43 protein-coding genes (1 of these 43 only partly in view) are annotated in these 44,453 nt (G+C 68.1%); 16 read left to right on the top strand and 27 right to left on the bottom strand.

The genetic code is table 11. The annotated features are described in order from the left end of the window. Positions 1 to 397 precede the first annotated feature (397 nt). From KHU32_RS18170 to KHU32_RS18160, 3 genes are all read right to left on the bottom strand, one after another. Complete coding sequence (locus tag KHU32_RS18170) at positions 398 to 1,375, bottom strand: Bug family tripartite tricarboxylate transporter substrate binding protein (RefSeq protein ID WP_249681289.1); 978 nt, start codon at positions 1,373 to 1,375, stop codon at positions 398 to 400. Positions 1,376 to 1,467: 92 nt separating this feature from the next. Then, complete coding sequence (locus KHU32_RS18165; RefSeq protein ID WP_213671560.1) at positions 1,468 to 2,433, bottom strand: Bug family tripartite tricarboxylate transporter substrate binding protein; 966 nt, start codon at positions 2,431 to 2,433, stop codon at positions 1,468 to 1,470. A gap of 63 nt (positions 2,434 to 2,496) precedes the next feature. Next, positions 2,497 to 3,360: a LysR substrate-binding domain-containing protein gene (locus tag KHU32_RS18160; RefSeq protein WP_213671559.1), complete on the bottom strand. Its 864-nt coding sequence runs from the start codon at positions 3,358 to 3,360 to the stop codon at positions 2,497 to 2,499. Between the two features lie 125 nt (positions 3,361 to 3,485). On the opposite strand from KHU32_RS18160, the gene KHU32_RS18155 reads away from it, so the two are divergent. The 5 genes from KHU32_RS18155 (at position 3,486) to KHU32_RS18135 (ending at position 9,896) form a co-directional block, all read left to right on the top strand. Next, positions 3,486 to 3,716, top strand: a complete 231-nt coding sequence (locus KHU32_RS18155) for a DUF1127 domain-containing protein (protein WP_213671558.1) — start codon at positions 3,486 to 3,488, stop codon at positions 3,714 to 3,716. A gap of 224 nt (positions 3,717 to 3,940) precedes the next feature. Beyond that, the gene (locus tag KHU32_RS18150; RefSeq protein WP_213671557.1) at positions 3,941 to 4,693 is read left to right on the top strand and encodes an ImuA family protein; all 753 of its coding nucleotides are present in this window, start codon (positions 3,941 to 3,943) and stop codon (positions 4,691 to 4,693) included. Further along, complete coding sequence (locus KHU32_RS18145) at positions 4,693 to 6,060, top strand: DNA polymerase Y subunit UmuC family protein (protein WP_213671556.1); 1,368 nt, start codon at positions 4,693 to 4,695, stop codon at positions 6,058 to 6,060. The genes KHU32_RS18150 and KHU32_RS18145 overlap by 1 nt, the downstream gene beginning before the upstream one ends. 38 nt (positions 6,061 to 6,098) lie before the next feature. After that, a complete protein-coding gene (locus KHU32_RS18140) occupies positions 6,099 to 9,341 on the top strand; it encodes an error-prone DNA polymerase (RefSeq protein ID WP_347265574.1) in 3,243 nt (1,080 codons plus the stop codon). Positions 9,342 to 9,443: 102 nt separating this feature from the next. After that, positions 9,444 to 9,896 (top strand): hypothetical protein, encoded by a 453-nt coding sequence (locus KHU32_RS18135; protein WP_213671554.1) that lies wholly within the window; start codon positions 9,444 to 9,446, stop codon positions 9,894 to 9,896. A 13-nt stretch (positions 9,897 to 9,909) separates the two neighbouring features. On the opposite strand, the gene KHU32_RS18130 is transcribed toward KHU32_RS18135, so the two are convergent. Further along, positions 9,910 to 11,250, bottom strand: a complete 1,341-nt coding sequence (locus tag KHU32_RS18130; RefSeq protein WP_213671553.1) for an MATE family efflux transporter — start codon at positions 11,248 to 11,250, stop codon at positions 9,910 to 9,912. Beyond that, the gene (locus tag KHU32_RS18125) at positions 11,247 to 12,479 is read right to left on the bottom strand and encodes an NAD(P)/FAD-dependent oxidoreductase (RefSeq protein ID WP_213671552.1); all 1,233 of its coding nucleotides are present in this window, start codon (positions 12,477 to 12,479) and stop codon (positions 11,247 to 11,249) included. The genes KHU32_RS18130 and KHU32_RS18125 overlap by 4 nt, the downstream gene beginning before the upstream one ends. Positions 12,480 to 12,569: 90 nt before the next feature. On the opposite strand from KHU32_RS18125, the gene KHU32_RS18120 reads away from it, so the two are divergent. From KHU32_RS18120 to KHU32_RS18110, 3 genes are all read left to right on the top strand, one after another. Next, complete coding sequence (locus KHU32_RS18120) at positions 12,570 to 13,451, top strand: TauD/TfdA dioxygenase family protein (protein ID WP_213671551.1); 882 nt, start codon at positions 12,570 to 12,572, stop codon at positions 13,449 to 13,451. After that, positions 13,448 to 14,326 (top strand): fumarylacetoacetate hydrolase family protein, encoded by an 879-nt coding sequence (locus KHU32_RS18115; protein WP_213671550.1) that lies wholly within the window; start codon positions 13,448 to 13,450, stop codon positions 14,324 to 14,326. Before KHU32_RS18120 ends, KHU32_RS18115 begins: the two co-directional genes overlap by 4 nt. Before the next feature lie 83 nt (positions 14,327 to 14,409). Beyond that, positions 14,410 to 15,507, top strand: a complete 1,098-nt coding sequence (locus KHU32_RS18110) for an Ldh family oxidoreductase (RefSeq protein ID WP_213671549.1) — start codon at positions 14,410 to 14,412, stop codon at positions 15,505 to 15,507. A gap of 15 nt (positions 15,508 to 15,522) precedes the next feature. Here the strand turns inward: KHU32_RS18110 and KHU32_RS18105 are convergent, their stop codons facing one another. The 13 genes from KHU32_RS18105 to KHU32_RS18045 all read right to left on the bottom strand — a co-directional run bounded on the left by KHU32_RS18105 (position 15,523) and on the right by KHU32_RS18045 (position 24,602). Continuing rightward, positions 15,523 to 16,482, bottom strand: coding sequence for a D-2-hydroxyacid dehydrogenase (locus KHU32_RS18105; protein ID WP_213671548.1), 960 nt, complete (start codon positions 16,480 to 16,482; stop codon positions 15,523 to 15,525). A 57-nt stretch (positions 16,483 to 16,539) separates the two neighbouring features. After that, entirely contained in the window at positions 16,540 to 16,929 is a 390-nt protein-coding gene (locus KHU32_RS18100; protein WP_213671547.1) for a nuclear transport factor 2 family protein, read from the bottom strand. Further along, positions 16,911 to 17,543: a UDP binding domain-containing protein gene (locus KHU32_RS18095; protein ID WP_213671546.1), complete on the bottom strand. Its 633-nt coding sequence runs from the start codon at positions 17,541 to 17,543 to the stop codon at positions 16,911 to 16,913. Before KHU32_RS18095 ends, KHU32_RS18100 begins: the two co-directional genes overlap by 19 nt. Positions 17,544 to 17,663: 120 nt before the next feature. After that, positions 17,664 to 18,272 (bottom strand): XkdF-like putative serine protease domain-containing protein, encoded by a 609-nt coding sequence (locus KHU32_RS18090; RefSeq protein WP_213671545.1) that lies wholly within the window; start codon positions 18,270 to 18,272, stop codon positions 17,664 to 17,666. Between the two features lie 11 nt (positions 18,273 to 18,283). Further along, complete coding sequence (locus tag KHU32_RS18085; protein WP_213671544.1) at positions 18,284 to 19,057, bottom strand: tail assembly protein; 774 nt, start codon at positions 19,055 to 19,057, stop codon at positions 18,284 to 18,286. Positions 19,058 to 19,077: 20 nt separating this feature from the next. Further along, entirely contained in the window at positions 19,078 to 19,341 is a 264-nt protein-coding gene (locus tag KHU32_RS18080) for a hypothetical protein (protein ID WP_213671543.1), read from the bottom strand. Positions 19,342 to 19,599: 258 nt separating this feature from the next. Further along, positions 19,600 to 20,040, bottom strand: coding sequence for a hypothetical protein (locus tag KHU32_RS18075; protein ID WP_213671542.1), 441 nt, complete (start codon positions 20,038 to 20,040; stop codon positions 19,600 to 19,602). Positions 20,041 to 20,074: 34 nt separating this feature from the next. Further along, positions 20,075 to 20,332, bottom strand: coding sequence for a hypothetical protein (locus tag KHU32_RS18070; protein ID WP_213671541.1), 258 nt, complete (start codon positions 20,330 to 20,332; stop codon positions 20,075 to 20,077). A gap of 1 nt (position 20,333) precedes the next feature. Further along, positions 20,334 to 20,612: a hypothetical protein gene (locus KHU32_RS18065; protein ID WP_213671540.1), complete on the bottom strand. Its 279-nt coding sequence runs from the start codon at positions 20,610 to 20,612 to the stop codon at positions 20,334 to 20,336. Positions 20,613 to 20,627: 15 nt separating this feature from the next. After that, positions 20,628 to 20,990, bottom strand: a complete 363-nt coding sequence (locus KHU32_RS18060; RefSeq protein ID WP_213671539.1) for a hypothetical protein — start codon at positions 20,988 to 20,990, stop codon at positions 20,628 to 20,630. Positions 20,991 to 21,159: 169 nt separating this feature from the next. Continuing rightward, the gene (locus KHU32_RS18055) at positions 21,160 to 22,695 is read right to left on the bottom strand and encodes a hypothetical protein (RefSeq protein ID WP_213671538.1); all 1,536 of its coding nucleotides are present in this window, start codon (positions 22,693 to 22,695) and stop codon (positions 21,160 to 21,162) included. 400 nt (positions 22,696 to 23,095) lie between these two features. Beyond that, positions 23,096 to 23,323, bottom strand: a complete 228-nt coding sequence (locus KHU32_RS18050) for a hypothetical protein (protein WP_213671537.1) — start codon at positions 23,321 to 23,323, stop codon at positions 23,096 to 23,098. A gap of 718 nt (positions 23,324 to 24,041) precedes the next feature. Continuing rightward, the gene (locus KHU32_RS18045) at positions 24,042 to 24,602 is read right to left on the bottom strand and encodes a recombinase family protein (RefSeq protein WP_213671536.1); all 561 of its coding nucleotides are present in this window, start codon (positions 24,600 to 24,602) and stop codon (positions 24,042 to 24,044) included. Between the two features lie 285 nt (positions 24,603 to 24,887). Between KHU32_RS18045 and KHU32_RS18040 the strand changes: the two genes are divergently transcribed. From KHU32_RS18040 to KHU32_RS18020, 5 genes are all read left to right on the top strand, one after another. Next, entirely contained in the window at positions 24,888 to 31,346 is a 6,459-nt protein-coding gene (locus KHU32_RS18040) for a hypothetical protein (protein ID WP_213671535.1), read from the top strand. A gap of 52 nt (positions 31,347 to 31,398) precedes the next feature. After that, positions 31,399 to 32,109, top strand: coding sequence for a hypothetical protein (locus tag KHU32_RS18035; protein WP_213671534.1), 711 nt, complete (start codon positions 31,399 to 31,401; stop codon positions 32,107 to 32,109). A 162-nt stretch (positions 32,110 to 32,271) separates the two neighbouring features. Next, positions 32,272 to 32,682, top strand: coding sequence for a hypothetical protein (locus KHU32_RS18030; protein WP_213671533.1), 411 nt, complete (start codon positions 32,272 to 32,274; stop codon positions 32,680 to 32,682). 337 nt (positions 32,683 to 33,019) lie between these two features. Next, positions 33,020 to 33,265 carry a hypothetical protein gene (locus KHU32_RS18025; RefSeq protein ID WP_213671532.1) on the top strand — a complete coding sequence of 82 codons (246 nt, stop codon included), beginning with the start codon at positions 33,020 to 33,022 and terminating at the stop codon, positions 33,263 to 33,265. A 1-nt stretch (position 33,266) separates the two neighbouring features. Then, positions 33,267 to 33,539 carry a hypothetical protein gene (locus KHU32_RS18020; protein WP_213671531.1) on the top strand — a complete coding sequence of 91 codons (273 nt, stop codon included), beginning with the start codon at positions 33,267 to 33,269 and terminating at the stop codon, positions 33,537 to 33,539. Here KHU32_RS18020 and KHU32_RS18015 read toward each other — a convergent pair. Together KHU32_RS18015 and KHU32_RS18010 are read right to left on the bottom strand one after the other, a co-directional pair. Next, positions 33,526 to 35,154, bottom strand: a complete 1,629-nt coding sequence (locus tag KHU32_RS18015; protein ID WP_213671530.1) for a DUF6538 domain-containing protein — start codon at positions 35,152 to 35,154, stop codon at positions 33,526 to 33,528. The two genes, KHU32_RS18020 and KHU32_RS18015, sit on opposite strands and share 14 nt — an antisense overlap. A 58-nt stretch (positions 35,155 to 35,212) precedes the next feature. Beyond that, the gene (locus tag KHU32_RS18010; RefSeq protein ID WP_213671529.1) at positions 35,213 to 35,860 is read right to left on the bottom strand and encodes a nucleotide sugar dehydrogenase; all 648 of its coding nucleotides are present in this window, start codon (positions 35,858 to 35,860) and stop codon (positions 35,213 to 35,215) included. An 82-nt stretch (positions 35,861 to 35,942) separates the two neighbouring features. Between KHU32_RS18010 and KHU32_RS18005 the strand changes: the two genes are divergently transcribed. From KHU32_RS18005 to KHU32_RS17995, 3 genes are read left to right on the top strand one after another with little or no spacing between them, the layout of a single operon-like run. Beyond that, positions 35,943 to 36,899: a Bug family tripartite tricarboxylate transporter substrate binding protein gene (locus tag KHU32_RS18005; RefSeq protein ID WP_213671528.1), complete on the top strand. Its 957-nt coding sequence runs from the start codon at positions 35,943 to 35,945 to the stop codon at positions 36,897 to 36,899. Positions 36,900 to 36,909: 10 nt separating this feature from the next. Then, positions 36,910 to 37,791 (top strand): isocitrate lyase/PEP mutase family protein, encoded by an 882-nt coding sequence (locus KHU32_RS18000; protein WP_213671527.1) that lies wholly within the window; start codon positions 36,910 to 36,912, stop codon positions 37,789 to 37,791. A gap of 5 nt (positions 37,792 to 37,796) precedes the next feature. Beyond that, positions 37,797 to 38,510, top strand: a complete 714-nt coding sequence (locus tag KHU32_RS17995) for a haloacid dehalogenase type II (protein WP_213671526.1) — start codon at positions 37,797 to 37,799, stop codon at positions 38,508 to 38,510. Positions 38,511 to 38,550: 40 nt separating this feature from the next. On the opposite strand, the gene KHU32_RS17990 is transcribed toward KHU32_RS17995, so the two are convergent. The 7 genes from KHU32_RS17990 to KHU32_RS17960 all read right to left on the bottom strand — a co-directional run. Then, positions 38,551 to 39,381, bottom strand: coding sequence for an inositol monophosphatase family protein (locus KHU32_RS17990; RefSeq protein ID WP_213671525.1), 831 nt, complete (start codon positions 39,379 to 39,381; stop codon positions 38,551 to 38,553). Further along, entirely contained in the window at positions 39,378 to 40,685 is a 1,308-nt protein-coding gene (gene hflX / locus KHU32_RS17985; RefSeq protein ID WP_347265573.1) for a GTPase HflX, read from the bottom strand. The genes KHU32_RS17990 and hflX overlap by 4 nt, the downstream gene beginning before the upstream one ends. 4 nt (positions 40,686 to 40,689) lie before the next feature. Then, positions 40,690 to 41,064, bottom strand: coding sequence for an RNA chaperone Hfq (hfq, locus tag KHU32_RS23165; RefSeq protein ID WP_249681287.1), 375 nt, complete (start codon positions 41,062 to 41,064; stop codon positions 40,690 to 40,692). 68 nt (positions 41,065 to 41,132) lie between these two features. Beyond that, positions 41,133 to 41,792: an HAD family hydrolase gene (locus KHU32_RS17975; protein ID WP_213671524.1), complete on the bottom strand. Its 660-nt coding sequence runs from the start codon at positions 41,790 to 41,792 to the stop codon at positions 41,133 to 41,135. Then, positions 41,789 to 42,664, bottom strand: a complete 876-nt coding sequence (locus KHU32_RS17970) for a D-amino-acid transaminase (RefSeq protein ID WP_213671523.1) — start codon at positions 42,662 to 42,664, stop codon at positions 41,789 to 41,791. Before KHU32_RS17970 ends, KHU32_RS17975 begins: the two co-directional genes overlap by 4 nt. Before the next feature lie 31 nt (positions 42,665 to 42,695). Further along, complete coding sequence (gene ntrX, locus KHU32_RS17965; protein WP_213671522.1) at positions 42,696 to 44,090, bottom strand: nitrogen assimilation response regulator NtrX; 1,395 nt, start codon at positions 44,088 to 44,090, stop codon at positions 42,696 to 42,698. Beyond that, positions 44,080 to 44,453 carry the final stretch of a sensor histidine kinase NtrY-like gene (locus KHU32_RS17960; protein WP_213671521.1) on the bottom strand. It continues 1,879 nt past the right edge of the window, so only the last 374 of its 2,253 coding nucleotides appear in the window; its start codon lies off the right edge, out of view — the gene reads right to left on this strand; its stop codon occupies positions 44,080 to 44,082. The genes ntrX and KHU32_RS17960 overlap by 11 nt, the downstream gene beginning before the upstream one ends.

Genomic DNA, 44,453 nt, shown 5'->3' with positions numbered 1-44,453 from the left:
CCAGGCCTAAACCCAGCAGCGCCAACCACGCATCCCAATCCAGAAAGATATCCGTCAGTCACCACTCACATGGTATAACCAAACGCGCACATTTCTCTGCATCAACAGATTTAACTGTGAAACAACAACCCTCGCCCGACCGGAGACCGGTCGGATCAGGTACCCCCTCTCTTTCGAGTGAGAGCGGCTTCCACCGCTGAAGGACGGACACCCTAGCTAAACCAGCCAAGGCAGTCAAGGCCCTCAGGGAAGAAACCCCGCCGCAGGAGCATCGCCCTGCGGTGAAGCGGCTTTTATGGCCCCATCACCAAACTGTAAACACCCTTTTCCCATTTTCACCGCATACCCTCCATGCATCACTCAACACTTGCGCGAATCACGGAGACAGGGAGGCGCCTCAGCTGTCGACGCGGATGTTGTTGTCCGTGATCACGCGGCCCCATTTGGTGATCTCCGCCTCCATGAAGCGGCGGCACTCCTCGGGCGTGCTGCCCACCACGTCGCAGCCCTGCTCCTCGATCCGGGACTTCACCGCGGGCTCGTTGAGGACCTTCACCATCGCCTCGTTCATCTGACGCACCAGCGTGTCCGGCGTCCCCGCGCGGCCCAGCAGTGCCCACCAGGTCGGCGCCTCGAAGCTGCCGAAGCCCTGCTGGGCGAAGCTCCGCGTATTGGGGACGTGCCGGCTCTCGGTGCGCGTCGACACACCGAGCGGCCGCAACACGCCCGAGCGGAAATGCTGGCTCACGATCACGACATTGGTCATGAACAGCTTCACATGGCCGGCCACGACGTCCTGCACGGCAGGGCCGCCGCCGCGATACGGCACATGGACCATGCGGAACCCGCCCTCCTGCTGAAGCAGGGTGGTGGCAACATGCGCGAGCCCCCCGACGCCCGAGGTGGCGTAGTTCAGGGTCTCCGGCGCTGCCTTGGCGGCCGCCACGACCTCCTGGAAGTCGCGATAGGGCGTGGACTGGTGCGCGACCATCGCCAGCGGACCGGACGCCACGTGGCAGACCGGTACGAAGGCCTCCATTGTGCGGAAGGGCAGCCGCATCACCGTCTCGTTGGTGGCCTGGGTGTCGTAGACGAAGACCCAGGTGCTGCCGTCATCCGGCGCACGCGAGGCCTCGATCGCGCCCGTCGCCCCCGAGGCCCCTCCCCGGTTGTCGATGATGACCGGCCGTCCCAACACCTCGGCCAGGCGTGGCTGATAGATGCGCGCGATGGTGTCGACCGACCCGCCGGGAGCCCAGGGCACGATCAGGCGGATCGGGCGATCCGGGAAACCCGCCCCGAGGCTCTGGCCACGGAGATAGCTCGGCGCCGCGAGCATGCCGCCCGCGAAGCCCAGGAATACGCGACGGTCCATCTGTCAGACCTCCCTGTCTTTATTTTTAACCACTTTATTTTTGGACGCTCAGTAAGTCAGTTGCCGCGCTGAAGCGGCACGGGCAAGGCGTTTCAGCTCTCGGCCCGGATATTGTTGGCGCGGATGACATCGCCCCACTTGGTGATCTCGTTGCGAATGAAGGCCGTCGTCTCGGCCGGCGAGCTCGCGACGATATCCGCCCCCTGCTCCGCCATTCGGGTCTGGACCTGGGCCTCCGACAGCACCTGCTTCAACGCCGCCTGGAAGCGGTTCGTGATCGCCTCGGGGATGCCCGCCGGGCCCACCATCACCCAGTAGGTGAGCGCCTCGAAGCCCGGGAAGCCCTGCGAGGCGAAGGTCGGCACGTTCGGCAGGAAGCTGCTCGGCTGCGCGCTCGAGACGCCAAGGGGCATCAGCCGCCCCTCGCGGATGTGCTGCAGGATGATGACGATGTTCGACATGAACAGCGGCACGTGGCCCGCCAGCGCGTCCTGGAGGGCAGGCCCGCCGCCACGATAGGGCACGTGGCTGATCTTGAAGTCGCCGCGCTGTTGCAGCAGCACCGTCGCGATATGCGCCAGCGAACCCACGCCGGTGGTGGCGTAGCTCAGCGTATCGGGGGCGGCCTTCGCGGCCTCGATCATCTGGGCGAGTGAGCGGAAGGGCGTCCCGGGATGGGCGGTCATCGCATAGGGGCAGGTGCCCAGCAGCGAGCAGAAGGTGAAGGCCTCCATCACGCGGTAGGGCAGGTTCATCAGCGTGTCGTTGCTGGCCAGGGTGTCATTCGCCAGCAGCCAGGTATGGCCGTCGGGCGCCGAGCGCGCCGTCTCGCTCGACCCCACGGAGCCCGAGGCACCGGCGCGGTTGTCGATGATGACCGGCTTGCCCAGGATCTCCTGCAGGCGGGGCTGCACGATGCGCGCGACGGTGTCGTTCGAGCCGCCCGGCGGATAGGGCACGATGATCCGAACCGGCCGATCGGGCCAGGATTGGGCATAGACCGGCGCCGCCAGCGTCGGGACAGCCAGAATTGAGCCCAGAGCGGCGCGGCGATACATCGGATCTTCTCCCTCGTTATTGCCCACCAAAACATCGTTGGGGCATCCACTCAAGGGTACTTCTCAGGAAGTCTGTGCGAAACCTTGCCGGATCGCCTCAGAAAGCGCCTCCGCGCCCGCCGAGGTCGCGAGCTCCCCGACCGCGAGCATGATGCCCATCTCGGGCAGCTCCGGCAGTCCATCGGCCTCGCCGAGCCAGCTGAGGCCCGGCGGCAGGCGCGTCGGCGTCGAGATGGTGACCGCCAGCCCCGCCAGGGCCACCGCGAAGCAGCCGGACTGGGTCGTGCTGTTGTAGGTGACGCGCACGCGCCGGCCCTCGCGGCCCAGGGCCTCCAGCGCCGCGCGGCGCCAGGTGCAGCCGGGATGGGCGGCCGCCAGGGGCAGCGGATCGCGCCGGTGCAGCGTCCCGCCCTGCGGGCCGACCCAGCGCAGCGGGCCGCGCCACACCTCCTCCTGCCCCGGATAATTCTGCCCCTCCGTGAGCAGCGCCATGTCGAGATGACCATGGGCAAGGCGCTGGGCGAGCTCCTCGGAGCTCATGCACAGCACATCGACCTCGATCCCGGGATAGGCCTCGCCAAAGCGGGCCAGGATGCCGGGCAGCCATTGCAGCGCGTAGTCGTCGGGGCTGCCCAGGCGCACCTGGCCGGTGATGGCCGGGGCGCGGAAGGTGGTGATGATCTCCTCGTTGAGCGCGAGCAGGGTTCGCGCGCGCTCCAGCAGCCAGGCTCCCTTGGAGGTGGTTTCGAGCCCGCGCGGGCCGCGGCGCAGCAGCTCCTCGCCCAGCACCTCCTCGAGGCGTCGCATCTGCATGGAAACGGCGGATTGGGTGCGGCCGACCCGCTCGGCCGCACGGGTGACGCTGCGCCCCTCCGCAACGAGCACGAAGCTTCGGAGAAGTTCAGGGTCGAGGCCTGCGGGGAGCATGGGACCGGCAACATCACAAAAACTGATGGGGAAAGTCAATAATAGTCGTTTGAGTTATTCATTGTGCGCTGCAACCCTGCTGATGCGCGCCAAATCCGGCGCGTCATCATCAAAGGAAATGCATCATGTCCGCCGCCCAGTTCCTCTCCCCCACCGCATCCAGGCTGAGCGCCGGATCCGAGGGCCGGAAGGTTGGCATTCTGTGGCTGGAGCAGCTCTCGCGATTCTGGCGCGCCTATGAGACGCGCCAACATCTCGCGGCGCTGGACGAACATATGCTGCGCGACATCGGCGTCACCGCGACGCAGGCCCGCTACGAAACCATGCGCAGGCCGTGGGACATCACGGGCTGTTGATCTCTCCGCGCCGATAGACGGCAAGGCAGGGGCCCGGCCTTTCCCGAGGTGAGGTCCCTGCCTCATTCACTGTTTGACGTTCCGCCCCGGCGGACCTTGCCGAGACGGGCGAAGTCCTCTTCCCCGTCTCGGCCGCATCCCCAGGCTTCCGCACCCTCCATTTCAGCTTGACCTCATGCGCCCCTGGAAATAGAACATATAGAGAACATTTGCCGTATCCCCCCATGTCCGCCGAAGCCCCCCTCCCCGATCCGACCGACCGCGCAGCCCTCCTCGCCGGATTGCGGGCGCGGATCGCGCGGCTCGATCCGGGACTCGCGGGCATGGCGGGCCGTGCCACCCTGCCGCTCTCGCCGGAACTGGACGGGCACCTGCCGTGGAACGGCCTCCCGCTCGCCGGATTGCATGAGGTGCTCTCAGCCGAGCCGGGGGCCGCGATCGGCTTCTCCGCCCTGCTGCTGGCCCGCGCCCAGGCCGCCCTGCCCGGCCGCTCCGTTCTCTGGATCGCGCCCGAGCCCGATGCCTATCCGCCCGGCCTCGCCCGCCTCGGCCTCTCGGCGGCGAGCCTCATCCTTGTCCGCGCGCCGCGTCCGGCCGATGCGCTCTGGGCGGCCGAGGAAGGGCTGCGCTGCCCGGCCATCGGCGCGGCCCTGCTCTTCGGCGCCGCGCCGGATCTGACCGCGGCCCGGCGCCTCCAGCTCGCCGCCGAGACGGGCGGCGGAATCGGCCTGCTGCTGCGCGCGGATGACGAGAATCCCGGCCCGACGGCCGCCCTCACCCGCTGGCGGCTCTCCGCCCGCCCCTCGCCCGAGGCCGGCCCGCATCATCTCGGGGAGCCCGGCTGGGAAATCGCGCTGCTGCGGGCCCGCGGCGGGAGGCCGGGCAACTGGATCGGCGAATGGGATGCCGCCCGCGGCGAGTTGCGGACCCTGGCCCCCGTCCAGGCCTCCGCCCCCGGGAAGAAACGGCGGGCCTGATGGGCAGCCGGCGCTTCGCCCGCACGCCCTCCCTGCCGCTTTTCGAGGGCGGATTGCCTTGTGCGGCCCCGTCCCTGCCCGCGCCGAAGGAAGCCCTGGCCGCCAGCGGACGCCGCTTCCTCATGCTGCATGGCGAAGGCCTGGCCACCGAGCGACCGGCTGTCTGGGCGCTCCGCTTCTCGCCGCTCGTGGGCATCTGGCGCGAAGAAGGGCTGCTCCTCGAGACCACCGGCCTGCCGGACCGCGAGCCCGAGCTGCTGCGCCGGATCCTGCACGCCTTCGATAAGGCCGGCGCGGCGGCGCGTGGGCTGCTGGGCGGCGCGCCGGCCGCCCTGGCCGCCCTGCTCCGCGCCGGCACGGCCTCGCAGGTCCTGACCCCGGCGCAGGAAGAGGCTGCCCGGCCCCGCCTGCCCGTCACCGCCCTGGCCTTGCCGGCCGCCATGATCCCGGCCCTGCATCGCCTCGGCCTGCGGGACGTCGCCGCGCTGGAGGCACAGCCGCGCGGCCCCCTTGCCCGGCGCTTCGGCTCGGCCATCGCCGAGGAACTGGCCGCTCTGCGCGGGTGGATCGCGCCCTTCACCCCCGTCCGCCCGCCGCCCCGCCATGTCCAGGCCCGCGAATACCTCTCGCCGCTCTGCACCGGGCCGGCGCTCGAGCGGGCGATCGGCATGCTCGCCGACCGGCTTTGCGCCGGCCTGCTGGAATCCGGCGAGGGCGTCCGGGCGCTGCGGTTGACGGCCTTCCGCGGCGACGGCTCCTGGCAGGAGCTCCGTCAGGGCCTGGGCCAGGCGAGCCGCGACCCCGCGCATCTGCGCCGCCTGCTGGACCGCCGCGTCGAGGAGCTGCGGCCGGAGCTGGGCTTCGAGAAACTGATCCTCGGCGCCGAGGTGACGGAGGCGCTGCACGCCCGCCAGGCCGGCCTGCCCGGCGAGGAAACGCCGAAGGAGGCCCTCTCCGAATTGCTCGACCGCCTGGCCCAGCGCCTCCGCATCTGGCGGCTGGCGCCGCGGGAATCGCATTGGCCGGAGCGTGCGGTGCGGCGCGCCGATGCCTTCGGGCCGATCGCCGAGGCCCCGGCCGCCCGCCGGCCGCTGCGGCTGCTGCGTCGGCCCATCCCGATCACGGCGAGTGCCCTCCTGCCGGATGATCCGCCCTTCCAGATCGTGATCGGCAAGCGGGTGGAGCGCGTGGTCTCGGCCGAGGGGCCGGAGCGCATCGAGCCCGAATGGTGGCGCCCGCCGGAGGAACGCCCGCCGCGCGACTACTACCGGGTGCAGCTCGCCTCCGGTGCGCGCTGGTGGGTCTGCCGGCGCGGCGTGGTTGGAGAGGTCGAGGCGCAATGGTTCGTCCACGGCTTCCTCCCGTGACGATCCTGGCTCTTCCTGCCCGGCGACGCTCCAGGGCGGTGGCATCCACCCGCGGCTCGGTCTTCGGCGAGCTCGGCGCGCTGTCCAACTTCACCTTCCTCGAAGGCGCCTCGCACCCGCATGAGCTCGCCATGACCGCGGCGCTGCATGGGCATCGCGTGCTGGGCATCGCCGACCGCAACTCCATGGCCGGCCTCGTGCGTGGCTGGGTGGACTGCCAGCGGGCCGTCGAGGAGTTGAAGACACAGGGAGTGGAGACGGAGCTGCGCTTCCTCGCAGGCGTGCGGCTCTGCCTGACCGACGGCAGCGAATATCTCGCCTGGCCGACCGACCGTGCCGCCTGGGGCCGCCTCTGCCTCCTGCTCTCGACCGCGCGCATGGAGGCACCCAAGGGCGAATGCCCCCTCACACCCGAGCAGATGCATGCGGCGATGGAAGGACCGGGAGGGGGAACTGTACTGGCGCGGATGGCGCCGGAGGTGCCCGACCAGGAATTCGCCACGCGCCACGCGCGCGAAGCGCGGATGCTGCGCCAGCACCTGGCCTTGCCGCTGCTGCTCGCTGCGCAGACGCGCGCGCGCGGCGCCGACCGGCGCCGGCTGGACCTGCTGGCCCAGCTGCCGGAGGCGCGGCTGATCGCGGCGGGCGGCGTGCGCTACCACGTGCCGGAGCGCCGGCGGCTCGCCGACGTGCTGAGCGCCATCCGCCTCGGCCGCCCCGTGGACGAACTCGGCTTCGCCGCCGAGCCCAATGGCGAGGCCTGCCTCAAGCCCGAGGCGGAGATGCGCCGCCTCTTCAAGGGGCACGAGGACGCCATCGACCGCGTGGCCGAGGTGGAGGCCGCCTGCCGCTTCGACCTGCGGCAGCTGCACTACGAATACCCGGAGGAGATCCTCGATCCCGGCCGCACCCCGCAAGAGACGCTGGAGGCGCGCGTCCGTGAGGCGGCGCCGCAGATGTGGCCCGAGGGCGTGCCGCCGGCGGTGCAGGCACAGCTCGACAAGGAGCTCGGGATCATCGGCAAGCTCGGCTACGCCTCCTATTTCCTGACGGTCAGCGAGATCGTCCGCTACGCGCGCGCCAATGGCATCCTCTGTCAGGGGCGCGGCTCGGCAGCCAATTCCGCGGTCTGCTACGCGCTTGGCGTCACCTCGCTCAATCCCGGCACCTACCAGCTGCTCTTCGAGCGCTTCATCAGCGAGGAGCGCGGCGAGCCGCCCGATATCGACGTCGATTTCGAGCATGAGCGGCGCGAGGAGGTCATCCAGCACATCTACGAGCATTATGGCCGCCATCGCGCCGCCATCGCCGCCACGGTGATCCGCTATCGCAGCCGCAGCGCCATTCGCGAGGTGGGCAAGGCCCTCGGCCTCGAGGAGGAGGCGACGGCCTTCATGGCCAAGGCCGCCGGTTCGCCGGGCAATGAATCGAGCTGGGAGGAGATCGCCGAGGCCCGCGGGCTCGACCTCTCGAATCCGCGCGTGAAGCTGGCCTGCGAGCTGACGGACGAGATCAGGAATTTCCCCCGCCACCTCGCGACGCATGTGGGCGGCTTCGTCCTCACGCGCGGGCCGCTGACCGAGTTCTGCGTCGTCACCCGCGCGGCGATGGAGAACCGTCACACCATCGAATGGGACAAGGACGACATCGACGCGATGAAGATGCTGAAGGTCGATGTGCTCGGCCTCGGCATGCTGAGCTGCATCCGCCGCGCGCTGGATCTCGTCGGCATGAAGGCGATGACGGAGATCCCGCAGAAGGACGAGGCGACCTACGAGATGCTGTGCCGCGGCGAGAGCCTCGGCGTCTTCCAGGTGGAGAGCCGCGCGCAGATGAACATGCTGCCGCGCCTCAAGCCGCGCGAGTTCTACGACCTGGTGGTGGAGGTCGCGATCGTGCGGCCCGGCCCCATCCAGGGCGACATGGTGCATCCCTATCTGCGCCGCCGGAATGGCGAGGAGCCGGTCGATATCCCGAAAGGGCTGGAGGATGTGCTCGGCAAGACCAAGGGGGTGCCGCTCTTCCAGGAGCAGGCGATGCGCATCGCCATGGAGGGAGCCGGTTTTTCCGCCTCGCGCGCCGACGAGCTGCGCCGGGCCATGGCCACCTTCAAGCACACGGGCGACGTGCCGAAGTTCAAGCCCGACTTCATCGCAGGCATGCTCGCCAATGGACACAGCCAGGAATTCGCCGAGCGCTGCTTCAAGCAACTCGAGGGCTTCAGCTCCTACGGCTTCCCGGAAAGCCACGCGGCCAGCTTCGCGCTGCTGGTCTATCTCTCCGCCTGGCTGAAATGCCATCGCCTGACGGCCTTCACCTGCGCGCTGCTGAACAGCCAGCCCATGGGTTTCTACGCCCCGGCCCAGATCGTCCGCGAGGCGCGCGATAACGGCGTGCAGGTGCGCCCGATCGACGTCACGATCAGCGCCTGGGATTCCACGCAGGAAGAGATCCCCGGATCGGACCAGCCGCCCGGCCACAGGCGACGCCACGCCCTCCGCCTCGGCCTGCGCCTCGTCAGCGGCCTGTCCGAGGACACCGCCGATCGCCTCATCGCCGCCCGCCCCTTCGTTAGCCTGCGCGACATGGTTCTCCGCGCGCGGCTCGACCGACGCAGCGTGGAGCGCCTCGCCGAGGCGAATGCGCTGCGCGGCCTCGGCCTCGACCGGCGCGCGGCCATGTGGGAGGCCGCCGCCGTCGAGCGCGAGGTGCCGCTGGAGGCGCCCATCGCCGAGCCCCAGGCCGCGCTGCCCCGCGCCACGGCCGGCGAGCAGGTGGTGCTGGATTATGTCGGCACCGGCCTCAGCCTGCGGCCGCATCCGCTGACCCTGCTGCGCCCGGTGCTCGCCCGGCTGCTCGCCGTCAGCACCGCGGAATTCGCGGCGGCACGGGCGGGCGCCTGGCTGCGCGTGGCGGGCCTGGTGCTGGTGCGGCAGCATCCGGGCAGCGCCAAGGGCGTGATCTTCTTCACCATCGAGGACGAGCACGGCGTGGCCAACCTCGTGCTCTTCCGCCAGGTCTCGCAGCGCTACCGGTCCGAGGTGGTGGGCGCGCGCCTCGTCATCGCCGAGGGCCGGATGGAGCGCGGGCCGGGGCATGTGCCCATCCTGCATCTCGTGGTGCGCAAGCTCGAGGATCATTCAGGCCTGCTGGATGGGCTGCATCTGCTCGACCTCGATCCCCAGAACCGGGTCGTCATGCCCTCGGCCGAGGTTCCGCCGGCCGCCTCCCCGCCGCGCGGTCAGCCGGCCCTGCGCCAGCGGAGCCGGGATTTCCACTGAGGCCTCATTGGCCCGCAGGAGAAGTAAATGATCAGCGGCTCAATATAAATTTGCGACTCATTCGCAATTGCACTAAAAGCTCCGGACACCGGAGGTACTTCCATGGCGACTCGCGGCCTGCCCGCCTGGCCCCATCTCGGGCACGATTCAGACGCTTTGCCGGAGGCCGAACGCCTGCTGCTGGACGCAGCGCGCGCCTGGGCAGCCGAGGGGCCCGCCGGCCCCATGGCGGAAGCGGCCCTCATCCTGGCCTCGGCCGGAACGGAGGGTGCGGCGCTGATGCTCGATCCGCTGCTCCGCTGCCTGCCGACGCTGCATCTCGCCGGGCCGCTCTGGCCCCATGTCACCGAGAGCGAGTCCGCCCTGCTTCTGGCGGTCGGCGCCGCGCAGCAGGGCTCGCGCAGCCTGGCCCTCGGCCTGCTGCACCGGCTGGCCCCGCCGCTCACCGCCTATCGGGCGCTGCCACTGCTCGTCGGCCTCGCCTGCGCGCTCAAGCGCAGCGGCCAGGTCCTCGCCACCGCCCTCGAGCCCTCCCGCCTGCCTCGGGGAATGTGACGCCCCCGGCCCTTCAGGCCTTCGGTCCCCAGACGCCGGGCCGGACCGCGATCGCCGTCAGCAGGCCGTAGGAGGTGACGCCCAGCGCGACGGCCAGGAACTGCCCGTCCATGCCCAGGCCCAGCACATCGCCCAGCAGCCAGCCGCCGCCCACCGCGATGCCGAGGCGCGAGAGGCCGGCCGCCACCGGATAGCCCATCCGCCCGGCGCCCATCGCCGCGAAATACATCGCCATGCCGAGGCCGAAGCCGCCGAAGGCCGGGCCGATGAAGATCAGCGCGCGCGCTGCGATCAGCGCTACCTCGACGTCCGATGCAAAGAGGTTCGCGAAGGTCAGGGGGAAGAGCGCCACGCTCAGGCCGATCGAGGAACAGATGCCAAGCGCCATGAAGCCGCCCACCCAGGCCGTGCGCCGCGCCGTCTCCCAGTCGCCCTGCCCCACGGAGCGGCCGACCAGCGCCGTCAGCGCCGAGCCCACGCCGAAGGCCAGCGGGATCATCATGAATTCCAGCCGCGCCGAGACGCCATAGGCCGCCACAGCTACCGGCCCGTAGCTCGCCAGCCGCGCCGTCACCAGGATGGTCGCCATGTTCGCGACGAAGGCGAGGCAGCAGGCGACGGCGCCGACCGCGAGGATGCGCCGGAACAGCGCCCAGCGCAGCGTCACGCGGAGGTCCAGCTTGAAGCCCGCCGCGCCGGAGAAGACCACCTTGGCCATGACCACCGCCGCGACCCAGTAGCAGATCGCGAAGCCGAGCCCGATGCCCATGAGGCCCATGCCCAGCGGCTCGGCGAAAATGAAGGCGAGGATGGGATAGAAGATCCAGGCGAAGTTCAGCACCCGCGCCGCCAGGGCGTGCTTGCCCGCCCCTCGCAGGATGGAGGCCAGCGTATTGGCCACCCAGGCCGGGACGGCGCCCAGGCCGAACAAGGCTATGGAATAGGGGATCGCGGCGGCCGCCGCCTCCGGCCCGCCGATCAGCGGCAGCACCACGCCCGGCAGGATCGCCAGCACGACCACAAACATGGCCGAGAAGCCCAGCGCGATGAGCAGCGCATGGACCGCCAGCGCCGAGGCCTCGTCCTCCCTCTTCGCGCCCAGAGCCCGCGCGATCGCCGAGACCACGCCGCCGCCCATGGCTCCCGCCGACATCTGGCCGAGCAGCAGCGAGAAGGGCAGCACGATCGCCCAGCCCGCCAGGGCCGTGCGGCCGAGGCGGGCGGCGATCACCGTCTCGATGAGCAGCGCCGCCACCTGCAGCGCTGAGAGCAGCGTCGTCGGCGCGGCCAGGGCCAGGATGCGCCTGCCGAGCTCGCCAGGGGTGGGACGAAGTGTTCCGATCACGGCGCTCATGCGAAACGCTCCACGCCAAAGGGTGTCAGGTCAGTATTGGAGGCCGGCCCCAGCAGGGCCGCGGCCAGCAGTGCGCCGGTCGGCGCCGAGCCGGTGAGGCCGAGATGGCCATGCCCGAAGGCACAACAGAGGCCGGGCCAGGCCTTCACCGGCCCGAGCACCGGCAGGCTGTCCGGCAGGCAGGGGCGATGGCCCATCCAGTGCGGGCGCTGCTCGCGCGTATCGGCCTGCGGATAGACCTTCGCGAGATCCTCCAGCAGCAGCGCCGAGCGCTCCGGCGTGGGCGGCATCTCGGTGCCGCCGAACTCGACGGAGCCCGCCACGCGCAGCCCCTCCTCCATCGGCGTGATGAAGACCTTCCGGTCCGCGGGGATGATGGGCCGGCGCGGCATCACGCCGGGGTTGGGCAGCATGACGTGATAGCCGCGCTGGCTCTCCAGCGGCACCTTGATGCCGAGCGGCGCCAGCAGCGCTGCCGACCAGGCTCCGGCCGCAAGCACGGTGTGATCCGCCTCGAAGGGCGCGCCGTCGATCATCGCGCCGGTGACGCGGTGGTTCTCCGTCCTCAGCGCCGTGACGGTGCCGCGCCGGATCGTCCCGCCCAGCCTTTCGACACCGCGCGCGACCACCTGCGCCTGACGCAGCGGGTTCACCGAATGCCCCTGCCCCGGCAGGAAGATACCGGTGCCATAGGCCTCGGAGACCTCAGGCTCGAGCTCCAGCACCTCGCCACGGTCGAGCACCCGCATCTCGAGCCCATGCGCGCGGCGCAGCGCCCATGCCGCGTCGTCCTTCGCGGCATGGGCGCGGTCCCGATAGAGATAGAGCTGGCCCTGGTGCGAGATGAGGTCGGCCGCGCCCTCAGTCTCCAGGATCTCGAGATGCCGGTCTTCCGCGCCATGCAGCAGCACGGCGAGCGCCTGCGCGATTTCCTGCACGCGCTCCGGCCGGGCCGCGAGCACGAAACGCCAGAGCCATGGAAAGGCGGTCGGCCAGTAGCGCGCGGGGATATGCAGCGCACCCTTGGGATCGAACAGCATCTTCGGCACGTCGCGCAGCACGCCCGGCATCGCCAGCGGCGCGACAGAGCCCGCGGAGATCGCGCCCGCATTGCCGGAGGAGGTGCCCTCGCCCGGCCCGGCACGGTCCACGACCGTCACCTCGGCTCCCGCCCGCGCGAGATACCAGGCGGTGCAGAGGCCGACGATTCCGGCGCCGACGACCAACACTCTTGGTCTAGGATGCATTCGTGAACGTTCCAGCAAGTTGACTATACAACACAGTGCTCGGATGATCTCGTCAACCAGGGGAAATGAACGATGCGGATCGCGCCGAACAACAGCGGGCTGGGCGCCCGCATCCTCGATCTCGACCTGTTGAAGCCGCTGTCACCGGCGGATTTCCGCGATGTCCTGCGCGCGCTCGGCCAATACGGCGTGCTCTGCTTTCCGCAGCAGGATCTCGATGCCGCGCAGCTTGCCGATTATGGGAAGCGCTTCGGTTCGCTCGAGGTGAACGTCGCGAACATGTTCTTCGCGCCCGGCTTTCCCGAAGTCATGATCCTGTCCAACAAGCGCGACGCCGAGGGAAAGCCGATCGGCCTCAACGATGCCGGCCAGGGCTGGCACACCGACATGAGCTATTCGCACGACATCGCGCTCGCCAATGTCCTGCACGCGAAGGAAGTGCCGCTGCGCGATGGCCGGCCGCTCGGCGACACGCAGTTCCGCAACCAGCACGCCGCCTATGACGACCTTCCGGCCGAGGTGAAGGAACGCCTGGAGGGCAAGGTTGCCATCCACGACTTCCAGAAATTCTGGGACATGATGCGCATCCGCCCCGGCTCGATCCGCCCGCCCCTCACCGACGCGCAGCGCGCGAAGAAGCCGCCGGTCCGCCAGCCGATCTTCCGGGACCATCCGATCACCGGCAAGCGCGTCCTCTACTGCAATCCCGGCTACGCCATGCACATCGAGGGGATGGAGAAGGACGAGAGCGACGCCATGCTCGACTATCTCTTCCGCCACCAGACACAAGCAAAATACCTGCACAGCCATGCCTGGACCCCGGGCGACGTGCTGATGTGGGACAATATCGGCACCACCCACAACGCCATGGCCGATTACGGGCCGGACGAGCCCCGCTTCATCCTGCGCGTGCAGGTAATGGCGAGCCTGGACTACGCGGCGCTCGCGGCATGAGGCTCGCGACGCTGAAGGACGGCCGCCTCGCCGGCGTGCTAGATGAGGCGCTCGTGCCTCTGGCGGCGGCGCTGGATGCGGCGGGCGGGAACGGCACCGCCCTGCCCCGCGACATGATCGCGCTGCTGGCGGACGAAGCCGCGATGACGGAGGCCGCGCGTGCCCTGGCCTTCGCCGCCCGGCCAGAGCAGGCGAAGCTGCGCCTGCCGCTGGACGAGGCGCTGCTCGACGCACCGCTGCGTCCGGGCAAGATCATCGGCGTCGGCCGCAACTACGGCGCGCATGCCAGCGAGGTCGGCGGGCCGAAGCTGGAGGCGCCCAAGCTCTTCCTGAAGCCAACCTCCACCGTCTGCGGCCCCGGCACGAACGTCGCCATCCCCCGCGCCGTCACCAAGCCGGACTGGGAGGTGGAGCTCGCCGTCGTCATCGGCGCGCCGGCCTTCGAGGTGGAGGAGCGACGGGCGCTGGAGCACGTCGCCGGCTACACCATCCTCAACGACATCTCGGCGCGTGAATTCCAGTTCGACGTGCCGCTGGCCATGACCAGCTTCGCCAAGGGCCTGCAGGATTTCTGCCCGATCGGCCCCTGGATCGTGACCGCCGATGCGCTGGGCGAGCCCTGGGCGCTGGACATCGCCTGCACCCTCAACGGCGAGGAGGTGCAGCACGGCAATACGCGCGAGCTCCTCTTCTCCGTCCCCGCGCTGATCGCCTATGTCTCCCGCTTCATGCGGCTGGACACGGGCGACGTGATCGCGACCGGCACGCCGTCCGGTTCCGGTCATTTCCGCGACCCGCCGCGCTACCTGCGCAGCGGCGACCAGCTGGAGCTGACGGTGGAGCGCATCGGCACGCTGCGGCACGGGATCGCATAGCGCGCTCCCGAGGGGATGACGCGCGCGCCCGGCCATGTCTTGATTCTCTTCGAAACGACGAACGAATTCGGCCGAGGGAAGAGATGAACGCCACGCACGACTCCGTCAGGGCCCAGATCCTGTCCATCCTGACGGCGTGGGGCAGCCCGCCGCAGAATGCCGAGACGACCGCCGAGGTCATGGTCGAGACCGACCTGATGGGCGTCGACAGCCACGGCATCTCCATGCTCATGGCCTATGAGGAGATGCTGAAGCTCGGCCAGCTCCGCATCGCCGGCCAGCCGCGCGTGGTGCGCGATTTCGCGGCGACGGCGCTGGTGGACGGTGCGGACGGCCTCGGCCACCCCGCGGCCGTGATGGCCATGAAGCTCGCTGTCGAGAAGGCGAAGACCTTCGGCGTCGGCGCCGTCGGCGTGGTGAACAGCCATCATTTCGGCGCGGCCGGCTATTACGCGCGCATCGCCTCCGATGCGGGGGTGATCGGCATGGTCACCTCGTCGACGCGCGGCATCCTGATGGTGCCGACCCGCGCCTCGGAGCCGGTGCTGGGCACCAACCCCATCGCCTTCGCCGCCCCCGCCGGCCCCGGGCACAAGCCGGTGGTGCTGGACATGGCGACCACCACGGTCGCGGGCAACAAGGTCAAGGTCTACCACCTCAACGACAAGCCACTGCCCGAGGGCTGGGTGCAGGACGAGGCAGGCCGACCGGTCACCGATTCACACGTCGCCAACGACTATGTCTTCAAGCGCAAGGAAGGCGGCATCACCCCCGTCGGCGGGCCGGAATCGCTGGGCGGACACAAGGGCTACGGCCTCGCGCTGATGGCGCATATCCTCGGCGGCACGCTGGTCGGCGCCAGCTTCTCGCCGCTGCGCAACAAGTCGCAGAGGCCGGACGACCCGAACAACATCGGCCACTTCATGCTGGCGGTGGATCCGCGCGCCTATCGCGACATGGAGGAGTACACGACCGACCTCGACGCGGTGATCGACGTGCTGCACGGCACCGCGCCGACCGATCCCGCCAAACCCGTCCTGCTGCCGGGCGAGCCCGAGGAATTTTCCCGCGCGAAGCGGATGGCCGAGGGCATTCCCGTCCCCGAGAGCCTGCAGAAGCTGATCCGTGCCATCGCGGAACGCGCCGGTGTTCCCTACGTGCTCAAGGACGCCGAAGGTTGAGCGGAAGCGCCCGGGCTAATAGCCCGCGGCGCGATCCACCACCGCGAGCATCGGTCGCCCGTCCAGGAAGCGGCCGAGATTCTCGACGAAGAGCTTCGCGACCGCCTTGTCGCGCTCCGCATGCATGCCGCCGACATGCGGGATCACCTTGATGCCCTTGGTGGTCCAGAAGGGATCGCTCACCGGCAGCGGCTCCTGCCGGAAGACGTCCAACAGCGCGCCGGCGATCTTCCCCTGCTGGACGGCGGCGATCAGATCGGCATCGACGATGGCCTGGCCGCGCCCGAAGTTCAGCAGCCAGGCGGTGGGCTTCATCTTCGCCAGACGCTCGGCATTGATGAAATTCTCCGTCTCCGCCGTGGCGGGCAGCAGCAGGACCACGAAGTCCGACCGCGCCAGCACCTCGTCCGTCCGCTCGGGCGGCAGCACCTCCGCGACGCCCTCGACTGGCACCGGGTTCCGGCGGGTGCCCAGCACCTCCATCCGCAGCGCCGAGGCGAGCTTCGCGAGCTCCTGCCCGATGGCGCCGAGGCCGAGGATGCCCAGCGTCTTGCCGTTCAGCGAGACGGGCACGCGGCGGGCCCAGCGGCTCTCCTTCTGCGCCTCGGCGGCCTCGGCATAGGGCTTGGTCAGGTGGAACAGGGCGCCGAGGATGTTCTCCGGCATGGAATCGCCATGCGTGCCGCGGGCGCTGGTGAGGAGGAGGCCCGGCGGCAAGTCCGGCAGCGCCAGCCAGCCCTCCACGCCCGCCATCAGCGCCTGGGCCCAGCGCAGCTTCGGCATCCGGGGCAGCACGCCTTCCGGCGCCACCCAGCCGAGCATCGCCTCCGTCCCGGCCAGTTGCTCCTCGCTCGGCATCTGCTGGCGTGGCAGCGTCTCGACCAGGACGCGCGGCGCAAGGCCGGCGGCCTCGATCGCCTCGACATAGGCGGCGGGCGTATCGGTCCAGAGAAGGAGGCGCGTGCGGTTGGACATGGAGGTTCTCCCTTTCCCGGCGAGGCTATCGCCGGAAGAGAGCCCCTCCAAGCCGGGTTACTTCATGTCGACGTGAAAGCTCTTGCTGACGATCTTCCAGCCTTCGGAGGTCTTCAGCAGCAGCAGGTAGTCGGTGAAGTAGCGCGGCGGGATGCAGCAGTTCAGCTTCACGCAGGCGGCATCCTCGCCCGCCATGTCGATGGCCAGGATGCGGTCCTCGCGGGTGAAGCCCTGCGCGCTCGGCTTCGGGCGCGAGGCGATGCGCGACAGCCATTCCTCGCGCGGCAGATCGGCCACCACGCCGTCCGTCACGCTGTAGAGGTGCGAGACGGGATGGAAGGCCTGCGCGATCTTGGCGCCGTCGCCCTCGTAGAGGCCGTCGAGATAGGTGCGCACCACCGCCTCGATGGCGGCGAGGGCGGGAAGGCTCATGTGACCGTCGGGCATGGGAACATTTCCTCTTGGCGGCGCAGGAGGCCGCGGGTGTCGATGATGCGGCGCCCGGCGAGGGCGGCCGTGGAAAGCCGCGCGAAGGCGCTGTGGTCCGTCAGTACCAGAAGCACCCCTTCGGTTTCCAGCGCAGCGTCCAGCGTCAGAAGCGGCGCGTCCAGCCCCTCCGGCGGCGCGTCCAGATAAGGCTCGACCGCCACGACCCGGCCGGGATGGCGCCGCGCCAGCTCGCTGGCGATTTCCAGCGCCGGGCTCTCGCGCAGGTCCCCCACGTCGCCCTTGAAGGCGAGGCCCAGGCAGATGACGCGCTCGCCGGTCGCGCAGAGCGCCGAGGCCTGCTCCAGCACGGCGGCCCGCTTGGTCGCATCCACCGCGCGCGCCGCGGGGATCAGCCGCGCCACCTCCGGCGCGCCCTGCGCAAGGAACCAGGGATCGACCGCGATGCAGTGCCCGCCCACGCCGGGGCCGGGCCTGAGGATCTCGACGCGCGGGTGCCGGTTGGCGAGCTCGATCATGCGCCAGACATCGATGCCGTGCCGCGCCGCGATCATCGAGAGTTCGTTGGCCAGGGCGATGTTCACGTCCCGGAAGGCGTTCTCGGACAGTTTCACCCTCTCGGACAATCCCACGAAACCCAGGAAAACCGTGCCTTTCAACGGACCCGCTCCATCACTACGGAGCCGGCAAATGGAGCAGTTTGTCCAGCGGATATTGCGCTTCCCTGCCCGGGGTCACACGAAATAGCGGTTGGCGTGTCCTGCCTCGGGCTGGGTCACGCTGCCACGCAGAATGACATGCCGGTGACCGTTCATCTCGTTGGTCCACCCCTTCACGATCTTCCCCTCTTCATCGAACAGCACCAGAAAGGCATGGCGGTGGCTCTGGGTGGCCTCGGTCGTGCCCACGTGGTCGCGAAGGATGTTCACCTCCACGTCCATCTGCATGGGCGTGACGATGGCCTGGAACGAGAAGCCGTTCAGCTCGCCTCGGTCCACCTTTTCCAGCAGCTCGGGAGTGAGCTGCACGCCCAGGACCCAGGCGCCTTCGTCGTAGTCCGGGTCGCCGGCTCGTGCGATGAAGCTCTCCACGGGGTAGGCCCCGTTCGGCACGTTGTCGTGGTTGGTGTCGATCAGCTTGGACAGGTCCAGACGCATGGCCTTGTGCGCTATCTCCTCGATATCCTCGGCGAACATGAACTCGCCATGGCTGTCCAGGCGCAGCGGCGAATACACCTGCCCGTAGACGATGCCGCGTAGGTGATCGGTCTTTCGCACCTGAACGAAGGTGGTGCGGCGATGGCGGCGGGCCGTTGCAACCGGTTTCAGATTTTCGTTGGTCATGTCGATCACCTTCAGGCCACTCGGGTCCAACCGGGGAAGGCCGCTAACCATTCATCCACGGGGTCGGGCGTGTTGCTGCCGGTGCCGAAGTCGTAGGGGTTCATGCCGGCGGCGATCACCGAGGAGCCGACCAGACAGTCGCCGTAGGGGATGGGGATGGCGCCGCCCTGATCCACCACGTTCACGGGGTTCTGGAACATGAAGGACGCCCGCTGGTCGGGCGCCTCGCGGTCGCTGGCGGCCGGGGCCTTGGCCTGGGGCGAGAGGAGCTGTGACACGCCGCCCAGGGCCATCATGGCGCCCAGGCCGACGATCTGGCCGTAGGTGACGCCGAGGGCGGTCCCGGCAAGGCCAGGAACGGTGCTGCTGAGGCCGCCAGCGCCCGCCGAGAAAGCCCCCCCCGCACCTGCCGTCGCGATGGTGGCCGCCACCAGGACCACGCCCAGGACGATCTTCACCGCACCACCGCGTCCGCCACCGGCCCCCTTGACCACGGGGATGATGTGGAAGACGGCATCGTTGCCGATGGCCTGCCAGGGCTTGCGCGTGTCGTCGCCCTCGGCGATGGCCACCTGCCGCTTCGGGCTCGCGAGGATGCAGCGATACCACCCCTCGCCCAGCGTCTTCTGGAAGCCCGGCACCTGAGTGCAGAGCGCCATCAGCGCCTCGCGCGGAGAGGCCGCCATGAGGTTGAATTCCTCCTGCTTCACGATGCGCTTGATGCGACCGTGTAGGACCACCTTCCGCATCTGCATCATGGGATCGGCGTAGATCGTCTCGGACATGCGCCCCTCCCCTCAGCCCCTCAGCCCCAGCGGTAGCGAAGGTGATTCGATTCCTTACCGCCCTGCACGACATAGGCGGGAGCGGCCGGCAAGGTGATCGTGGAGCCCTCGTAGAGCTGGAGCGGGTCCGGGAGCTTGTCCGACTTGGTGTCGCTGGGCACGAGGGCAGAACTCCACACATGGAAGTTCCCCTTGCACGCCATGATCGTCAGGCGCTTCCGGCCGCCCGGACACGTAAGCAGGGCGGTGGCCTTGCCGATCAGCTCGTCGGTATGGCGGGGCATGGTGTTACCTCTATGGGTTGTTCGGCGGACTTCAAACTGGTCGGAATCGCTCATCGCAACCGGCCGGAAAGGTCCTTTCCAGGCCGGCTCGACGCGAATGGAACGGCGGATTTTCTGTCCCGTGCGGGGACGCGGGCCTCGGCGGATTGATCGCACACCGACCGGCCGAGAAGCGGGAAGTGGAAGGGGATGCCGCCGCTACTCGGCACCCCCTACGGACCGGCCAGGGAGGGCAGAGACCCGGCCGGCCCGATCTTGTCAGGCGCGGTAGCGGACGCCCATGGCAGCGCCGCTGAGCCACGAGAAGGGCGCTTCGTCCTTGGTGGCCACGGTGACCTTCAGATTCGGATGGAACACGGCCGGTGCCTGGATGCGTTCGGTCTTGGTCACAGCGTCGGACGCGATCAGCTCGGCGAGACGGCGCCGAATGTCATCGGGAGCCGCCTGGAGGCGCTGGGCGAAGCTGCCGTCCATCATGACCGGGGCGAGGCCGGAAGCCTTGTAAGCGGTAACGATCAAGCCGAGCAGTTCCATCTCGGGGAGCGTGTGCCGGTCGGCCCAGCCCTTCGCGGCGCTGGGCAGCCGGTCCATCCGGCGCTGCTGATCGGCCTTCTGGGCTTCGGCCTTTTGGCGGTCGGTCTGCGCCTCCAGTGTGGGCATGAAGCTACCGGAGGCGGTGATTGTGTGAATGGTGGGCATGGGAGCCTCCTGTGTGTGGCGGGGACGGGATGGATCATGCGGCGGCGCGGCGGGGCCGGGGCTCGGCGAAGCCCAGGTCCACCTCAGAGAGCCGGAGGGCTCCTACGCGGCGCAGGCCCTCGCGGAGGAGCTGGCCGGAAGTCATGGACCTCTCGGAAGCGAAGCGACGGATAGCCACGACCACATCGTGGGGGAGCACAATCGCCGGGAGGCTTGCGTAGCGCTGCTCGCCTTCGGCGTCCGGCTGGGCGGCGGACAGGACGCGGAGAGGCTTTTGCTGGGTTGGGGTCATGTCAGGTCCTCCTAGGGCTGCGCCGGGTCAGCCGGGCGTGGGGCGTGAGGCCGGTGAAGGCCGCCCTACGGGACGGCGGTGTGGGCACCGTGGGCCGGGTGGGCTTCGTGGCCGGCCGGCTCTGCTCCCGGGCCGTCTTCGGAATGGGGATGTTCAGCGCCCTCAGGGCTTCCCGCATCAACTCGGAGACCGTCAGATTGCGCGCGCGGGCGGCATCCATGACGGCATCAAACACCTCGGGGCGGAGGCCAGTGCTGACGCTGTGGAATCTCTCGGCCATGGGAGCATCGCCGGGTCAGTGGGCAGCGGGAACGGTGGTGCGGGTCCGCATGCGGGCGGGCCGCGAAGGTTCGGTAGGCACGGTGAAGGACGGCGGGGAGGATGGGGTCGGCGGCGGCAGCGCGGCAGCCAGCCTCCGGATGTCCTCCGGGGTTACCGGAACCTTGGCCAGCAACTCGGCGGGCAGTTCGGCGGGTAGCGCGCGGGGGCGGCCGGAGCGACGTGGGCTCCGCGCCACGGGCGCCCCGACCGAAGCAAGCCCCTCGCGCACCAGCCGCGAAAGCGACAGGCCGCGCTCATCCGAAAAAGAAAGCACCGCCGCATGCTCTGCCAACGTGAGTCGAGCAACGATCAAACGATTTTTTACGCTATCGACCATATCCAACCTCCTAACGTCTAAATGTGAAGCACAATATGAAATAAATGAAATTCTGCAACCGGGTTCAATCTGGAAATGACCAAGATTCGTGAGCATTTACGCATGTATGGCCCACCACGTCATCAGGCCTTTACTATGTTATACAGATACAGACTTCTTCCTTTACTTTTCAGGCAGCGCGGGCGGCCCGAACGGCGGTAAGGTCAATCACATCCGCGCTGGCGGGCCGGCTCGGTGGCAAGCCTCTACGGTCGGGGCCGACATCGGCAGCCCTGGACTGGGCATGTTCGGCGGCGGCAGCCCTCGCCCTGGCATATTCGGCTTCCCTGCGAGCTTCGTATTCCCTTCGGGCCTCGGCCTCGGCCTCGGCCTCGGCAGACCTGGCCCTGACTTCGCGGGCGGCGCGGGCGGCCTCGCGGGCAGGTCGGCCGGCGATCCAAGCCGCACGGTCGGCGGCCCACTCCTCGCGCTCGGCGTCGGTGCGCGCCCAGCTCAGGGGCCGCATCCACATGGGGCAGCGTTGGTCTGGCTCGGCGGGCGGCGCCTGCCATCCCATCTTCCGAACGAATTCGGCCATGCCCGGGGAGGTGAACAGGGCGCCCCGGGTGAAGTCGCGCTGCTCCCGCGTCAGCAGTGCCGAGGCCCGGCGCCGGAGGTCGTGCATCATGTTGAACCTCCGGACGCCCGGGTGGTTCAACAGCTCATCGGCAAGGTCGGGGTCGTGCAAGTCGATGCCAGCTTGATGCAGGCGCGAGGTCTGCACTCGGATGTCCTGGTCCAGCTGGCAGACGGTGAAGACGGCCTTTGTCAGATAGATGCGCGCCAGCTTCTCCCGCCGAGTTGCCGAAAGCGCCGCCCCCTCCCCGTCCGTCCACTTCTTCACGCTGGCGAGGAACGCGGGATAGCGCTCTTTCCAGGCGGCCAGGACGGGTGCGGGGATGCTCTTGATCCAGTCGTTCGCGACATAACTGGGGTCCAGCGTTGTCACCGTGCTGGCAGGAGCGGCGGCCGGGAGCCGCTTGCCTAGAAGGGCTTCCTCGACCGTCCATTTGCCCCGATGGATACGCTGGTAAACCAGGGGGTATGGCTGGCCCATGTCGTCGCACCACGCTGCGAGCGGGCGCGGCTCCCGGCCGAAGGCCGTGACCGTGACTGTGCAGCCCCGGTTGCGGGTTTGCTCCGCATTGGTCGCCCAGCGGACGTTGCCGGGGGCGTATCGGCCGCTCCGGTCGATGCAATCGGTGGAGTAGCCGGGGCCGGGCATCTCCCCCATGACCAGGAGGTAGCCTTTGAGGGTGCGGAGGTCGGGATGGATGACGATGCTCCTGTCCCGCCGCGCCTTCGCCTTCAGGGCCTCGTGGCGCTTGTGCTCCTCGGGGAACTCGCGCTCCAGCTCGGTCGTCCGCATGGTGCAGACCCTCGCCATAAAGGCCGGATCATGCGGAGAGGGCGACGCGACATCTTCATTTGTGAAAACCGGTGTTAGGGACACCTTCATCGGCGCCTCCGCGTCACCCGGAAACCCATAGGAATCCGCCATCTGTGCGGGCGACGCGACATCTTCATCGGCGCCCGACGCGAAGATGCGCGTCGCCCTGTCTTGCGCAGTGACGGGCGCGCCGACGGGCGTGATGCGGCGGCTCCACGCCGTGGGCTGGAGGTGTTCGGCAGCCGGCGAGCCGGGCGTGTTGGATGGGTCGGGCATGCCGCCGGACTCCTCATGCCGCGCCACCGATCACAAGCGCCTCGGCAGCGTGGCGCACGCAAGTTGGTTGGATGCGCGCCGCCGAGAAAGCGACCGCGCATACCGGGTAGTCTGGGGGTCCGAGGACTTCTTTCCGTGCGCATGGCCTCGGAGCTGGTGCGCAAGTGCCACCGGTTAGGCGCCGGATGAACTCCGGCCGGTGGCTTCGCCTTCGTGGGCATCCCTTTGCGGTGATGCGCTGGCACGATGTATAACGGTTTTCCGTCAACCGCAATACATTAAGCCAAAATTCTCACGAGAAAGCGCCTGACAAAGAATCCTTGCGCCATTAGCCCCCTGTTGCCGGAGGAATTGCACTCTACGCAGCAGGAAGGGCCATCAGTACAATGGCCGACCAAGCTCACCCAGGGAGCAGCCGGAGCTTCGCCAGCAGGAAGATCACCGGCCAGAACACCAGGAAGCACCAGAGGGTCGCCCAGTAGGCGGCGGGGGCGTGCTCGCGGCACGCGATCATGTGTTCGGTAAATTCGGTGTCGTCGGTCACCACCATGAGGCGGAAGGTCTGCCACCCCGCGAACAGGTGGAGGGCGATGCCGATGATGGCGAGGGCGGCGGTGGTCGTGGTCATCCCTGGTCCCTTTTGGGCGCCGTAGCCGTAGCTCAAAACGAACGACGATCATCGCGGCGCCGAGACGTAGAGCATACGGCTAGCCGACAGGTGCGCAACCCGAGAAATGCCATCAACATATTGAATTTAAACGATATATAGACAGCATCTCCGCCACCCACAAATCCGGTTCCGATCCCTGCAACCGGTTGCATGGAGGCTGATGCGGCGGTGCTGGGGGACGACGGACGGGGCTCCTTGTCGGTGGCTCGGCGCTGCCCGCAGGTGCCGCAGCTTCGAGGTTCATGCCCGGTCAATTGATGAGATAGAGGGCTGATCGGAAACGGAATCTGCCGCTAACCTGCACCGAAGAATTCGGAGGCCGGCGTGCGGGTATTGAAAGTTGTCCCCGGAGTTCTGCTCTTGATGCTCGCGGCGTGCGCGGTGCCCGTCCCCCAAGAGACCTCGCCGGGGTCTCCGCTCCCCAGCGGCGGTTTCTACGTCTGCTAGGGGCGCGACTTCGCCGGGCGCTGCGCGGACTGACGGCCCGCCTCGCGCAATTGTGTCCACTGGAATGGCCTGGACAACCGCAACACCGAGGGGCGACCCCAGCCCTTCGTCCCCTGCGATCAAGTGCCGAGGCGGATGCGCTCGGTGTCGCCGATCTTCCAGACCATTGATGCCGAACGCGCCGCTGCGGGGCTACCGGCAATCGAATAGGCGGGCCGGCGGCGCTCTGTCAGCCCCTAGGACCGATGATGCGATAGACGCTGGACCGACCGAGGCCGAGCTGCTCCGCGATGGCGTCGGCGCCCAGGCCCTCGGCCTTAAGCTTCAGCACCTCATCGGTCTTCCGCCTGGCGGTCGGGGCGCGGCCCTTATAGAGCCCTTCGGCCTTCGCCTTAGCGATGCCCTCCCGCTGCCGTTCCAGCATGAGGCCCCGTTCAAACTCGGCCACGGCGCCGAGCATGGTCAGCATGAGCTTGCCGGTCGGCGTGCCCGTGTCCACCGTCTGCCCGCCCATGGACAGGACGCGGAGCGCCACGCCCTTGGCCTCCAGGCGGTCGATGATGGTGAGCAGGTCGGCGACGGAACGGGCAAGGCGGTCAGGCTTGGCAACCACGAGGACATCCCCCTCCCGCACGAAATCCAGAGCGGCTTCAAGCTGCGGCCGGCGGGCGACGGAGGAGACCCGCTCCGCGAAGAGCTTGGTGCAGCCGGCAGCAGCCAACTCGCGCTCCTGGCCCGCCAGCCCGGCTTCCTGCTCCGCTGTTGAAGTCCGCGCATACCCGACGATCATGTGCCCAGCCCTTATTTTTGGCACACACATTGTGGGACATGATATCCCAAAACGTCAATGCAATTCATGTGGGATATTTTTAGGGGGTCCGGGAAAGTCCCCCATGGGCATGATCCATTGGGACAGGGCAGTTATCGCTGCAATTAGGCGCCGTGTTGCTGCGGCGAGGTTCGGCTGAGGATTATCCCAAAGCAGACCAGACGAGACAGTGGTCCGTTGGACCGGGCCAATTGCGGGGCTTGATCGGGTGGCGCATCGTCGGCGTAAACACGGGGGGGGGGCGGATTGGTCGACTATAGAGGCGCACGGGGGTCGAACACTGGCGACGACTTCCACGAACTGTGGGCCACCAGGCAGGCTATCGGCCTGCTCGACGCCGCGAGTGGCCTGGAGGCCCTCGCACTCGAAGGCACCCTAGAGCCGGGCGCCCCCGACACCTGGGATGGAGTGGACTGCACCCTTTACTTTGGCGGGGAAGACGCTGCTTCAGCCGAGCGTGTGCGGCTCGAGCAGCTGAAGTACTCCGGATCGTCCCCGGATACGCCTTGGACGGTAGCAAGGTTGACCTACGTGCGTCCGCCAGCGAAGGCCCCCGAGGTTGCGACAGGATCCGCCAGCAAGCCTCGCGCGCCCAGGGGGAACAAGCAGGGTAGAATACCGCGGCGCGAAGTCGGAGATGGTTCTGTTCTCTCCCGGATGGCGAAAGCGTGGGCGGAAATGCGCGCGCTCAGGCCTAGCAAGCCATCCCCAGAGGTGGCGCTTGTTACCAATCAGCCCATCGCGCCCGAGCTAAAGGCCGCTTTCGACCGGGCCGCCGCAAACTCGGCAACAAACGCGACGACCGCTCCACAACCCGACGAGTCCGATGAGGGGAAGCTCCTGCGCGCGTCGGGTTTGACACCTGAGGACTTTCGCGAATTTGCAGCATGTATGGACCTTGTCTCCGGCACGGGTTCCCGGTTCGCTCTGGAGGATCGGGTGCTGCGCGCGATGGCAGAGTGGTCCGACGACGACGCTCGGGCCGATACCCTCGTCCTGCGGCAGTTTGTCCGCGAGCGAATGCTGCCGGAGCACGACCGGTCACCGATTACGCGGGAAGGAGTCATGCTCCAAGCGCTGGGAGCATCCGACCGAAACGCGCTGTTCCCCTGCCGAGCTGACTTTAAGCCTACAGACAAGCTCGTACGGCGTGCTTCAGTCGAGGAGGCGGGCCGCCTCCTCGTCACGGAGCCACTTCTCTGCCTTCACGGCGAGGGCGGCGTGGGGAAGACCACAGCGCTCCGTCAGATCGAGGGTGGCCTGCCGGAGGGGTCGGTCATGGTGACTTTCGACTGTTACGGTGGCGGCCGTTATCTCGACCCGGCCGAGCTACGCCACCATCCGGCGGACGCGTTCACCCAGCTAGCGAACGAAGTAGCCACGCGCCTCCGCCTGCCGCTGCTACTGCGGCGCCATGGAAACACAGACTTCCCGCGCATGTTCATGGAGCGGCTTCGCCGGGCGGCGGTGGCGCTCGCCGCCCGTAATCCTGGCGCCCTGCTGATCGTAGCAATCGACGCGGCGGACAACTCCATCACCGCCGCCCGTGAGAGACCCGCCCCGGAACCTTCCTTTGTCCATGACTTCGTTCGACTGGGGTCGCTCCCCGGGAACGTTCGGTTCGTCGTTACTGCCAGGACGGGGCGCCTGGACACCCTGGGGCTACCTGACGGCTATCGGCGTTTGCCTATTCCCGCTTTCGCGCTGGGAGAGACGGAGGAGTTCGTGCGCCAGCAAAGGGCGACGATCCCCGGCCAGGCGTGGATAACCGAGTTCCATGCGCTTTCCGGCGGCATTCCCAGGGTACAGGCCTACGCATTTGAGGGTGGTGGGCAGGACGAAGACGCCCCGCTTGCCCGCCTTCGCCCAGGCAAGTCTCTTGACGCGGTCTTTGAGGAGCGGTTCGGAGAGGCGCTGGCGAAGAACGGCAGCTCCGGTGGAGTAAGTGCTGTCTGCGCCGGATTGATCGCGCTCGCTCGGCCGGTTCCCCTTCCCGCACTAGCCGCCGTGCTCCGAACGAACGAGCACCACGTCAGGGACGTCTGCCGAGACCTGGCACCCGGCGTGCGGGTCGAGGGAGACGCCGTGGCTCTCGCTGACGAGGACTTCGAGGCCTTCGTCCGCGCGCGAGCCGAGCGCGAGCTAGCCGAGGTGCGCGATCGGACCGCCAGCTGGCTCCTATCTCGGGCGGGGACGGAGGCGTACGCAGCCCTCCATGTCGGCCCTGCTCTGGCGGCAGCTGGGCGCTTTCCGGAGCTGCTGGACCTTGTCGAACGGGAACCGGTGCCGCGCGCGGTGAGCGACCCGATTCAGCAGCGAGAGGCCGAGTTGCAGCGTCTGACCTTGGCTGTTGCCGCTTCGCGCGCCGCCGGGGACCCGTCTAGGGGGCTACGCTACGTTCTGATCGGGGCCGAGGGGCACGGAAAGGACAAGGCGCTCCAGACCCTCCTCGCCGACAATCCTGACCTTGCCGCCCGGTTTGCCGCCGACACCGTGGGACGGCTCCTACTCTCCGACCCCGACTACCGGTCGGGCCACGGCCGGATCTTATACAATCGCCTCGTCGTACACGCGGAGCGAGAGGATAGCATATCGTACCGGGAGGACAGCCGCGCCATCGCTGCTTGGAACCAGGCAAGGATGCGGATGCTCCGTAAGGACCAGAGGGGTCGGACCGACCCGTGGCCACTCGACTCCATTGCCGTAGCGGCAGACACCGAAGCCGCTCTGAAGCTATTCGGTCCCGCTGCCGGCTTGAAGCAACTCGATCGTTGGTCTCCCCTTAGTGCGCGCGTAGACGTCGCGCTGGACCTGCCTCCGCGCCTCATCGCAGAGGGACGGGCGGCTGACCTCGAAGCACTCCTCGCGACGGGCGACTTGAGCTCGCTGGCTGGCGTCTTCCTCCGGGTTCCACTGGCCCTGGCGGGTCAAGACGTGGACGACGCCACCCTCGAGGCCGGGCTGCTGCACCTCTCTCGGCTCCTGCGGAGCGGCAAGGGCATAGATGGTTACCTGCAGCGGACCGACCAGCCAGCGCGCCTTATCGACCTGCTGCTGACGGGCTGCGAGATCCTGACAGCGCGCGCCCCGGCGTTGAGGGGTGTCGACACAATACTCGTCCGCCTGCTGGAGGGCGGTCGGCGGCGCATTGACCGCAATAACGCGTCCAACCCAGTAAGGCTTGACGTGGTTTTCCGGGCCTATGCCCTGCTCGAGGCGAGATCCGGTAAGCGCCCCACAGCTTTGGGTGTCTTCGAGCCTCGGCCTGAAGCGCCGAAGGACGCACAGGGCCGGACCGTTCGCGACGAGGATGCAAAACGGCATGACCGCGAGATACATGAAATTGCGGGGGCGGTGTTCCCCTCCTACGCCGCCGTATCCTGCGCTCTCACTGGCATGGACGTCAGCGACCAAGCCGTTGCTGCGCTCCGGTCAGCTGCAGGTTCCCTGGACCGGGAAAAGTGGCGACTGGAGCGAGAGCCTAGCTTCCAGGCCATTCGGTCACTTGTGGCCCGGAACCTGCTGACGCTCCTGACGGCCGGTTACGGTCCTGAGACGCTTCATGAGCTGGCAATGGCGATAGCCGGTGGCTGGACAGGCGGCGAAGGCGCCCCGGACGCACTTCTAGTGTCCCGGCTTTCACTGCGGCTGGAGATTCACGACGCCGTCATTGCCTCGCTTACTGCTTCGGCGACGGAAACGCACAGCATGCGGCTCGGGGCGCGGTCGAAGTCGGAGAGCCTCGTAGCCCATGCTCGTCTCCTGTTGCCTCTAAGCCGGGATGATGCCGGAGGCGTGTTCCGAATGGCGGTCGAGGCCGCGGGAGAACTGGACACCGAGATTTGGGGACAGCTCATACTTGTCGAGAAGCTTGTCCGGCAAGCTAGTGTGGCAGTAGCCGATCGGCGCGCGACGGCCCTGTACCTGGGTGAGGTGGTGGCCGACGCGGCTGTGCGCCTCGACGGCATGCGCCACTTCCCTTGGGCGGAGGCCATGGCGGCCCTGGCCGGGCTGAATCAGCCGATCGCGCTCGCCGCAGCCTCGCGGTGGGAAGCTCGGAGCGTCGTCCAGCTATGGGAAACACTCCCTTCTGTGCTTCGAACGGGCTTGGCGGAGGGCTCGTTGACGCCCGGGGAAGCCGGGGCGCTGTCTCTATGCTTGGAGACCGACCACGAGTTGCTCGAAGAGAGCCTTCGAACATCACAAGGGCTCCCAGCTGCCACGCGGCGGGTGCTTCGAGAGGAGGCCGCGAGAGACATGCTCCTGCGCACCGGCCGGGCTGATGCATCGGAGGACATCTGCGCGGCCCCCGAAGCAGAACTCGGGCCCCTGTCCCGAGCCCTCGCCGATCGGGAGCGGTTCAAGAAAGCGTTGCCACCGCCGCGAACCGAACGCGAAGCGCCAAATCCTAGTAGCGGCGACGCGCTTGCCGTTGCGCATACCTGGACAGCCGAGGTCGTTACAGACGGCGCGGCCCTCGCCGCGTCCATCCACACGCTCCAAGAGTCCGCGCGGATCGGCCGAACATACCTCTCTCTGGGATCGATACTCTCCGCAGCTCGGAGAGTGGTCCCGGCCCGCGCACGGACGGGACACCTGGACGCGATCGTCGCTCTATCGGAAGAACACGGTCGCAGAGAGGTTGTCCGTGCGCTCACTGAGGCACTCGGCGCCTGGGACAGCCCGGCGGTCACCACCTGGTGTAGGATGGTATTGCCGGGCCTTGTTAAGGACTGGCTCCCGGCCATCTCCACCGGGCTGCCTTACGGCCGGGACGAGATCACCCCGTTGCTTGACAGGGCGGGAATGGATCGCGACAAACGGCGCGATCTGTTGCTCGAGGCCGTTCAAGCGCATGTGGACGGGCTCGGTCCCGAGGCTTTGCTCGGGCACGTTGGGATAATTGCTGCCCTTCTCCCGCCGGAATCCGTGGCCGATCTACTGGAGTGGTACGTTCAGCGCCTCGCATCGCGCATCCGCGAAACGGACCTGGAGCGTGTCGGCACGAAAGCAATCCCGGAGGACCCAGCGGGTGCAATCGGTCGCTTCTTGATGGCACAGATGGGATCTCCAGACAGCCGCGCCCGCTGGCGGGCCGGGCACGCAGTGCGTCGCCTTGCCCGAACCGGCGACATCCGCGCTGTCGAAGGCTTCGCGAGAGAGTTCGGTCGTTCCGAAGAACCCGTGTTCTCCGGCCCCACGCCTGCCTACTACCCGCTCGCTGCTAGGCTGTGGACCGCCATCACCCTCGACCGCGTAGCGGCCGAGCGGCCTGACGCCTTGATTGCAGCAGCCTCGGCCCTCCTACGCACGGCGCTCGACGAAGATTTCCCCCACCTCCTGCTCCGTGCTTTCGCGCGCGACGCCTGCCTTAAGCTGGTGGACGCGGGCGTGATGACCCTTTCGCCCCAGGAAGCTGCCCGGCTCGCGGCGGTGAACCGATCGACGCTGCCCACTGTCAAGGCGGACCACCGCCATTTGCGGGAGGACGGGCGCCATATGCTTTCTCGCGAGAACCGCCGGTTCAGATTCGATATCATGGACACCGTACCGTACTGGTACGCACCGATATGGTCCGCCTTCGCAGAGCCCGTGGGCGCGCGTTTCCTGGACGCAGCCGAACGGTGGATTGTGGACGTGTGGGGCTGGCCCGAGGAACGGGTACGATCTGCACCAAAGCTGCACTGGAGACTACGTCACGACCGGGAATACGCGCTGCGGCGGCACGGCCATGGCTCCCGGCCGGTGATCGAGGTCCTGGACACGCACCTCGAGTGGCACGCGATGTGGTGCGCCGCGGGCGAGCTGCTGAAATGTGTGCCGCTCGCAGCAACCGAGCCGCAAGACTGGGATAATCTCGACCATAGGGTGCGGCGGGAGCAGCTATACGAGCCTCCGCTGTGGGCGGCAGACCTGCTCGTACCGACGCCGCTTCATCCGCGGCACTGGACGCTCGGAGACGGACCGTTAGCGGATTGGGTTGCAGCGATCCGTGAACCGGACCACCGGGTTGGAATGTTCCCTCCCGAGCGCGAGATTTACGTCACGGTCGCCGGCGACGAGAATACGATCAGCTCCGACCGCTCCCAGGAAATCGTTATCTCCAGCGCGCTTGTAGAGCCTTCGACGGCGCCCGCGCTGTTGAACGCTCTACAGACTATGGACGATTCCTGGGACTACAAACTGCCGGAAGAGGGGGAGGAGAGCTTTGAGATTGACACGCCTCCCTACCAACTCCTGGGCTGGCTCGTCAGACCCGAGCGGGGCGACAGCATCGAAGAGCATGATCCATTCCATGGCCAGGCACGTTGCGTTACTTCATCGCCCGGCGTTCGCGTCCGGCAGGCATGTGGCCTCACACGGGATGCCTCCGGGGCCCCGCGGTGGGCACGCCCAGGCTCCGACGAGCCGATGTTCGTATTCGAGGTGTGGGGCGAGCAGGAGCGTGACGAGAACCGAGAGCAGACTGTCCGTTCGACCGGTTGGCGGCTCCTAGCGCACCAGCAGCAGCTACGGGAATTCTTGCAGGGCCAGGGACTGGGTCTGGTGATCGAGTTGGAGGTAAGGCGACGTGGCAACGGAACCCGACGATACACTGGCGAGGAAGGTGCCGATCCACCGGAGGCTCGGTTCGACAGGGTCTACCGCCTCAATCCCGAGGGCGACCTCGACATCGCCGAAGGACGTCTTGGGTCTTGGTCGTGAGCTTGTCCGAAACCTTAACCTCGATGACCGGGGCGCAACACTGGAGCGGTGGATGGCTCACCATCTTGCTGCGCTCATCTCCGAGGCGGAGGCCGCGAGCGGTGATGCCAAGGCGGCGGCCGAGAGTCGCGCGGCCGACCTGATTCTGCGCTTATGGGAAAAGCGCCGTGACCTGCACGAGGCAGCCGACCCGCTCGGTCCTTGCCGCGACGCGGTCGAGGTGCTCTCGCGCATGCGGGCGGAGCGCAATCCCTGGCTTGCCCATCGAGGACGTGGCGGTTCGGAAGGATTGCTCGCCGACCTCTTCGATAACATGGCCAAGGTTGTTGTCGGCGGCATCCTCCTGACGCGCGCCCGAGAGCTACGCGAGATGTCACCCGCCGAGGAGGCCGCCCTGTCGCCTGAGGAGGTGGCGCTGCGCGAGCAACTCGCTTGGTGGGAGGAAGCTGTAACGCCGGACATCGACCACAGCCTGCCCCCGCTTTTACGCATCCTGACCCGGGCCGCTGCCGGAGCGCCGGTCCAAGAGGTCGCGCAGGAGGCACCCGTGGAATCGAGTGACGCCGATCCGGCTCAAGAGGACGCTGCCGAGGAAATGACGGCCGCGCGTGACGAGGCCCTGGCTGAACTATCCAGCAAGCATGCGGAGATCCTTCCCGAAGCGCGACGGCCGCAGGAGCGGGTCACCGAGGCTCTGGAGCGCCTTCAGGCCAAGCTCGCGCGCCTCATCGAAGCTTGGAAAAGTGGGCCCAGCCGGGACTGAACTCCACGCGCGGCCAACCCGTGTCGAACATCATTCCTGCTGTCGTGCGTACCAGCAACTCATACCGAACATGTGTCATGTGGTCGCGCCCCTCGAAAGTACGACGCAAGGAACTCACCAGGGTCATAGACCCGCAACGGTCGTAGGCGACGAGCTGAACGAGTGGGTAGCGGATACGAATTCGAGGTCAAGGGAAAAGCGATGCAAACCCATTGGGCAAAGTACAGCTACATCTACGAGAAGCTCATGATGGCGGTTCGATCGCTTGCCGTGTCCCATGGCACGCTGCGGGAGCGCCTTCATGCCTCTTACCTCGCCATGTACACGCTCGATCTCGGCGAGACTTCATGGGCGAGTGCGGACGACCGTGCCAAATTTCAGCACATCGTCCACCGTCTCACGAGCGTACAGGACCCAGCGCGCGGCGCCCTTGCTGCGACTCTGGAGGCAATGCGGGAGGACGAGATGGAGTCCGTCGCGGAAGTCATCTGGTCGCTGTTCCTGAGCTACGCCTACCTCGATGCGGAAGCCCAGGTCCGCTCCGACCTCCAACATGGAAGTGACCTGTCGTGACGCAAGCGAGAGCTGCCACCTGCCCCGTCCTGCACCCGGTGCAGATTTAACCAGTGCAGCCACCCATTCCTCTTGCTTCAACGAAAGCACATACAACGAGTGCGACGGGCCGTTCTTATCGCCCGGCAGCGGGCCCGGACGAGGCTAGGGAGGCCTGGGAGACCTCCTGGGCATACTCCGCCTTGCCACGGCCGATGGCTTATGAAGCGGCTGAGAAAGCCATATGGGATGCGCTGCCGGGCCTCCGTGCCCTCGCCCGGGGTTGAGCGAGGGGCCGAGCGACCAGCCGAGCTTCAAGGGCCTTTTTGCATTCCGCCCAGCACGGCACATTGCCGTCATGAAGGTTTTCTCGTGGGACACTGGCGAAACGCTGCTCATCGGCCGCTGCGATGTGGCGGACGATGGCGAACTAGCACATGACGTGCCGCTCTTCGGAGCAAACTCCATCATCATGGAGCGCTACGGGATCGGAGAGGTGAACATCTTCCGGCCGGACGGCAGCTACGTCACCGAGCGCGGAGTGCTTCTGGTCCCAGGTCAGGACCCTGCGCTGCTGCCCGGCTGGCAACCGCTGGCATCGTGACGTGGCCGGGGAGAACTACCTTGGCCCGGGGTGGTTCCAGCCAGCGCGGGTAGGGATCGCCTCGAAGCTCACCGAGCCGCAATGGCGCCTCCTCCGCATCATCGCGGCCTCTGACGGCCCGCCTGCCCAGCCCTTCGGGATGACCAGCTTGGCGGCGCTGCTCCGGCATGAGCTGGTCACTGAACGTGACGGCATTCCTGTTCTCACAGACCTCGGTGGCGACGTATTGGCCGAGGCGGACGGCGAAGCCCCGCCCTCCTTCACCCCGGATTGAGCGGGTCTGGCACCCGGCGGAGGTCTTCCAGTGTCTTGGCCGGCTTCCTGGAACGAGGGTCCACGTAGGAGTCACCTGAACCGTGATTCGCTTCGTGGCCTAGCAGGGCATCTTGCACGTGTAGCTGGACACCGAGGTCTATCAGCGAATTTTTCATCCGATGGCGGAAAGAGTGCGCAGGAGCTGTCCGCGCATCTGTGACCCCGGCGCTGCGCACCCATACCGACATTCGCTTGGTCGCCAATCCTACGCGGTCACCGCGCTTGCTCTTTACGTCGGGGAAGAGCGGGGCGTCCGGATCGTCGGGCAGCGTGACGAGGTGGGCCGTGAGGTCCGACAAGAGCGCGGGATGCACGGGCACCATGCGAAGCGCGGCGGCCGATTTCAACGGGCGTTCGGGGGTGGGCACGATGTCGAAGATCAGCACGCCATCCACCTCGCATATGTCCCGCCGCCGGAGCCCGACAAGCTCGGATATGCGCATCCCGGTGAAGCAGAGGATGGGTGCCGCAAAGCGGAGGAAGCCCTGTTCCGCACGGGCAGAAGTCAGCAGCGTCACGGCCTCCTGATCCGTATACCCACGGCGCCCATCCAGCCTTCGACGGGGCTCTTTCGGGGCGACCTTTGAGAAAGGGTTGGCCTCCAACTTACCTCTGTCCACCGCAAGGCCAGCGACGCTGCTCAAGGAGAGCAAGCAGTCGCGCACTGTCTTAACCCCTAGGCCCTTCTCCAGCAGATCGGCGGTCCAGTTGCCGGCGTCCTGCTTCGTGACTCTTCGGATGTCGTCATAACCCAGGAATTTGGCGAGCTGGGCGAAGCGACGCGTGGCGGCTTTCAATGTGCGAGGGGCAGGCTGACGTTCAGCGGCCCATGCCTTCAAAAGCTCGGCGGCCGGCAACGGCTTTACGGCCGGTGCGGGTGCAGGCGGCGCTTCCATGAGGCTGTGAAGGTCATGGAATGCCGGATGCGGTGGCGGTGTGCCGTGATCGCCAAGACGATGAAGGGAGCGGTGTGCATTCTCGGCCTCGGCAGCCAGTAGCAGCCGGGCAGCATACAGGCGCAGCGCGTCGGGTACGTTGCCGAAGCCATGGGCATGCATGACGGCATCAATGCGCTTCGTGTTGCCATTTGCGATGGTGGAGACAATCGGCTTCTTGGCGGCAGGATCAGCCGATGCAACCGGTTGCAGAGTTTCGGCGGTGACGCTCGCGGATGCTTCTTCCACGGCGGCGGCTAAGTCGGTGAGGTGCGTGGCGTCCTCTCGGCGAAGGTCAATGAGCGCGTTGGCCGTGCCGGTCGCCAAGGCATGTGCATCGGCGGCTTCAGCTTCGCGCTCCGCCATGTGGAAGCGGCGGCGGATGGCTTCGCGGATCGTGGCCTCTGTGGGCTCGGACAGCGGTGCAACGGCGTCGAGCGTACGACGCGCGCGGTCCAGCTCAGCCTCCAATTCCATCATGGCCGGGTGGTATCGCTTCGCCGCGATCTTCCTGTCTGGGGTGCGGAGACTTGCCCATAGCTCGCCCTTCTTGATGACGGGCCGAAGCTCCGGCGGAACGACCCGCCGAATGGTCCAGTTTCTATCTGTGCCTTGGCGTAAGTAGGGCAGCTTGGCCACGTCTTTTTTGTCCATCCGTCGATGATGCGATGGAGCAGTTTTCTGAGGCAAGACGGCCTTATACCTGGGTTTCGAGGGGGCGCCCCTCGCGTTCCGACAGTTTCACCATCTCGGCCGTCGCGGCATCCGTGCCGTGCACCGCGCCGCGCACGAAGAGGCGATAAAAGGCGATCGCCTTCCGCGTGGCCTCGGGCGTGAGGCCGCCGGCCACGCGCTCGTTCTGCTCGAGCTCGGCGAGGATACGGCCGGGCAGCACGCGCTCCGGCCCATAGGCGACGGCGATTTCGTCCAGCTCCGGCCGCAGCTCGCCGAGAAGCGCGCCGATCCGCGCCGTCGTCCCGATCGGGCTCGTGCTCTCCAGCAGCACGAGGTCTCCGAGCTTCAGGGCGGGAGCCAGCGCATGTGCAGCCTCCAGCACGTGATCGAGGACGGCCCTGCGGTCGGGGCCCAGCGGCGTGGGCACCGCGATGACGAAGACATCGGCCGGCGGCGGCTCGGCATGCAGCGTGAGAAGCCCCTCGCGCAGCCCCTGCCGCAGCAGCGTCTCGACCCCCGGCTCCGCCAGATGGCATCGCCCGGCGGCGAGGCCTTCGCGGAGCCGGGCATCGACATCCACGCCCTGGACGCAGATCCCGCGGCCGGCCAGCAGGACCGCCGTCGGCAGGCCGACATGGCCGAGGCCGATGACCGTGACGCTTCGTGCCATGCTCCATCCCCCACGATGGCAGGGCTTCCGCAACAGCCCCCCACGCGCGAGACTGCCGCAAAACACCAAGGGGAACACCAGGATGATCGGACGGAGGACCGCCCTCGCGCTGCCGGCGCTGCTTCCAGGCCTCGCCGCCGCCCAAGTGGCCTGGCCGCAGCGCCCCGTGCGGCTCATCGTTCCCTATGCCGCCGGCGGCGGCACCGACATCCTGGCCCGCGCCCTCGGCGAGGCGCTGCGGCCGCACCTGCCCTTCCCCATCGTCGTCGAGAACCGGGCCGGCGCGGCCGGCGTCATCGGCTCGGAGGTCGTGGCGCGCTCGGAGCCCGACGGCCATACGCTGATGGCCGTGGTCTCGACACATGTCATGAACCGGCACGTCCTGTCCTCGCTGCCCTACGACCCGATCCGCGACTTCGCGCCCATCGCCATGCTGACGCGCAACACCATGGTGCTGGCCGCCTCCAACGCCCTGCCCTTCACCGATCTGCCCAGCCTCGCCGCCTTCGCCCGCGCCCAGCCGACGCGCCTTTCCACCGGCAGCACCGAGGCGCTGTCGAGCTTCATCGGCCAGGAGCTGGCGCGGCGCCTCGGTGCCGAGATCCCGGATGTGCAGTACCGCGCGGGCAGTCAGCTGATGACCGACATCGTGGCCGGTAACCTGCCCATGGGCTGGACGAGCACCGCCAGCGCCACGCCGCATATGAGCAGCGGGCGCGTCCGCATCCTGGCCGTGAGCACCGCGACGCGCACGCCCTTCTTCCCCGAGGTGAAGACGGCCCAGGAGCAGGGAATTCCCGACTTCGACCTCGCGGGCTGGGTCGCGCTCCTTGGCCCCGCGCGCCTGCCGGGGACCCTCGCGGGCGTCATCCATGGCCATGTGGAGCGCGCCTTCGCCGACCAGGCCTTCCAGGCGCGGCTGACGGCACTCGGCATCGAGCCGGATCTGCGTCCCCCCGCCGCCTGCCTCGAGGCCATGCAGCGTGAGGACCGCCTCTGGGCCGCGGCCTCGGCGGCTGGCACACTTCCCAAACAATAGGAAACGCATCGTGGCGAACCCCTCCCTGAAAGCCTGCTTCGACCGGAAGAAATTCGTCGTGGCGCCCGGCATCTTCGACATGATCAGCGCCAAGGTGGCGGACGGCATGGGCTTCGACTGCCTCTACGTCACGGGCTTCGGCACCGTCGCCTCCGGCCTCGGCCTGCCCGATGCCGGCATCGCGACCTATACCGACATGATCTCCCGCATCGGCCGCTTCGCGCAGATGTCGAGGACGCCGGTCATCGCCGATGCCGATACCGGCTATGGCGGCCTGCTCAACGTCCGCCATACGGTGATGGGCTACGAGGCCGCGGGCGTCTCGGGCATCCAGCTCGAGGACCAGGAGGTCCCGAAGAAGTGCGGCCACACGCCGGGCCGCCGCGTCATCCCCGCCGAGGAGATGGTGCTGAAGATCAAGGTGGCGGCCGAGGCGCGGCGCGACCCGAATTTCCTCATCGTCGCGCGCACCGATGCCCGCACCGGGCTCGGCCTCGAGGAAGCGATCCGCCGCGGCCGCATGTATGGCGAAGCCGGCGCCGACATCGTCTTCATCGAGAGCCCTGAGAGCGAGGCGGAGATGGTCGCGATCGGCAAGGCCATCACCGACAAGCCGCTGCTGGCCAACAACGTCGAGGGCGGCCGCACGCCAATCCTCTCCAAGGCGCGGCTGGAGGAAATCGGCTACGGCATCGCCATCTATCCGGCCGTCGGCTTCCTCGCCGCCGCGGCCGCGCTGGAGCGCGCCTATTCCCACCTCAAGACGGCGGGCGACAGCAACGGGCTGCCCGCTTCGGAGAGCTACGGCTTCGGCCGCATCTGCGAGCTCATGGGTTTCCCCGAGGTCTGGGATTTCGAACGACGCTGGGCGCAGCCGGCGGCAAAGGAATGAGTGGAATGAAACAGGTCAAGGCTCTCGTTTTCGACGTCTTCGGGACGGTGGTGGACTGGCGCAGCGGCGTCGCTCGCGAATTCGCGAGCTTCCTCCCCGCGCATGGCCGCCCGGACCTCGATCCCTTCGCGCTCGCGGATTCCTGGCGGAAGCTCTACCAGCCGGGCATGGAGGAATGCCGCTCCGGCCGCCGCCCCTTCACGCGCCTGGACGTCCTGCACCGCGAGAGCCTGGAGAAGGTGCTCGCCGCCAACAACATCACGGGCGCCAGCGAGGGGGACCTGGATCACCTGAACCGCGCCTGGCACCGGCTCGATCCCTGGCCGGACGTGCTGCTGGGGCTGTCGCGGATGAAGCGGAAGTACTTCCTGGCGCCGCTCTCCAACGGCAATATCGCGCTGCTCGCCAATATGGCGAAGCGGGCGATGATCCCCTGGGACGCGATCCTCGGCGCCGAGCCGGTCCAGGCCTACAAGCCGCAGCCCGAGGCCTATCTGCGCACCGCCGAGCTGCTCGCCCTGAAGCCTGAGGAGGTCTGCCTCGTGGCCGCGCATAACGGCGACCTTCGCGCGGCGGCCAAGGCGGGTCTCAGCACCGCCTTCGTCGCGCGCAAGACCGAGCATGGCGAGGGCCAGGCGATCGACCTCAGCGCCGAGGATCCCTGGGACTGGGTGGGCACGGATTTCGTGGACCTGGCCGCCAAGCTGGGCTGCAGCTGAACGGAAGCCGGGCCGCGATCGGGTGATCGCGGCCCGGGCCTCAGTCGTCGCCGAAAAGCGTCGCCATCGCCTCGGCATGGCTGTTAGCATCGGGGGCGCAGACGAGGCCCCCGCTATGCCGGCGCGGCGAATAGGCGGCGCCGTCGAACTGGGCCGAATAACCGCCGGCCTCGGCATGGATCAGCACGCCGGCCGCGTGGTCCCAGGGCATCAGGCGGTTATAGACCAGCAGATGCGCGCCGCCCGTCGCGACGAGCCGATATTCATGCGCGGCGCAGCGGAAATTCAACGTGCCCGCCAACCGCGCGAGGCGCGGCAGCACGCGCGCCTTGCGCTCCGGCGGCATGTAGCCCCAGGAAATCGCGCCGACCATTTCGGAAGGCGGCTTGGGCGGTGCCACGCGGCAGTCGTGCCGCGCGCCATCCGAGGCCTGGACCCAGGCACCCTCGCCGCGCAACCCGATGACCGTGTCGTCGCCCATCGGGTCGTGGATCCAGCCGGCGATGGTCTCGCCATTGCGCACGGCGGCCACCATCACGCCGAAGAGCGGCACGCCGGCCGCGAAATTCGCCGTGCCGTCCACGGGGTCGATGATGAAGCAGAGCTCTGCTTCCGCCATCCTGTCGAGCAGGGTGGGATCGGCCGCGGCCGCCTCCTCGCCGAGGATCATCGCCTGCGGGAAGCGGGCAGCGAGGGCCGCGGCGATACGCCGCTCCGCCGCCTCATCGGCCTCGGTCACGAGGTCGAGCGGCCCGGCCTTGGTCCGGATATCGCCGGCCGAGAGCCGGCGGAAGCGCGGCAGGATCTCCGCCTGCGCGGCATCGCGCAGCACGGAGGCGACGTCTTCCGCCTGACCGGCCGAGACCCTCATGCCAATTGGGCGAAGCGGGCCCGGTCCATCGGCGACAGGCGCACGGTGAGGCGGATCAGCCCCTCCTCCTCCACGCGCTCGACCACCTCGCCGTGGCGGTAGAGCCAGGCGAGCCGGGCACCGTCCTCGGGCGGCAGCTCGAAGTGCTCGGTCACCATGCTGGCCGAGAGCCGTTCGTCCAGCACCTCGCGCAGCGCATCGAGCCCTTCGCCGGTCAGCGCGGAGACCGCCAGGCCGTCGGGCGCACGGCCCGCGATCGCCTCGGTGCCGCCGAGCAGGTCGGCCTTGTTAAGCACCTCGATGCTGCGGGCGCGCCAGCCTTCGTCGAGCGGCGCGTCCGGCCCATCGGCCATCTCGTCCAGCACCGCAACGACGTCGTTGCGCTGCGCCACACTGTCGGGATGCGAGACATCGCGCACATGCAGGATGATGTCGGCGGCCGCGACCTCCTCCAGGGTGGCCCGGAAGGCCTCGATGAGCTGGGTCGGCAGTTCGCTGATGAAGCCGACGGTGTCGGAGAGGATGGCATGCCGGCCGGAAGGCAGCGTGATCTGCCGCATGGTCGGGTCCAGCGTGGCGAAGAGCTGGTCCTGCGCATAGACGGCCGCGCCCGTGAGCGCGTTGAACAGCGTGGACTTGCCGGCATTCGTGTAGCCGACCAGCGCGATCACCGGGAAAGGCACGCGCTCGCGCGCCTTGCGGTGCAGGCCGCGCGTGCGGCGCACCTGCTCCAGCTCCTTCTTGAGCTTCACGATCCGCTCGCCGATCAACCGCCGGTCGATCTCGATCTGCGACTCACCGGGGCCGCCGAGGAAGCCGAAGCCGCCGCGCTGGCGCTCAAGGTGCGTCCAGGACCGCACGAGGCGCGTGCGCTGGTATTCGAGATGCGCGAGCTCGACCTGCAGCGAGCCTTCGCGCGTGCGCGCGCGCTCGCCAAAGATCTCGAGGATGAGGCCCGTGCGGTCGATGACCTTGGCGCCCCATTCGCGCTCCAGGTTGCGCTGCTGCACGGGGGTGAGCGCCGCGTCGACCACGACGAGCTTCGCCTCCTGCTCCTCCAGCGCCTGCCGCACCATGGCCACCTGGCCCTCGCCCAGCAGGGTCGAGGGACGGCGTTGCCGCAGCGGGTGGATGCCCGAATGGACGATGGTCACGCCGATGGAGGCGGCCAGGCCCACCGCCTCGGCAAGGCGCGCCTCCGCCGCGCGCGGCATCGCCCCCGCGGGGGCGAATTCGAGCACGTTGGAACGCTGGGCGCGTTCATAGGGCAGGATGACGGCGGCCCGCGTCGGGGCCGGCGTCACGTCCTCACTCGTCGCGCGCAGCGGCGGGCTCCCGTGATCCAATGGTCAGCGTCGTCTCGCGCAGCGGGGTGGAGGCGGTCGTCGCGCCCTGCGTCGTCGTCCCCTGCACCGCGCCAGCGGCCGTTCCCTGAGCCGCAGCCGCGCCCGCAGCCTGCGGATCGAACAGCATGATCGGCGCACCCGGCATGACGGTGCTGATCGCGTGCTTGTAGACAAGCTGCGTATGCCCGTCCCGGCGGAGCAGCACCGAGAAGTTGTCGAACCAGGTAATAATCCCCTGGAGCTTGACGCCGTTCACCAGGAACACCGTCACCGGAGTTTTGCTTTTCCGAACGTGGTTCAGGAACACGTCCTGCACGTTCTGGGATTTCTCGGCCATAACGGCCTCCTTCTTGTTTTTGAACGGCACCCGAAGGGCCGCACATGAAGCGCCGGAATGTCGTGCCTCTAGCCCCCCTTGTCCAGGGCCCCGAGCCAGCGCGCGAGGGCCTCGCCGTCGGCAAAATGAATGTCCGGACCAAGGGCCTGGACACCCCCGTCATGCGCCGCATCCCCTAGTAAAACGGCCCTGCAGCCCGCCGCGCGCGCGGCCTGCAGATCGATCCCGGTGTCGCCCACGTACCAGATGTGGTGTCCCGCGCGCAGGCCCATGCGTGAGAGGCAAAGCTCCAGCGGCAGGCCGGAGGGCTTGTCCTCCCTGGCGTCGCCGGCACCGACGAGCGCGCCGAAGCGGGGCGTCCAGCCGAGATGCTCGGCCTCGAGCCGCAGCAGCGGTCCCTGCTTGTTGGAGACGACACCGAGCGGCAGGTGCGACGCGGCATCGAGCATCGCGAGCGTGCCGGCCAGCGGCGTGATGACCTCGAGATGCGTGGCCCGGACGCCTTCATAGAAGATGTCCCGCGCGCGCTCCCACTCGTCGCCGAAATGCTCGGGGAAGCTGTCGCGGAGCGACTTGCGGACGTTCGCCAGCACCTCCTCGCGCGACCAGGCGGGCTTGCCGAAGGCGGCGAAGGCGGCGTTGAGGCCGGCCTGGATCGCCGCCCAGCCGTCGATAAGCGTGTTGTCCCAGTCGAAGAGGATCGCCGCGGGGGCGGTATCCGCCGTCACGGCGCGTTGCCCGCGCTGGCGTTCACATGGCGCGTGAAGATCTCGAAGAGCCGGCGCGTGACAGGACCGACCTTCCCGTCGGCAACGTCGCGGCCGTCGATGCGCACGATCGGCTTCACGAAACTCGTCGCGGAGGTGAGGAAGGTCTCGCGCGCATTCCGCATCGTCTCGAGGCTGAACTCGCCGAGGGTGTAGTCGATCCCCGCCGCCTCCAGCTCCGCCATCAGCGCGCCGCGGGTGCAGCCGGGCAGGATGGAATGGTCGAGATGGCGGGTGCGCAGCACGCCCTCCGCATCCACGATCCAGAAGGAGGTGGCGGCGCATTCGGTGACCATGCCGGTCGCCTCGTTGTAGAGGATCGCCTCCGCCGCGCCGGCGTCGCGGGCAGCCTGCCGCGCCAGGACATTTGGCAGCAGGTTGACGGTCTTGATGTCACAGCGCGCCCAGCGAAGGTCGGGATAGGTGACCGCGGAAATCGCCGTCGCGTCGATATCCTTGGGATAGGGAGCGATGCGCTTTGCGGTCACCACCATGGCGACCGGGACCGGCTTCTTCGGGAAGGCGTGGTCACGAGGCGCGACGCCGCGCGTGACCTGCATGTAGACCAGCCCGTCCGCCGTGATCCGGTTCCGCCGCAGGACCTCCAGCAGCACGAGGCGCAGGGAGGCACGGGGCATCGGCATGGGCAGCCGGATTTCGGCCAGCGAACGCTCCAGCCGGCCGAGATGGCGCTCCTCGTCGACGAAGCGGCCGCGATGGACGTGGACCACCTCGTAGATGCCGTCGCCGAGCTGGTAGCCCCGATCCTCGATGTTCACGCTGGCGTAGCGCTGAGGCAGATAGGCCCCGTTGACGTAGGCGATCTTCGACATGCCGGCTCTTCCGTAGGAGACGGGCCGAAGATTACGCCGTCCCCGCAGCCCTGTCTTCCGCCTGCACACCCAGGAATTTGAGCTTCCGGTGCAGCGCGCTGCGCTCCATGCCCACGAAATTCGCGGTGCGGCTGATATTGCCGCCGAAGCGCAGAAGCTGCGCCTCCAGATACTGGCGCTCGAACATCTCGCGCGCCTCGCGCAGCGGCAGGGTCATGATCTCGCTCGAGCGATCGAGCCGCAGCATGGACGGCGCGGCGGAGACGATCTCGGGCGGCAGGGCCTCGGCGCGGATGGGCTGCCCCTGCTCGCCCGGCGCCATGATCAGCAGCCAGTCGATCAGGTTACGCAGCTGGCGGACATTGCCCGGCCATTCGTAGGTCTGCAGCGCGGCGATCGTGTCCTCCGCGAGGCTGCGCTGCGGAAGCCCGGACGTCTCGACCGAACGCGAGAGGAAGTGGCGGGACAGGGCCGGCACATCCTCCCGCCGCTCGCGCAGCGCGGGCATGCGCAGCGGCACGACCGACAGGCGGTAGAAAAGATCCTCGCGGAAGCGGCCCGCGGTGATCTCGGCCTGGAGATCGCGGTTGGTAGTGGCGATGACCCGCACATCCACCTTCACGCGCGTGGCGCCACCGACGCGCTCGAAGCCCTGCTCCTGCAGCGCGCGCACGATCTTGCCCTGGGTCTCGAGGGGCATGTCCGCCACCTCGTCCAGCAGCAGCGTGCCGCCATGCGCCCGCTCCAGCGTGCCGGCGCGCCGGGGCTGGTCGCCCTGCGGCTCGACGCCGAAGAGCTCCTCCTCGATTCGGGCGGGATTCAGCGTCGCGCAGTTCAGCGCGATGAAGGGGCCGTCCGCCCGGCGGGAGCGCGCGTGCAGCATCCGTGCCGCGACCTCCTTGCCGGTGCCGGCCGGCCCGCTGATGAGGACGCGCGAATTGGTGGGCGCCACGCGGTCGATGGCGGCCCGCATCTGGGCCATGGCCTGGGAGACGCCCACCAGCTCCGTCTCGGAACCGGCGCGCAGCCTGAGGTCGCTTACCTCGCGGCGCAGCTTCGCCGCTTCCAGCGCGCGGGAGACGATCAGGAGCAGGCGGTCGCTCTTGAACGGCTTCTCGATGAAATCGTAGGCGCCCTGCTGGATCGCCTGCACCGCCGTCTCGATTGTTCCGTGGCCGGAGATCATGACGCAGGGGATATGCGGCTCCTCGCGATGCATCGCATCGAGGATGCCGAGGCCATCGAGGCGCGAATTGGCCAGCCAGATATCGAGGATCACCAGCGAGGGTCGCCGCCCGCGGAAATGGGCGAGCGCGGTGTCCGAGTTATGTGCCTGGCGGGTCTCGTAGCCCTCGTCGGAAAGGATGCCGTCAATGAGCGAACGGATATCCGGTTCGTCGTCGACGATCAGGATGTCATGCGCCATTTCCGCGCTCCATCACTTCACCTTCCAGAATTTCAGCATCCCTCGCAGGCAGGAACAACTCGGCGCGAACCCCCTGTCCTCCCGAGGCGTCGCCCAGCACGATCCGCCCCCGGTGGTCCTCCATGATCTTCTTAACGATGGCAAGACCAAGGCCGGTTCCCTTCGCCTTGTGGGTCACATAGGGCTCCGTCAGGCGATCGACCTCGACTCCGTCAGGCAGGCCAATTCCATCATCCTCCACGGCGATAACAAGCATGTCGCCATCCGGATGCAGGCTCACGCGAATATGGCCGAGGGGGCTCGGCTTCTCCCGCCCCTCATCCTCATCCCGCTGGACGCGCATGGCAATGGCGTCCGCCGCGT

Origin of the sequence: Roseococcus pinisoli (genome assembly GCF_018413645.1) — a bacterium.
In the GTDB taxonomy this organism is placed as follows: domain Bacteria; phylum Pseudomonadota; class Alphaproteobacteria; order Acetobacterales; family Acetobacteraceae; genus Roseococcus; species Roseococcus pinisoli.
The sequence above is the reverse complement of the archived record's forward strand: the minus strand, read 5'-3'. Positions and strand labels throughout refer to the sequence as shown.

Bases quoted from the DNA above. Each gene is read 5' to 3' on its own strand.
- KHU32_RS18170 (WP_249681289.1), bottom strand. From the start codon at position 1,375: ATGGACCGTCGCGTATTCCTGGGCTTCGCGGGCGGCATGCTCGCGGCG.
- KHU32_RS18165 (WP_213671560.1), bottom strand. From the start codon at position 2,433: ATGTATCGCCGCGCCGCTCTGGGCTCAATTCTGGCTGTCCCGACGCTG.
- KHU32_RS18160 (WP_213671559.1), bottom strand. From the start codon at position 3,360: ATGCTCCCCGCAGGCCTCGACCCTGAACTTCTCCGAAGCTTCGTGCTC.
- KHU32_RS18155 (WP_213671558.1), top strand. From the start codon at position 3,486: ATGTCCGCCGCCCAGTTCCTCTCCCCCACCGCATCCAGGCTGAGCGCC.
- KHU32_RS18150 (WP_213671557.1), top strand. From the start codon at position 3,941: ATGTCCGCCGAAGCCCCCCTCCCCGATCCGACCGACCGCGCAGCCCTC.
- KHU32_RS18145 (WP_213671556.1), top strand. From the start codon at position 4,693: ATGGGCAGCCGGCGCTTCGCCCGCACGCCCTCCCTGCCGCTTTTCGAG.
- KHU32_RS18135 (WP_213671554.1), top strand. From the start codon at position 9,444: ATGGCGACTCGCGGCCTGCCCGCCTGGCCCCATCTCGGGCACGATTCA.
- KHU32_RS18130 (WP_213671553.1), bottom strand. From the start codon at position 11,250: ATGAGCGCCGTGATCGGAACACTTCGTCCCACCCCTGGCGAGCTCGGC.
- KHU32_RS18120 (WP_213671551.1), top strand. From the start codon at position 12,570: ATGCGGATCGCGCCGAACAACAGCGGGCTGGGCGCCCGCATCCTCGAT.
- KHU32_RS18115 (WP_213671550.1), top strand. From the start codon at position 13,448: ATGAGGCTCGCGACGCTGAAGGACGGCCGCCTCGCCGGCGTGCTAGAT.
- KHU32_RS18110 (WP_213671549.1), top strand. From the start codon at position 14,410: ATGAACGCCACGCACGACTCCGTCAGGGCCCAGATCCTGTCCATCCTG.
- KHU32_RS18105 (WP_213671548.1), bottom strand. From the start codon at position 16,482: ATGTCCAACCGCACGCGCCTCCTTCTCTGGACCGATACGCCCGCCGCC.
- KHU32_RS18100 (WP_213671547.1), bottom strand. From the start codon at position 16,929: ATGCCCGACGGTCACATGAGCCTTCCCGCCCTCGCCGCCATCGAGGCG.
- KHU32_RS18090 (WP_213671545.1), bottom strand. From the start codon at position 18,272: ATGACCAACGAAAATCTGAAACCGGTTGCAACGGCCCGCCGCCATCGC.
- KHU32_RS18085 (WP_213671544.1), bottom strand. From the start codon at position 19,057: ATGTCCGAGACGATCTACGCCGATCCCATGATGCAGATGCGGAAGGTG.
- KHU32_RS18080 (WP_213671543.1), bottom strand. From the start codon at position 19,341: ATGCCCCGCCATACCGACGAGCTGATCGGCAAGGCCACCGCCCTGCTT.
- KHU32_RS18075 (WP_213671542.1), bottom strand. From the start codon at position 20,040: ATGCCCACCATTCACACAATCACCGCCTCCGGTAGCTTCATGCCCACA.
- KHU32_RS18070 (WP_213671541.1), bottom strand. From the start codon at position 20,332: ATGACCCCAACCCAGCAAAAGCCTCTCCGCGTCCTGTCCGCCGCCCAG.
- KHU32_RS18065 (WP_213671540.1), bottom strand. From the start codon at position 20,612: ATGGCCGAGAGATTCCACAGCGTCAGCACTGGCCTCCGCCCCGAGGTG.
- KHU32_RS18060 (WP_213671539.1), bottom strand. From the start codon at position 20,990: ATGGTCGATAGCGTAAAAAATCGTTTGATCGTTGCTCGACTCACGTTG.
- KHU32_RS18055 (WP_213671538.1), bottom strand. From the start codon at position 22,695: ATGCCCGACCCATCCAACACGCCCGGCTCGCCGGCTGCCGAACACCTC.
- KHU32_RS18050 (WP_213671537.1), bottom strand. From the start codon at position 23,323: ATGACCACGACCACCGCCGCCCTCGCCATCATCGGCATCGCCCTCCAC.
- KHU32_RS18045 (WP_213671536.1), bottom strand. From the start codon at position 24,602: ATGATCGTCGGGTATGCGCGGACTTCAACAGCGGAGCAGGAAGCCGGG.
- KHU32_RS18035 (WP_213671534.1), top strand. From the start codon at position 31,399: ATGGCTCACCATCTTGCTGCGCTCATCTCCGAGGCGGAGGCCGCGAGC.
- KHU32_RS18025 (WP_213671532.1), top strand. From the start codon at position 33,020: ATGAAGGTTTTCTCGTGGGACACTGGCGAAACGCTGCTCATCGGCCGC.
- KHU32_RS18010 (WP_213671529.1), bottom strand. From the start codon at position 35,860: ATGGCACGAAGCGTCACGGTCATCGGCCTCGGCCATGTCGGCCTGCCG.
- KHU32_RS18005 (WP_213671528.1), top strand. From the start codon at position 35,943: ATGATCGGACGGAGGACCGCCCTCGCGCTGCCGGCGCTGCTTCCAGGC.
- KHU32_RS17995 (WP_213671526.1), top strand. From the start codon at position 37,797: ATGAAACAGGTCAAGGCTCTCGTTTTCGACGTCTTCGGGACGGTGGTG.
- KHU32_RS17990 (WP_213671525.1), bottom strand. From the start codon at position 39,381: ATGAGGGTCTCGGCCGGTCAGGCGGAAGACGTCGCCTCCGTGCTGCGC.
- hfq (WP_249681287.1), bottom strand. From the start codon at position 41,064: ATGGCCGAGAAATCCCAGAACGTGCAGGACGTGTTCCTGAACCACGTT.
- KHU32_RS17970 (WP_213671523.1), bottom strand. From the start codon at position 42,664: ATGTCGAAGATCGCCTACGTCAACGGGGCCTATCTGCCTCAGCGCTAC.
- ntrX (WP_213671522.1), bottom strand. From the start codon at position 44,090: ATGGCGCATGACATCCTGATCGTCGACGACGAACCGGATATCCGTTCG.